This window comes from Thiobacillus denitrificans DSM 12475, assembly GCF_000376425.1.
GTDB classification, from domain to species: domain Bacteria; phylum Pseudomonadota; class Gammaproteobacteria; order Burkholderiales; family Thiobacillaceae; genus Thiobacillus; species Thiobacillus denitrificans.
The window spans coordinates 1-56352 of the sequence record NZ_AQWL01000005.1 but is presented as its reverse complement, the minus strand read 5'-3'; the positions used below and the strand labels follow the sequence as shown (position 1 = coordinate 56352).

The 56352-nt window shown below is 64.5% G+C and carries 55 protein-coding genes (1 of these 55 only partly in view); 25 read left to right on the top strand and 30 right to left on the bottom strand.

Features of this window, described 5'->3' with window-relative positions; all coding sequences use genetic code 11:
* Positions 1-173, top strand: partial view of an anaerobic ribonucleoside-triphosphate reductase gene (nrdD, locus tag B059_RS21650; RefSeq protein ID WP_018077921.1) — the 3' portion only. The gene continues 13 nt to the left of window position 1, outside the view; the window shows 173 of its 186 coding nt (coding positions 14-186); its start codon lies beyond the left edge, outside the window; it ends in the stop codon at positions 171-173.
* Positions 174-198: 25 nt separating this feature from the next.
* Positions 199-891, top strand: coding sequence for an anaerobic ribonucleoside-triphosphate reductase activating protein (locus B059_RS0109020; RefSeq protein WP_018077920.1), 693 nt, complete (start codon positions 199-201; stop codon positions 889-891).
* 99 nt (positions 892-990) lie between these two features.
* On the opposite strand, the gene B059_RS0109015 is transcribed toward B059_RS0109020, so the two are convergent.
* From B059_RS0109015 to glyA, 4 genes are all read right to left on the bottom strand, one after another.
* Positions 991-1758 (bottom strand): class I SAM-dependent methyltransferase, encoded by a 768-nt coding sequence (locus B059_RS0109015; protein ID WP_018077919.1) that lies wholly within the window; start codon positions 1756-1758, stop codon positions 991-993.
* A complete protein-coding gene (ribD, locus tag B059_RS0109010) occupies positions 1755-2846 on the bottom strand; it encodes a bifunctional diaminohydroxyphosphoribosylaminopyrimidine deaminase/5-amino-6-(5-phosphoribosylamino)uracil reductase RibD (protein ID WP_018077918.1) in 1092 nt (363 codons plus the stop codon). The genes B059_RS0109015 and ribD overlap by 4 nt, the downstream gene beginning before the upstream one ends.
* Positions 2847-3296, bottom strand: a complete 450-nt coding sequence (nrdR, locus tag B059_RS0109005; protein ID WP_018077917.1) for a transcriptional regulator NrdR — start codon at positions 3294-3296, stop codon at positions 2847-2849. It abuts the gene before it with no gap.
* 159 nt (positions 3297-3455) lie between these two features.
* The gene (gene glyA / locus B059_RS0109000; protein WP_018077916.1) at positions 3456-4700 is read right to left on the bottom strand and encodes a serine hydroxymethyltransferase; all 1245 of its coding nucleotides are present in this window, start codon (positions 4698-4700) and stop codon (positions 3456-3458) included.
* Positions 4701-4790: 90 nt separating this feature from the next.
* Here glyA and B059_RS0108995 point away from each other — a divergent pair, with 90 nt between their 5' ends.
* From B059_RS0108995 to B059_RS0108955, 10 genes are all read left to right on the top strand, one after another.
* Positions 4791-5879, top strand: a complete 1089-nt coding sequence (locus tag B059_RS0108995; protein ID WP_018077915.1) for a TRAP transporter substrate-binding protein — start codon at positions 4791-4793, stop codon at positions 5877-5879.
* A gap of 2 nt (positions 5880-5881) precedes the next feature.
* Positions 5882-6505 (top strand): 2-polyprenyl-3-methyl-6-methoxy-1,4-benzoquinone monooxygenase, encoded by a 624-nt coding sequence (coq7, locus tag B059_RS0108990; RefSeq protein ID WP_018077914.1) that lies wholly within the window; start codon positions 5882-5884, stop codon positions 6503-6505.
* A gap of 258 nt (positions 6506-6763) precedes the next feature.
* On the top strand, positions 6764-6943 hold the full coding sequence (locus tag B059_RS0108985) for a hypothetical protein (RefSeq protein ID WP_018077913.1): 180 nt from the start codon (positions 6764-6766) through the stop codon (positions 6941-6943).
* Between the two features lie 25 nt (positions 6944-6968).
* Positions 6969-7103 carry a hypothetical protein gene (locus B059_RS21645; protein ID WP_018077912.1) on the top strand — a complete coding sequence of 45 codons (135 nt, stop codon included), beginning with the start codon at positions 6969-6971 and terminating at the stop codon, positions 7101-7103.
* A gap of 265 nt (positions 7104-7368) precedes the next feature.
* Entirely contained in the window at positions 7369-7800 is a 432-nt protein-coding gene (locus B059_RS0108975; RefSeq protein WP_026177407.1) for a YbaN family protein, read from the top strand.
* Positions 7801-8057: 257 nt separating this feature from the next.
* Positions 8058-8186 carry a hypothetical protein gene (locus B059_RS21640; protein WP_272867460.1) on the top strand — a complete coding sequence of 43 codons (129 nt, stop codon included), beginning with the start codon at positions 8058-8060 and terminating at the stop codon, positions 8184-8186.
* A gap of 195 nt (positions 8187-8381) precedes the next feature.
* The gene (locus B059_RS0108970) at positions 8382-9836 is read left to right on the top strand and encodes an EAL and HDOD domain-containing protein (protein WP_157273660.1); all 1455 of its coding nucleotides are present in this window, start codon (positions 8382-8384) and stop codon (positions 9834-9836) included.
* 25 nt (positions 9837-9861) lie between these two features.
* Entirely contained in the window at positions 9862-10620 is a 759-nt protein-coding gene (locus tag B059_RS0108965; RefSeq protein WP_018077909.1) for a Mut7-C RNAse domain-containing protein, read from the top strand.
* Positions 10621-10665: 45 nt separating this feature from the next.
* On the top strand, positions 10666-11136 hold the full coding sequence (locus B059_RS0108960; RefSeq protein ID WP_018077908.1) for a c-type cytochrome: 471 nt from the start codon (positions 10666-10668) through the stop codon (positions 11134-11136).
* A gap of 73 nt (positions 11137-11209) precedes the next feature.
* Entirely contained in the window at positions 11210-11605 is a 396-nt protein-coding gene (locus tag B059_RS0108955; RefSeq protein ID WP_018077907.1) for a DUF302 domain-containing protein, read from the top strand.
* A gap of 68 nt (positions 11606-11673) precedes the next feature.
* Here the strand turns inward: B059_RS0108955 and B059_RS0108950 are convergent, their stop codons facing one another.
* The 7 genes from B059_RS0108950 to pmbA form a co-directional block, all read right to left on the bottom strand.
* The gene (locus B059_RS0108950) at positions 11674-11985 is read right to left on the bottom strand and encodes a DUF2288 domain-containing protein (protein WP_018077906.1); all 312 of its coding nucleotides are present in this window, start codon (positions 11983-11985) and stop codon (positions 11674-11676) included.
* Between the two features lie 38 nt (positions 11986-12023).
* Positions 12024-14342, bottom strand: coding sequence for a YgiQ family radical SAM protein (locus B059_RS0108945; protein WP_018077905.1), 2319 nt, complete (start codon positions 14340-14342; stop codon positions 12024-12026).
* An 84-nt stretch (positions 14343-14426) separates the two neighbouring features.
* Positions 14427-14753, bottom strand: coding sequence for an FKBP-type peptidyl-prolyl cis-trans isomerase (locus tag B059_RS0108940; RefSeq protein WP_018077904.1), 327 nt, complete (start codon positions 14751-14753; stop codon positions 14427-14429).
* 107 nt (positions 14754-14860) lie between these two features.
* Positions 14861-16258, bottom strand: a complete 1398-nt coding sequence (locus B059_RS0108935; protein WP_018077903.1) for a TRAP transporter large permease — start codon at positions 16256-16258, stop codon at positions 14861-14863.
* A complete protein-coding gene (locus B059_RS0108930) occupies positions 16258-16797 on the bottom strand; it encodes a TRAP transporter small permease subunit (protein ID WP_026177406.1) in 540 nt (179 codons plus the stop codon). Before B059_RS0108930 ends, B059_RS0108935 begins: the two co-directional genes overlap by 1 nt.
* Positions 16798-16947: 150 nt before the next feature.
* Positions 16948-17559 (bottom strand): arylesterase, encoded by a 612-nt coding sequence (locus B059_RS0108925; RefSeq protein ID WP_018077901.1) that lies wholly within the window; start codon positions 17557-17559, stop codon positions 16948-16950.
* Position 17560: 1 nt separating this feature from the next.
* Positions 17561-18901, bottom strand: a complete 1341-nt coding sequence (pmbA, locus tag B059_RS0108920; protein ID WP_018077900.1) for a metalloprotease PmbA — start codon at positions 18899-18901, stop codon at positions 17561-17563.
* Positions 18902-18961: 60 nt separating this feature from the next.
* On the opposite strand from pmbA, the gene yjgA reads away from it, so the two are divergent.
* The 3 genes from yjgA to B059_RS0108905 all read left to right on the top strand — a co-directional run bounded on the left by yjgA (position 18962) and on the right by B059_RS0108905 (position 24029).
* Positions 18962-19528, top strand: coding sequence for a ribosome biogenesis factor YjgA (gene yjgA / locus B059_RS0108915; protein WP_018077899.1), 567 nt, complete (start codon positions 18962-18964; stop codon positions 19526-19528).
* Between the two features lie 111 nt (positions 19529-19639).
* On the top strand, positions 19640-23173 hold the full coding sequence (locus B059_RS0108910) for a DUF748 domain-containing protein (protein ID WP_018077898.1): 3534 nt from the start codon (positions 19640-19642) through the stop codon (positions 23171-23173).
* A gap of 55 nt (positions 23174-23228) precedes the next feature.
* The gene (locus B059_RS0108905) at positions 23229-24029 is read left to right on the top strand and encodes a hypothetical protein (RefSeq protein ID WP_018077897.1); all 801 of its coding nucleotides are present in this window, start codon (positions 23229-23231) and stop codon (positions 24027-24029) included.
* Here B059_RS0108905 and B059_RS0108900 read toward each other — a convergent pair.
* Positions 24018-24740 (bottom strand): EI24 domain-containing protein, encoded by a 723-nt coding sequence (locus B059_RS0108900; RefSeq protein ID WP_018077896.1) that lies wholly within the window; start codon positions 24738-24740, stop codon positions 24018-24020. The two genes, B059_RS0108905 and B059_RS0108900, sit on opposite strands and share 12 nt — an antisense overlap.
* Complete coding sequence (mog, locus tag B059_RS0108895) at positions 24737-25291, bottom strand: molybdopterin adenylyltransferase (protein ID WP_018077895.1); 555 nt, start codon at positions 25289-25291, stop codon at positions 24737-24739. The genes B059_RS0108900 and mog overlap by 4 nt, the downstream gene beginning before the upstream one ends.
* 73 nt (positions 25292-25364) lie before the next feature.
* Between mog and B059_RS0108890 the strand changes: the two genes are divergently transcribed.
* Both B059_RS0108890 and B059_RS0108885 read left to right on the top strand, forming a co-directional pair.
* Complete coding sequence (locus tag B059_RS0108890; RefSeq protein ID WP_018077894.1) at positions 25365-25856, top strand: thioredoxin family protein; 492 nt, start codon at positions 25365-25367, stop codon at positions 25854-25856.
* Positions 25853-27034, top strand: coding sequence for a hypothetical protein (locus B059_RS0108885; RefSeq protein ID WP_018077893.1), 1182 nt, complete (start codon positions 25853-25855; stop codon positions 27032-27034). Before B059_RS0108890 ends, B059_RS0108885 begins: the two co-directional genes overlap by 4 nt.
* Positions 27035-27041: 7 nt before the next feature.
* On the opposite strand, the gene B059_RS0108880 is transcribed toward B059_RS0108885, so the two are convergent.
* Entirely contained in the window at positions 27042-27965 is a 924-nt protein-coding gene (locus B059_RS0108880) for a magnesium and cobalt transport protein CorA (protein ID WP_018077892.1), read from the bottom strand.
* A gap of 493 nt (positions 27966-28458) precedes the next feature.
* Between B059_RS0108880 and B059_RS0108870 the strand changes: the two genes are divergently transcribed.
* The 4 genes from B059_RS0108870 to B059_RS0108855 all read left to right on the top strand — a co-directional run bounded on the left by B059_RS0108870 (position 28459) and on the right by B059_RS0108855 (position 32653).
* Positions 28459-29637, top strand: coding sequence for an O-antigen ligase family protein (locus B059_RS0108870; RefSeq protein WP_018077890.1), 1179 nt, complete (start codon positions 28459-28461; stop codon positions 29635-29637).
* A gap of 347 nt (positions 29638-29984) precedes the next feature.
* Positions 29985-30737: a hypothetical protein gene (locus tag B059_RS0108865; RefSeq protein WP_018077889.1), complete on the top strand. Its 753-nt coding sequence runs from the start codon at positions 29985-29987 to the stop codon at positions 30735-30737.
* A complete protein-coding gene (locus B059_RS0108860) occupies positions 30737-31576 on the top strand; it encodes a glycosyltransferase family 25 protein (RefSeq protein ID WP_018077888.1) in 840 nt (279 codons plus the stop codon). Before B059_RS0108865 ends, B059_RS0108860 begins: the two co-directional genes overlap by 1 nt.
* Positions 31577-32653, top strand: a complete 1077-nt coding sequence (locus tag B059_RS0108855) for a glycosyltransferase family 10 domain-containing protein (protein WP_018077887.1) — start codon at positions 31577-31579, stop codon at positions 32651-32653.
* A gap of 15 nt (positions 32654-32668) precedes the next feature.
* Here the strand turns inward: B059_RS0108855 and B059_RS0108850 are convergent, their stop codons facing one another.
* Genes B059_RS0108850 through B059_RS0108835 form a run of 4 tightly spaced genes read right to left on the bottom strand, consistent with a single transcriptional unit; the run spans position 32669 to position 36569 of the window.
* A complete protein-coding gene (locus B059_RS0108850) occupies positions 32669-33622 on the bottom strand; it encodes a glycosyltransferase family 10 domain-containing protein (protein ID WP_157273659.1) in 954 nt (317 codons plus the stop codon).
* 47 nt (positions 33623-33669) lie between these two features.
* On the bottom strand, positions 33670-35043 hold the full coding sequence (locus B059_RS0108845) for a phosphomannomutase/phosphoglucomutase (RefSeq protein ID WP_018077885.1): 1374 nt from the start codon (positions 35041-35043) through the stop codon (positions 33670-33672).
* Between the two features lie 31 nt (positions 35044-35074).
* A complete protein-coding gene (locus B059_RS0108840) occupies positions 35075-36061 on the bottom strand; it encodes a hydrolase (RefSeq protein WP_018077884.1) in 987 nt (328 codons plus the stop codon).
* 13 nt (positions 36062-36074) lie between these two features.
* Positions 36075-36569, bottom strand: coding sequence for a YybH family protein (locus B059_RS0108835; protein ID WP_018077883.1), 495 nt, complete (start codon positions 36567-36569; stop codon positions 36075-36077).
* A gap of 12 nt (positions 36570-36581) precedes the next feature.
* Here B059_RS0108835 and B059_RS18890 point away from each other — a divergent pair, with 12 nt between their 5' ends.
* Positions 36582-38798 carry a glycosyltransferase gene (locus B059_RS18890; RefSeq protein WP_018077882.1) on the top strand — a complete coding sequence of 739 codons (2217 nt, stop codon included), beginning with the start codon at positions 36582-36584 and terminating at the stop codon, positions 38796-38798.
* Positions 38799-38826: 28 nt separating this feature from the next.
* Positions 38827-39519 (top strand): cellulose biosynthesis protein BcsS, encoded by a 693-nt coding sequence (bcsS, locus tag B059_RS18885; protein ID WP_081601601.1) that lies wholly within the window; start codon positions 38827-38829, stop codon positions 39517-39519.
* Positions 39520-39550: 31 nt separating this feature from the next.
* Here bcsS and B059_RS0108820 read toward each other — a convergent pair whose 3' ends face one another.
* The 3 genes from B059_RS0108820 to B059_RS0108810 all read right to left on the bottom strand — a co-directional run bounded on the left by B059_RS0108820 (position 39551) and on the right by B059_RS0108810 (position 41650).
* Entirely contained in the window at positions 39551-40291 is a 741-nt protein-coding gene (locus B059_RS0108820; RefSeq protein WP_157273658.1) for a hypothetical protein, read from the bottom strand.
* Between the two features lie 219 nt (positions 40292-40510).
* On the bottom strand, positions 40511-40714 hold the full coding sequence (locus tag B059_RS0108815) for a zinc-finger domain-containing protein (RefSeq protein ID WP_018077879.1): 204 nt from the start codon (positions 40712-40714) through the stop codon (positions 40511-40513).
* A gap of 12 nt (positions 40715-40726) precedes the next feature.
* The gene (locus tag B059_RS0108810) at positions 40727-41650 is read right to left on the bottom strand and encodes a branched-chain amino acid transaminase (protein WP_018077878.1); all 924 of its coding nucleotides are present in this window, start codon (positions 41648-41650) and stop codon (positions 40727-40729) included.
* 103 nt (positions 41651-41753) lie between these two features.
* On the opposite strand from B059_RS0108810, the gene B059_RS0108805 reads away from it, so the two are divergent.
* Entirely contained in the window at positions 41754-42500 is a 747-nt protein-coding gene (locus tag B059_RS0108805) for a ribonuclease T2 family protein (protein WP_245538765.1), read from the top strand.
* Between the two features lie 26 nt (positions 42501-42526).
* On the opposite strand, the gene B059_RS0108800 is transcribed toward B059_RS0108805, so the two are convergent.
* From B059_RS0108800 to B059_RS0108760, 9 genes are all read right to left on the bottom strand, one after another.
* On the bottom strand, positions 42527-43195 hold the full coding sequence (locus B059_RS0108800) for a hypothetical protein (protein ID WP_018077876.1): 669 nt from the start codon (positions 43193-43195) through the stop codon (positions 42527-42529).
* Positions 43196-43223: 28 nt separating this feature from the next.
* The gene (locus tag B059_RS0108795) at positions 43224-43547 is read right to left on the bottom strand and encodes a TusE/DsrC/DsvC family sulfur relay protein (protein WP_018077875.1); all 324 of its coding nucleotides are present in this window, start codon (positions 43545-43547) and stop codon (positions 43224-43226) included.
* A 56-nt stretch (positions 43548-43603) separates the two neighbouring features.
* Positions 43604-46339: a bifunctional diguanylate cyclase/phosphodiesterase gene (locus B059_RS0108790; protein WP_018077874.1), complete on the bottom strand. Its 2736-nt coding sequence runs from the start codon at positions 46337-46339 to the stop codon at positions 43604-43606.
* 2 nt (positions 46340-46341) lie between these two features.
* The gene (locus tag B059_RS0108785; RefSeq protein ID WP_018077873.1) at positions 46342-47535 is read right to left on the bottom strand and encodes a TonB-dependent receptor; all 1194 of its coding nucleotides are present in this window, start codon (positions 47533-47535) and stop codon (positions 46342-46344) included.
* Complete coding sequence (locus B059_RS0108780) at positions 47504-47890, bottom strand: type 2 periplasmic-binding domain-containing protein (RefSeq protein ID WP_018077872.1); 387 nt, start codon at positions 47888-47890, stop codon at positions 47504-47506. The genes B059_RS0108785 and B059_RS0108780 overlap by 32 nt, the downstream gene beginning before the upstream one ends.
* A gap of 111 nt (positions 47891-48001) precedes the next feature.
* Complete coding sequence (gene mutY, locus B059_RS0108775; protein ID WP_018077871.1) at positions 48002-49033, bottom strand: A/G-specific adenine glycosylase; 1032 nt, start codon at positions 49031-49033, stop codon at positions 48002-48004.
* A 52-nt stretch (positions 49034-49085) separates the two neighbouring features.
* Positions 49086-51290, bottom strand: coding sequence for a DUF1631 domain-containing protein (locus B059_RS0108770; protein ID WP_018077870.1), 2205 nt, complete (start codon positions 51288-51290; stop codon positions 49086-49088).
* Positions 51291-51563: 273 nt separating this feature from the next.
* Entirely contained in the window at positions 51564-53648 is a 2085-nt protein-coding gene (locus B059_RS0108765; protein ID WP_018077869.1) for a DUF1631 family protein, read from the bottom strand.
* A 332-nt stretch (positions 53649-53980) separates the two neighbouring features.
* Positions 53981-54889 (bottom strand): LysR family transcriptional regulator, encoded by a 909-nt coding sequence (locus B059_RS0108760; protein ID WP_018077868.1) that lies wholly within the window; start codon positions 54887-54889, stop codon positions 53981-53983.
* Between the two features lie 523 nt (positions 54890-55412).
* Between B059_RS0108760 and B059_RS0108755 the strand changes: the two genes are divergently transcribed.
* The coding region (locus B059_RS0108755) for an IS481 family transposase (RefSeq protein ID WP_018077867.1) at positions 55413-56352 on the top strand (940 nt) is incomplete at its 3' end.

The following is a 56352-nucleotide window of genomic DNA, read 5'->3' as shown; positions in this document are numbered from 1 at the left end:
GTGTTTTTACCGAGATCCAGACCATTGCCTTGAAAGATGAGGAGCGTACCCGTTGCGAAGTGTGGACACGCGTGATGGGCTACCACCGCCCGACCACCAGCTTCAACAAGGGCAAGCAGAGCGAGCACCGCGAGCGGCAGTTCTTCGTCGAAGGGCGCTGCGCACTCGGCTGACCCCCCTGCTTCGCCGGACATAATCGTGTTGCGTGTGGGCGGTCTGACGCCCCTTTCCACCACCGACTGGCCAGGCATGCTGGCCGCGGTGGTGTTTTGCCAGGGCTGCCCCTGGCGCTGCGGCTATTGCCATAACCCTGGCCTGATCCCCGCTCGCGGCGACAGCGAAATTCCCTGGGAAGACGTGCTGGCTTTTCTGCGTCGCCGCCAGGGCCTGCTCGACGGCGTGGTGTTTTCCGGCGGCGAGCCGACCTCGCAAGTGGGCCTCGCCGACGCGATGCGCGAAGTGCGGGCGCTCGGCTTCAGGATCGGCCTGCATACCGGCGGCATGTATGCCAAGCGTTTGGCCGAGGTGTTGCCCTGGGTCGACTGGGTGGGGATGGATGTAAAGGCACCGTTTGCCGATTACATGCTCACCACAGGTGTCGAGGGCAGCGGTGAGCGTGCGCGCGAAGGCCTGCGGCAGCTGATCGCATCCGGCGTCGATTATGAAATCCGCACCACCGTGCATCCGGATTTGCTGCCCGATCAGGATCTTGTCGATCTTGGCCGCGATCTGGCCGCGCGCGGCGTCAGACGCTACGCAATCCAGGCGTTTCGCAGCCAGGGTTGCGGCAATGAAGATCTGTGCCAGCGCGCCACGCGCGAGCGTCCCCTGCGAGAAGTCGGCGGGGAACTGAGCGGCCTGTTCGAGAAGTTTGCGGTGCGCGCGGCGTAGCCCGGATTCGGAATGCCGTTGCTGCGGTACCGCGGAAGGGATGCGGCGCAGCGATGGCGGCACCTGCTCTCGGGCTGAAGCGGAATCCGGCTTGAGGGATCAGCCGAGCCTTCCGATGCGAAAGAAGAGCGGCCACTGCAGCCGCCGCGGCGCGTCGTGGCCGCCCCACATGGGCGCCAGTTCGGCCATCAGTGCGGGCAGCGGGTCATGCCCGCGCGCCTCCTGGAAACGCCGGACCGCCGACCAGGTGGAGAGGTAGGCGATCAGCCGCGGCAGGTTCCACTCGACTTCGATATGAAAAGCGGGGGCCTGGATTTCAGCGAACGGGAAATCCAGGCTGCGATAGGTGTCGTCGATCAGCGCGCGCTCGGGCGGCCAGTAGGGGCCGACGGTTTCGCCATAAAAACACTGGAACGGCGCATCCATTTCTCCCGGCAGCACCATCCGCCCGTAGCCCCATAGGGCGATCACTCCGCCGGTTTTCAGCACGCGCGCCGCTTCGGCGTAAAAGCCTGGCAGGTCGAACCAGTGCGCCGCCTGCGCGACGGTGACGAGAGCGATGCTGTGGTCGTCCAGCCCGCTGGCTTCGGCAGGCACCACCCGGTAGTCGATTGCGGGATGCGGTTCGGCGTGGCGGATCTGCTCGGCCGAGGCGTCGGTGGCGACGATGCGGCGGAAGTGCGGCGCCAGTCCCAGCGCCGCCTGGCCGTTGCCGGTGGCGCAGTCCCAGGCGAGGTCGTGTTCGGCGCTTGTCCCCGGATGGGAGCACTGGCCGGCAAGCCAGGTGAACAGCGCAGCGGGATAGTCTGGGCGATAGGCAGCGTAGCGGCCGGACGCCGACGAGAAGTGATCCTTGAAGCCGCTCACGTGGGCAGCAGCGTCAGGCGCAGGTCGTCGCCGATCTGCCGCACCTCGACCAGTTTGAATCGTGCGGCGTCGGCCAGCGTGGCAAGCGGCGGACGGGCGAACAGACCGCGTGCGTTGTCGCCCACCGCCAGCGGCGCCAGGTAGGCCACCCATTCGTCGACCAGCCCGGCGGCGAGCAGGGCGCCATTGAGCACGGCGCCGGCTTCGACGTGCAGTTCGTTGACGCCGCGCTGCGCCAGCAACGCCAGCAGCGCGGCGAGGTCGACGCGGTCATCCGTCCCCGGCAACGCGACCACCTCGGCGCCCGCCTGTTCGAGCGCCGCGCGCAGGTCAGGATCGGCGCGGTGGCAGGCGATGAGTGCGGGCAGGATTGCGGCATCCGCCGGCGTGCGCAATCCGGAATCCACCACCACCCTGAGCGGCTGCCGGCCGATGTCGAAATCGCGCACGTTCATGCGCGGGTTGTCGGCCAGCACGGTGCCGCTGCCGGTGAGGATGGCGCAGGCGCGCGCGCGTAGCGCCTGCACGTCGGCGCGTGCGGCCGCGCCGGTGATCCACTGCGACTGGCCGTCGGCGAGCGCGGTCTTGCCGTCCAGGGTGGCGGCGGTCTTGAGGCGCACCCATGGGCGTTGCCGCAGCATGCGCGAAACGAAGCCGGGGTTGAGCGCGCGCGCCCCGGCCTCCATCAGTCCCACGTCGGTGTGGATGCCCGCCAGCGTCAGCATGGCAACGCCGCCGCCCGCGACCAGCGGATTGGGATCGTTCATCGCCGCCACCACGCGCGCCACGCCGGCTTGGATCAGTGCCTCGGCGCAGGGCGGGGTGCGGCCATGGTGCGAGCAGGGCTCGAGCGTGACGTAGACCGTCGCGCCGCGTGCGGCGTCACCGGCGGCTTGCAGCGCGTGGATTTCGGCATGCGGGGTGCCGGCGCGCGCATGCCAGCCTTCGCCGACGACGTGGCCGTCCCTGACGATGACGCAGCCGACGCGCGGATTGGGACTGGCGGTGAAGAGTCCGTGCGCCGCGAGTTGCAGCGCGCGCGCCATGTGGACATGGTCGGCGGCGCTGAAGCGGTCGGCGCTGGGCATTTATTGATCGATGTCGCGGATGACGTCGCGAAAGTCCTCGACGTCCTGGAAGCTGCGGTACACCGAGGCGAAGCGGATGTAGGCAACCTTGTCGAGCTTCTTCAGCTCGTTCATCACCAGCTCGCCGACTTCGCGCGCTGGCACTTCGCGCTCGCCCAGGGTCAGCAGGCGCTGGCGGATGCGGTCGACCGCGGCGTCGACCAGTTCGGTCGGAACCGGGCGCTTGTGCAGTGCGCGGCGAAAGCCTTCGTGCAGCTTGGTTTCGGAAAAGTCCTCACGGGTGCCGTTGGTCTTGACGATCTGCGGCGGCCGCAACTCGGCCGTTTCCCAGGTGGTGAAGCGCTTGTCGCAGGCGGCGCAGCGGCGGCGCCTGCGGATCGCGTCACCCGCCTCGTTGACGCGGGAGTCGATGACCTGGGTATCAAGCGAACCGCAGAAGGGACACTTCATGAAACCCCCCGTAAACCTACTGCGCTTGCCATCTTGAACGCAGGCAGTGCACGGAATCCTCATGTACTTTTATGTACATTCCGGTTCCTGCGCGCTGGCCGCGTCCAACCTGGCTGCACTCGCTACGGTTTCCAGGGGATTTCATCCGGCTCGACCAGCTCAACCGTAAACCGGGAATTTGGCCGTCAGCTTCGCCACCTCGCCCTTCACCCGTTCGATCACCGTCTCGTCGGCCGGTGCGTCGAGCACGTCGGCGATCAGATGGGCGAGCTGCTCGGCTTCCAGTTCCATGAAGCCGCGTGTGGTCATCGCCGGGGTGCCGATGCGGATGCCGCTGGTGACGAAGGGCTTCTGCGGGTCGTTGGGGATGGCGTTCTTGTTGACCGTGATGTGGGCGCGGCCCAGGAGTGCCTCGGCTTCCTTGCCGGTGAGGTTCTTGGCGCGCAGGTCGACCAGGAAGAGGTGGCTTTCGGTGCGGCCGGAGATGATGCGCAGGCCGCGTTCGACCAGTACCTTGCACATCACCAGCGCGTTGGCGATGACCTGCTCCTGGTAGTGCTTGAATTCCTTGGATGACGCTTCCTTGAACGCCACCGCCTTGCCGGCGATGACGTGCATCAGCGGGCCGCCCTGCAGGCCGGGGAAGATCGCCGAGTTGATCGCCTTTTCGTGCTCGGCGCGCATCAGAATGATGCCGCCGCGCGGGCCGCGCAGGGTCTTGTGGGTGGTCGAGGTCACCACGTCGGCATGCGGCACCGGGTTGGGATAGACGCCTGCGGCGATGAGGCCGGCGTAGTGCGCCATGTCGACCATGAAGATCGCGCCGATCTCCTTGGCGATTTTGGCGAAGCGCTCGAAGTCGATGCGCAGCGCATAGGCCGAGGCGCCGGCGATGATCAATTTCGGCTTGTGCTCGCGCGCCAGGCGCTCCATCTGTTCGTAGTCGATTTCCTCTTTTTCGTCGAGGCCGTAGGCGACGGCGTTGAACCACTTGCCGCTCATGTTGAGCGCCATGCCGTGGGTGAGGTGGCCGCCTTCGGCCAGGCTCATGCCCATGATGGTGTCGCCAGGCTTGAGGAACGCCATGAACACCGCCTGGTTGGCCTGCGAGCCGGAGTTGGGCTGCACGTTGGCGGCTTCTGCGCCGAACAGCGCCTTGACGCGGTCGATCGCCAGCTGCTCGGCAATGTCGACGTATTCGCAGCCGCCGTAGTAGCGCTTGCCGGGGTAGCCCTCGGCGTACTTGTTGGTGAGCTGCGAGCCCTGCGCTTCCATCACCGCCGGGCTGGTGTAGTTTTCCGACGCGATCAGCTCGATGTGATCCTGCTGGCGCTGGTCTTCTTTCTGGATCGCCGCCCACAGGTCGGGATCGGTCTTGGCGAGGGTGTCTTGGCGGTTGAACATGGCAGTCGGGCTAGGCAGGAAAGGGGCGCATTTTAACACGCGGCGGTTTTTGCAGCGGCTCGTATAATCGGCCAAAACCGGAGCAAATCCATGCAAAGACGAGATTTCCTGGCGGGCGCGGGCGCGGCCGCCATGCTGCCGCTGGCCGCCGCGCAGGCGGCTCTGGCCGAATCCGGCCCGCGGCCGGCGATCCGCTGGCGGCTGGCGTCGAGCTTCCCCAAGAGCCTGGACATCCTCTACAGCGCGGCCGAAATGCTCAGCAAGCGGGTGGCCGCCCTGACCGGCGGCCAATTCCAGATCCGCGTGTTTGCCGGCGGCGAACTGGTGCCCGGCCTGCAGGTGCTCGACGCAGTCGGCAACGGCACCGCCGAATGCGGACATTCGGCGGGCTACTACTACGTCGGCAAGAACCTTGCCCTGGCCTTCGATTGCGCAGTGCCGTTCGGCCTCACGGCGCGCCAGCAGAACGCCTGGATGTACGCCGGCGGCGGCCTTTCGGCGCTGCGTGCGCTCTACGCCAAGTACAACGTGCTGCAGTTTCCCGGCGGCAACACCGGCACCCAGATGGGCGGCTGGTTCCGCAAGGAGATCAAGTCGCTGGCCGATCTGCGCGGCCTGAAAATGCGTATCCCCGGCCTCGGCGGCCAGATCATGGCGAAGCTCGGCGCGGTGCCGCAAACCCTGCCCGGTGGCGAAATCTACCCCGCGCTGGAACGCGGCGCGCTCGACGCCGCCGAATGGGTGGGGCCGTACGATGACGAGAAGCTCGGCTTCCACAAGATCGCCCGGCACTACTACTATCCCGGCTGGTGGGAGGGCGGGCCGCAGCTCTCTTTCTACGTCAACCAGGACAGCTGGAAAACGCTGCCCGAGCAGTACCGCCAGGCCTTCGAGGCCGCCACCTTCGAAGCCAACCAGTTGATGCTGGCGCAATACGACGCCAGGAACCCGCCCGCGCTGCTGCGCCTGGTCGGGCAGGGCGTCAAGCTGCACCCCTACCCCAAGGACGTGATGCTGGCCGCCCGCCGCGCCACCTTTGCGATGTACGAGCAAGAGGCGAAAATCAATCCCGACTTCGCCGCCATTTACCGCTCGTGGAAGCAGTTCCGCGACACCGAATTCCAGTGGTTCAAGGTCGCCGAAGCCGCGTATTCGAACTTCAATTACTACGTGAAATAGCCATGAACCGACTCGACCAGCTCATCACCATCTTCGATTTGGGTTTGCGTGCCGTCTTCGCCAGTCCGCATGCCGGCCGCCCCTATCCCGGCGCCGGCCCCGAGGCCGGACTCTCCGAAGCGGAGAAAGCCCAGGCCGCCGCCCTGATGCGCGTCAACCATGTCGGCGAAGTCTGCGCCCAGGCGCTCTACGCCGGCCAGGCGCTCACCGCAAAGAACGAAGCGGTACGCGCGGAACTCGACCGCGCCGCGCGCGAAGAGACCGACCACCTCGCCTGGTGCGAGCAGCGCATCAACGAGCTCGGTGGCCGCAAGAGCCTGCTCAATCCGCTGTGGTTCGGTGGCGCTTTTGGAATGGGTGTGGTCGCCGGCCTCCTGGGCGACAAATGGAATCTCGGCTTCCTTGCCGAGACCGAGCGCCAGGTCGAAGCACACCTCGATGGTCACCTGCAGAAGCTGCCCGAGGCCGACGCGAAGAGCCGCGCCGTGGTCGAGCAGATGAAGCTTGACGAAGCCCGGCACGCGCAGACCGCCGTCGACCACGGCGGCGCGCCGTTGCCGTTGCCGGTGAAGATGGCGATGCGGTTCGCGGCGGATATGATGCGGCAGACAGCGAGCCGGGTTTGATTTGACGTGTGGCAACAGCGGGGGGGATTTTATTGCGAGCCTGGCCTCTTATCGATTCCGGTATCGTTCTTGATCTACGCGACGGGAATGCGGAGCGCCGTTGCCGAAGATGGATGCGCACCTCTCGCCGCCAGTACGAGTGACCGGTGGGCGGGCGGTACCGATACCCCGGGCCCGACAACTTGCATGAATTAAAAATGTATATACAATGTAGATATCTTTCTGCTTTGGGTTTCACTTTCCACGCGGGTATCAGCCATGTCCGATAGGCCAAAGAAGGTGAAGCTCAACAAGAAAGATAGCCAATTGCTGATTCGTATCAGCAGCATCGAGCGCGAGCAGTTCATGCAGGTATGCGAACAACTGGATACCTCCAGCGCTCGCGAAATCAGGCAGTTCATTCGTGGGTTCATCAAGAAGCACAAGCCCACCGAATAGCCCGGAAAAGCAAAGGAGACATTTCATGTCAAAGAAAGCAGCAACTACCAAGCAATCCGCCAAATCCTGCAAACAGGAAATCAAGGCTCGTGAAGCCAAGATCGAGAAGCATGAGAAGAAGGTCAAGTCGCTGAAGAAAGCGCTGAAAAAAGTAGCTTGAATTAAAGCCTGGGCCGCCCTGGGGCGGTCCAGGCCAGTTCAGGGTGGACATCACGCGCAACCCTTCTCACACCCCGCTTCTCCCTGCCGCAGCCGGAATGACCGGCCTTGACGGACATTATTCAAGCGCATCCAAAAACGCAACGCGTCTTCCTCGCCAGCTACGCCAAAGAGCCAGCACCTGATCGCCTCGTAATGTGCCCCTTCTGCCGGAAAGTGAGTAAGGGGTGTCATATTTCACCCTCATCCATGCGCGGGAGGTGACGATGCGCGGATCGCCTTCCAGGCCCGACACCCACCTGCACCGCCACGTCTTACCAGTGCGGCTGGTGTTCGCTGCCCTGGGCACGCTGTTCCTCGGACTTGGCGTGGCCGGCCTCTTCCTGCCGGTGCTGCCGACGACGCCTTTTCTGCTGCTCGCCGCCGCCTGCTACGCCCGCTCGTCGCGCCGCATCTTCGACTGGCTGCTGAGCCATGCGCATTTTGGGCCGCTTATCCGCGAATGGCGCGAGCACCGCGCGATACCGTATCGCGCCAAGCGCATCGCGCTCATACTGATCGCACTGAGCTTCGCAATTTCCGTCGGCTTTTTCATCCCCGGCTGGCTGGCTAAGCTTGGAATGGCCATGGGCGGCCTGGCGCTGATGGCATGGATTGCGCGCATCCCATCGCGGGATGCGCCCAATGACCGGGAATGAGACGGACGTGTGGATAGGGCATCTGAGCTGACCCGGGTTGGGTCACGAGTACCGGTGTGTCGTCAGCAGTGTCTCCCTCCTCTCGGCAAAACGGGTGGTGCGGCGGACGGCCTGCCAGGCGCGATTGATTGTTCGCGACGGGTTTAAACATAAACCCACCTATTCCCGCGCATCGGTCTATGATCAACCCGTGTTGTGCTCGCGGGATTTATCAAACCCAGTCCGACACTTCGAAAGCCACTGCAAGGAGAATCACCATGGCAAAAGGCCAGTTACGTGGAAACAAGGAAGCCAAAAAACCCAAGAAGCCGAAACAGGTAGCCGTTCCGGCGGGATCGTTCATCACGCCGCCCAAGGCGGCCAACCCAACAAAAACCCGGAACTGATCTGCGGGGCCCCGAGCAAACGCCACCTTCGAGGTGGCGTTTTTGCATCCGGCATTCCGGCGACACCGGATTGATCTCCCGGCTTTTCCGGGCGGACTTGGGCGACAATAGCCGGCGTGGGGTTGCCGATACTTTTCGCTGTTGCCGAGCAGCAAGACCATGAAGCCTGGGCTTTGAAAAGAACCGAACGAATGAATGCCTGATGGGGTCTGGATGCTGGATCGTTTTGTCAGAATGTTGATGGGTAGGAAGGCCAGGCTGCGCAGCGAGGTGGAGCATGGAAGCCGCCTGTTCCCGTCGCGGCGCGAACAGGCGGCCTTTCGCAAGCTGAACGCGGTGGCACCGCTGGCGGGCGAGGTGAACAAGACACCGGTCAGGGTGGTGACCCATTCGAGCAGCCCGCTGGCGCCGCCGCCGGCCAAGGCGATCGTGTACCGCGAGACGGTGCTGGGAAAGGACAGGCGCGTGGCGGGGTATGGCCTGAGCCTGGGGTACAAGATCAACCCGCAGGTGCGGGCCGCCAGCATCAGCATCCAGCGCCTGTATGACAAGGTACTGGTACGCAATCTGCACGACATGGGAATTCAGCGCCTGCTGGTGCACCGGCAGGCGTTTGTCGATGTGTCGGTCAGTTCGCTGGACATGCCTTTCCTGGCCGAGCCGCAGCCGCAGGGCATCGTGTATGTGGTGGGCACCAACACGCAGCTTGTCGCCAACCAGGAATCCAGCCTGGCCGGGCTGGCTTGTCTGAAGACGCTGGGATATCGCATCGGCCTGCGCGCCGCCGCCGACGACAGCCCGGGCATGACGGCCTTCCTGGAACTGGCGGACTTCCTGTTCATCGACATCGGCAATAGCGATATCCCGGTCATCAGCGACCAGATCGAGGCCGCGCTCAGGGTCGCCCCGGCAATCCGCTTCGTGGCGACCAACATCCGGACCATGGAGGAGTACCGCGTCTGCGCCAACCTGCCGTTCGCCTGTTATCAGGGGCCCTTCATCACCAGCCGGGAGAAGCTGGATGCGCCGAAAATGGACGCGGGTCGCATCAGGATCCTGGAGCTGTTGAACAAGCTGCGCAGCGATGCAGAAACGTCCGAGCTGGTCGCCCTGCTCAGGCAGAGCCTGGCGCTGTCCTACAAGTTGCTGCGCTACATCAACTCCCCGGCAATGGGGCAGGCGCACAAGATCGCCACGTTGGAGCAGGCGCTGATACTGCTCGGCAGGCAGAAGCTCTATCGCTGGCTGACCCTGTTGCTGTTCACCAGCGGAGATGCAGCGGGGCTGGACTGGGCGGTGATGGAGAACGCCCTGATCCGGGCGCGGCTGGCCGAGCTTTGTGCGCAGCATGCCTTGTCCGCTGAGGAGCGGGACGAACTGTTCGTGGCGGGCATGTTCTCCCTGCTGGATGTCGTACTGTCGATGCCCATGGAGGCCGTGCTGAAGCAGGTCAGCCTGCCGCCGCCGGTCGACGAGGTGCTGCTTCGTCAACAGGGGAAATACGCGCCCTACCTGGACCTGGCCATCGCCTGTGAGCAATCCGATAACGAGAATGTCGCCCAGCTCGCGCAAGCCGTTGGGCTGGATATCTGGCGGGTCAGCGTCTTCCATCTCGACGCCATGCTGTGGGCGCAGCAGGTCGGGGAATAGCCGCCTTAAGAAGGCGCGTCCGCGCATGGTCTCCGCCACCTTCCGCTTCTACGAAGAGCTGAACGACTTCCTCGCGCCCAGGCGGCGCAAGCAGGCGTTCACGGTGCCGTGCGCGCAGGCGGCGACGACCAAGCATATGATCGAGGCGCTGGGGGTGCCGCACACCGAGGTGGAGCTGATCCTGGTCAACGGCGAATCGGTGGACTTCGGCCGCATCCTGGCGGACGGCGACCGGGTGGCGGTGTATCCGCGCTTCGAGGCGATGGACGTGACGCCCTTGCTGCGGGCATGCGAGCATCCCTTGCGCGAAACGCGCTTCGTCGCCGACGCGCATCTAGGCGGGCTGGCGCACATGCTGCGCATGCTGGGCTTCGACACGCTGTACGACAACCATTTCCGCGACGACGAGATCGTCGCGATCTGCGAGCACGACGGCCGCATCGTGCTGACGCGCGACCGCGAACTGCTGAAGCGGCGTGCGGTGACGCGCGGCTGTTACGTGCACGCGCTGAAATCGGAGGCGCAACTGCGCGAGCTCGTCGAGCGGCTCGACCTGGCGCGCAGCGCGCGGCCGTTCACGCTGTGCCTGCACTGCAACGCACCGCTGCGTGCGGTCGACAAGGCGAGCGTGCTCGACCGCCTGCCGCCCAGGGTGCGCGAGCATTACGAACGCTTCTCCACCTGCGACCAATGCGGACGCGTGTACTGGGAGGGCTCGCATTTCCGCAACATGCGGCGTCTGCTGGATGGCGTGCTGCTGAACAACAGGCCAAGCGGAACTTAAGGCGCGGCGCGCCCTCTCTCCTGTCTTCCCCTACGAGAAAAACCCATGAAAAGCCTGAAATGGAAAATCTTCGCCACCCTGGTCGTCGGTCTCGGGCTGGCCGGCTGCGACGGCACGCCCCTGGCAGGGCAGGCCGAGACCGGCGAGGTCGTGGTCGAGCGCAAGCTCGACCCGATGCAGGTGACGCGGGGCAAGGTGATCTACGAGAAACACTGTCTCGAATGCCACGGCGTGGGCGGCCGTGGACAGCCCGGCGACTGGCGCATCCGCGACGCCGATGGCCACTTCCCGCCGCCGCCGCTCGACGACAGCGCCCATGCCTGGCACCACCCCACTGCGGTGCTGCTGGAGGTCATCCGCGAAGGTAGCCCGCAAGGCCAGGGGAAAATGGCGGCGTGGAAGGACACGCTTTCCGAAGCGGAAATGCAGGACGTGGTGACCTACATCAAGTCGCTGTGGTCCGACGAGGTGTACCAGCTGTGGTGGAAAATGGAGCAGCAATCGCTGGAACCCTGACACACTGCCGGCGCTGCCATCCCGGAGCAGGTAAAATGTCGCTATTGAAATCACCCAACCCAGGAGCAACAACATGAGCGAATATGGATTCGACACCCGGATCAGCGGCCCCTTCGACGCAGCCATCGACAAGGTTACCGCCGCCCTCAAGGCCGAAGGCTTCGGCGTGTTGACCGACATCGACGTGAAGAGCACGCTGAAGGCCAAGCTCGACGTCGACATGCGCCCCTACCGCATCCTCGGCGCCTGCAATCCGCCGCTGGCGAACCAGGCCATCAGTGCCGAACCCGACGTCGGCATGCTGCTGCCGTGCAACGTCGTGGTGCGCGAGGAAGCCGACGGCAAGGTGACGGTGTCCTTCCTCGATCCCGGCATCATGGTCAAGCTGGTCGCCAACACCGCAGTCCATGGCGTGGCGGCCGAAGCGCGCGCCCGTCTGCTGCGGGTGAAGGACAGTCTGGCCGCCTGAGCGGTTTGACGTGCGAAAAAAAGCCCGCAACCGCGGGCTTTTTTGTGTGTGCATTCCAGGGTGCACGCTCAGTTTTCGATTTGCTTGACCACTTCCTGCACCAGCACCCAGGGCGCCACCACCACCGCCCAGAACAGCGGCTGGCGCGCATGCCAGTCCTCGGCGTCGCCGAGTTCGGCGCGGGCGATGCGGCCCTCGGCCAGCCATTCCTGCACGGTGTCGGCGTTGTTCTCGGCGACATGCAGGGCAGCATCGACCAGGTCCACGCCAATGGCGACCTTGATGACATCGCCACGCGCGAAGTGGCGTTCGAGTTCGGGCCAGCCGAGCTGGGCGGTTTCGAGGTTGAGCTTGGCGCGGAGGATGTCGCTGGGGGTCACGGCAGATTCAAGAGGCAAGATTCAAGTTACAGGAAAATTCAGCGCGACTTGCCGCCACCGCGACGCTGGCTCAGGGGGTGCTTGGGCACTTGAGGGGGCCGGCCGCGGCCGGCGGGGGCGGGTTTGCCCGATGCGGGTTTGCTTGAGCCGGATTTGTCCGGGGTGGCTTTGACCGACACGGGTTTGCCCGCACCTGACTTGGCTGCATTGGGTCGGGTTGCGCTGGGTTTGGCCCGGCTGTCGCCTTCGGCGCGCGGCGCGCGCGCGCCTTCCGGCGGCCTGCCGGTGCCGGCGGGCTGGTAGAGCGGAATCAGGTGCTTCTTGCTGTTGCCGATGAGGTCTTCGCGGCCCATTTCCTTCAACGCTTCGCGCAGCAGCGGCCAGTTGTCGGGGTCGTGGTAGCGCAGGAAGGCCTTGTGCAGACGGCGCGTGCGGGCCTGGCGCACCACCGGCACGGCTTCGGCCTTGCCGCCAAGCACCTTCTTCAGCGGGTTCTTCCCGGTGTGGTACATCGCCGTCGCCAGCGCCATCGGCGTCGGCAGGAAGGTCTGCACCTGGTCGAGGCGGAAATCGTGCTGCTTCAGCCACAGGGCCAGATTGAGCATGTCCTCGTCGGTGGTGCCGGGGTGGGCGGCGATGAAATAGGGAATCAGGTACTGCTTCTTGCCGACCGCCCTGGAGGCGGCTTCGAACATCTCCTTGAAGCGGTCATAGGCGCCCATGCCGGGCTTCATCATCTTCGACAGCGGGCCGGCTTCGGTATGCTCGGGCGCTATCTTCAGGTAGCCGCCGACGTGATGCTGCACCAGCTCCTTGACGTATTCCGGCGAGCGCACCGCGAGGTCGTATCTGAGACCCGAGCTGATCTGGATTTTCTTGATCCCGGGAATCTGGCGCGCGCGGCGGTACAGGTGGATCAGCGGCGTGTGGTCGGTGTTGAGGTTGTCGCAGATGTCGGGGAACACGCAGGACAGCCGCCGGCACGATTGCTCGATCTGCTTCGACTTGCACGCCAGGCGGTACATGTTGGCGGTCGGTCCGCCGAGGTCGGAAATGACGCCGGTGAAGCCGGGGGTCTTGTCGCGGATCGCTTCGATCTCGCGGATCACCGAATCCTCGGAGCGGCTCTGGATGATGCGGCCCTCATGCTCGGTGATCGAGCAGAAGGTGCAGCCGCCGAAACAGCCGCGCATGATGTTGATCGAGAAGCGGATCATCTCCCACGCCGGAATTTTCGCGTCGCCATAGCTCGGGTGCGGCGCGCGCGCGTAGGGCAGGTCGTACACCGCGTCCATCTCCTGCGTCGAAAGAGGGATCGGCGGCGGGTTCAGCCAGACGTCGCGCTCGCCGTGCGCCTGGCGCAGCGCACGGGCGTTGCCGGGGTTGGATTCGAGGTGGAAGACCCTGGAAGCATGCGCGTACAGCGCCGGGTTGTTCTTCACCTGGTCGTAGTCGGGCAGGCGGATCACGGTGCGCGCGCGCACTTCCTGGCGTGCGGCGAGGCGCTCGGCCTTGGGGACGATGCGCACCGGCGCGCTGCCTTCAGGCGTCTGCGCGGTGGGAGCGCTGGGCGTCATCGCATAGGGATCGACGTGGGCGTCGATGGCGCCGGGGGTGTCGAGTTCGGTCGACAGCACCTCGATCCAGTTTGAGCCGCCTTCGATTCCCGCCTCCGGCGTGGGCGGCTTCCAGTCGTGCGGCACCATGAAGCCGGTGCCGCGCAGGTCGCGGATGTCGCCGATCTTCTCGCCCCTGGCGAGGCGATGGGTGACATCCAGCAGCGCACGCTCGGCGTTGCCGAAGATCAGGAGATCCGCTTTCGAATCCGGCAGCACCGAGCGGCGCACGGTGTCGGACCAGTAGTCGTAATGCGCGATGCGGCGCAGGCTGGCCTCGATCGAGCCGATGATCACCGGGGTGCCGGGATAGGCCTCGCGGCAGCGCTGGGCGTACACCGTGACAGCGCGATCAGGGCGCTTGTTGGGTTCGGCGTTGGCGGTGTAGGCGTCGTCGGAGCGGATCTTGCGGTCGGACGTATAGCGGTTGACCATCGAATCCATGTTGCCGGCGGTGACGCCAAAGTACAGCGTCGGCTGGCCGAGCGCGCGGAACGGCTCGGCCGAATGCCAGTCGGGCTGGCTGATGATGCCGACGCGGTAGCCCTGCGCTTCCAGCAGCCGCCCGATCAGTGCCATGCCGAAGCTGGGATGGTCGATGTAGGCGTCGCCGGTGATCAGGATGACGTCGCACGCGTCCCAGCCGAGCGCGGCCATCTCGGCACGCGACATCGGCAGGAAAGGGGCGGTGCCGAAGCGCGCCGCCCAGTGCTTGCGGTGGGAAAACAGGGCGTGGGTCATGAAAATCTATCCGCGAAGGACGCGAAGGTACGCGAAGAAATGCTTCAAGGTTTTCCTTCGCGTCCTTAGCGGACAAAAAAGGTTTTAGTTGACGCCCAGCAGTTCCACTTCGAACACCAGCGTGGCGTTCGGTGGAATCACGCCGCCGGCGCCACGTGCGCCATAACCCAGCTGCGGCGGGATGGTGAGCTTGCGCTTGCCGCCGATCTGCATGCCGGCCACGCCCTGGTCCCAGCCGGCAATGACCTGGCCGGCGCCGAGCTTGAACTCGAACGGGTCGTTGCGGTCGACGCTGGAGTCGAATTTCTGGCCGTCGGTGAGCCAGCCGGTGTAGTGCACCGATACGAATTGGCCGGCGCTGGCGGTGTCGCCGCTGCCGACGACGATATCTTCGATGATGAGTTCGCTCATGGATTCAGTCCCTGGAGTGTTGAAGTTCGCGATTGACGCGCATGTGACAGGCAATGCGCGAAGCGGTTCATTTTCTCACGTTTCCCGCCATCGGCGGCAGGCCGGTTTCAACGCCACTCGGCCGGCAGGTAATAGGCGTCGGGATCGACGTCGACGGGAATCTCGGTCACGCTGCTGGCGTCTGCGGGCGCGTCGCGCAGCACGACCTGCGGGAAAGCCAGCACCACCGCGACCATGACGAGCTGGATGGCGAGAAAGGGGATCGCGCCCCAGTAGATGTCGGCGGTGCGGATCGGCTTCGGCGCGACGCTCTTCAGGTAGAACAGGGCGAAGCCGAACGGCGGGTGCATGAAGGCGGTCTGCATGTTGACAGCGAGCATCACGCCGAACCAGATCGGGTCGATGCCCAATTTATAGGCAATCGGCCCCAGCAGTGGCACGGCGATGAAGGCGATCTCGAAGAAATCGAGGAAGAACGCCAGCACGAACACCAGCAGGTTGACCGCGACGAGGAAGCCGAGCACGCCGCCGGGCAGCTGGTTGAACAGGTGCTCGACCCACACGTCCCCATCCAGTCCGCGGAACGCCAGGGTGAAGATCGTCGAACCGATAAGGATGAAAATGACAAAAGTGGTGAGCTTGGTGGTGCTGTCCATCGCCTGTGTCAGCTGCAAACGGGAGAGCCGCCCGCGCGCCAGCGCCAGCAGCAGCGCGCCGGCCGCGCCCATCGCGCCGCCCTCGGTCGGGGTGGCGACGCCGAGGAAGATGGTGCCGAGCACCAGAAAGATCAGCACCAGCGGCGGCAGCAGCGTGGTGAAGACGCGCAGTAGCAGGGCTGAACCACGCAGGGTGCGCGCGCTGGCCGGCAGCGCGGGCGCGGCGTGCGGCCTTGTCAGCGTCACGAAAAACACATAGGCCAGATACAGGGCGACCAGCGCCAGGCCCGGGATGAGCGCGCCCTTGTACATGGCGCTGACCGAGGCGCCGAGCTGATCGGCCAGCACGATCAGCACCAGCGACGGCGGCACGATCTGCGCCAGCGTACCGGAGGCGGCGATGACGCCGGAAGCCAGCCGCTTGTCGTAGCCGTAGCGCAGCATCACCGGCAGCGAGATCAGGCCCATCGCGATGACGCTGGCGGCGACCACGCCGGTGGTGGCGGCCAAGAGGCCGCCGACCAGGATCACCGCGTAGGCGAGGCCGCCGCGCAATGAGCCGAACAGCTGGCCGATGGTGTCGAGCAGGTCCTCGGCCATGCCGGAGCGTTCGAGGATCAGCCCCATGAAGGCGAAGAAAGGAATCGCCAGCAGGGTGGGATTGGCGACGATGCCGTAGACGCGCTCGGGCAGGGCGTGCAGCAGCGAGACGTCGAACAGTCCGGCCATGATGCCGATGCCGGCGAACAGCAGGCCGTTGGCGGCGAGCGCGAACGCCACCGGATAGCCCAGCAGCAGGAAGACCACCAGGCCTGCGAACATCAGCGGCGCCAGGATTCCGGCTTCCATCAGACTTCCTCTTCGGGCGCTTCGCGGATGAGGGCGAGATGGCCGGACAGCACGCCGATGCGCTTGATGACTTCGGCCACCCCCTGCAGGGCGAGCAGGGCAAAACCCAGCGGCAGCAGCAGCTTCACCGGCCAGCGCAAGAGGCCGCCGGCGTCGGGCGAGTGTTCCTGCGTCTGCCAGGCTTCGTAAAACATCGGCCAGGCCAGCCAGGCCAGCAGCAACGCCATCGGCAGCAGAAACAGTAGGCCGCCGGCGAGGTCGATCCAGGCCTGCCCGCGCGGGCCGAAGCGGTTGTAGACGATGTCGATGCGCACGTGGCCGTTGTGCTTCAGCGTGTAGCCCGCCGCCAGCAGGAACATCGCGCCGAACAGGTACCACTGGATTTCCAGCCAGGCATTCGAGCTTTCGCCGAGTGCATACCGTATCAGCGCGTTGCCCGCCGAAATCAGGGTGGCGACGAGTACCAGCCAGATGACGAGGCGGCCGATGCGCTCGGTCAGTGCGTCGATCCGGCGGGCCAAGGCGAGCATGGGCTTCATGCTGAAAACCTTTTTCTATCCGCGAATACCCTGAAGGGCATAAAGGACGCGAAGAAACGCGAAGAAAACCCAGGAAGAGTCATGATTCGGGGTGTTTTTCTTCGCGTCCTTTATGCCCTTCAGGGCATTCGCAGATGAAAGGTTTTTGATTCACAACGCCCCGGCCTCGCGCAGCAATTCGGCCAGCCGCTCGGCGACTACGCGATAGCCGGCGGCGTTGGCATGGATCGGGTCGGACTTGAGCCGGTTGTCCTTCAGCACTTCGTCGAAGGCCTCGTCTTCCAGCGGCAGCTTCATGTCCCTGGCGACACGGGTGTAGAAATCCGGCGCGCCGCCGAACAGTTTCGGTTCGGGCACGCCGATCAGCACCACCTCCGCCCCACTGGAGCGAATCGTCTTCACCAGCAATCGCAGGTTGTTCTCGGTGGCGGCCGCGGGCTGCTTCCTCAGCATGTCGTTGCCGCCGAGACACAGCAGCACCAGGCGCGGCTTGTATTCATCCAGTACGGAGGGCAGGCGCTGCAAGCCCGTGTCCGTAGTGTCGCCGGGCACGCCGGCGTTGATCACGGTGCGGCCGGTGAGCGATGCCAGCACAGCAGGGTAGGCGGTGTCGTCGCTGGCGCCGGTGCCGTGGGTGAGGCTGTCGCCGAAGGCGACGATGACGTCGTGCGGGCTGAGCTTGGGCAGCGTCGGCGCGCGGTCGCACGCGGCGAGAAAGAGGGCGGCAACGAGCGCAATGAAATAGCGCTGTGCGCGTCGCATGTCAGTTGCCGGCTACCGTCATGTGGTCGATCAGGATGGAGCCGACCTGCTTGGAGCCGCGCTTCTCGATATCTTTACCGATGGCGACGATGCCCTTGAACATTTCGGCGAGGTTGCCGGCAATGGTGATCTCCTCGACCGGATACTGGATCTCGCCGTTCTCCACCCAGAAGCCGGCGGCGCCACGCGAGTAGTCGCCGGTGACCATGTTGGCGCCGTGGCCAAGCAGTTCGGTGACCAGGAGCCCGGTGCCCATCTGCTTCAGCAGGCCGTCGAGGTCGTGCTCGCCAGGGGCGACGATCAGGTTGTGGCTGCCGCCGGCGTTGCCGGTCGTTGCCATGCCGAGTTTCTTCGCCGAGTAGGTCGACAGGAAGTAGCCCTGCAGCACGCCATCCCTGACGACGTCGCGATCGAGGCAGGCGACGCCTTCGCTGTCGAAGGGCGCGCTGCCGAGACCGCCGGGAATCAAGGGCTGCTCACGGATGGTGACCAGCGGGGCGAACACCGGCTTGCCGAGGCTGTCGAGCAGGAACGACGACTTGCGGTAGAGGCTGCCGCCCGAGACCGCGGCGACGAAGTTGCCGATCAGACCGGTGGCGATCGGCGCCTCGAACAGCACCGGGCAGGTGCGGGTGTCGAGCTTGCGGCCGTTCAACCGGCGCACGGTGCGGGTGCCGGCGATGCGGCCGACGGTCTCGGCGGATTCCAGATCGTTTGCATTGCGGGCGCTGGTGTACCAGTAGTCGCGCTGCATGCCGCCGGTGTCCTCGCCGATCACCGCAACCGACATGCCGTGGCGCGAACCGGCATAGCCGTTGCAGAAACCGAGGCTGTTGGCATAGATGAACTGCGAAGTGTGCAGGCTGACGCCGGCGCCTTCCGAGTTGGTCAGCCGCTTGTCCACCACCAGCGCCGCCGCCTCGCAGGCCCGGGCGCGCTCGGCGGCCTCTTCCACGCTGAGCGCCCACGGATGGTAGAGATCGAGATCGGGCACGGTCTGCGCCAGCTGGTCGGCATCGGGCAGGCCGGCGGCTTCGTCCTCGGCGGTGTAGCGGGCGATGGTCAGCGCCTTCTCCACCGCGCTTTTCAGCGCTGCTTCCGACAGGTCCGAGGTCGAGGCATGGCCGCGCCGCTGGCCGAGGTAGACGGTGACGCCGGCACCCTTGTCCTTGTTGTATTCGATGGTCTCGATCTCGCCCTGGCGCACGCTGACGTTCTGGCCGACGCCTTCTGAAATCTCGGTGTCGGCGGCGGTGGCACCCTGTTTGGCTGCATGCTCGATGACGATCCGGGACAGGGTCATGAGCTGGTCGCGGGTATAGCTGAATTGGGAGCGGGGCATGTCGGAATTTACAAAAGGAAATGGAGGGCGCGAATACGTTTTGTATGGGCTGAAACTACAATGACGATAATAACAGCAACCGAAAGCCCCACCGTGCGCCTGATCGACCCCGATGCCGAGCTGGAATTCGACCCCGACGAGGTCTACGACGGCCCCAGCAAGAGCCACAGGAAACGCGAAGTCGAAGCCCTGCAGGCGCTGGGTGAAATCCTGGTCAAGCTGCCCGATGCGCAATTCAAGCGCATCGAACTGCCGGATGAATTGCGCGAGGCAGTGGCCGCCTGCCGCAAGATCACCCAGAACGGCGCGCTGCGGCGGCAAAAGCAATACATCGGCAAGCTGATGCGGGCAGTCGACCCGGCGCCGATCCAGGCGCAGATCGACGCCTTCAACGGTGTGTCCGCGGCGGAAAACGCCAGGCTGCACCAGGCCGAGAAATGGCGCGAGAAGCTCATCGCCGACAACGAGGCGCTGACGCTGTTTCTCGATAACTATCCTGACACCGACGCCACGCACCTGCGGCAACTGATCCGCAACGCGCGCGACGAGGCGGCGCGCAGCAAGCCGCCGAAAGCCTTTCGTGAGATATTCAAGGTGATCCGTGAGGCCATGCAGAAGGCGGATTGATCCGCGAATACCCTGAATGGCATAAAGGACGCGAAGAAACCTTTTTGCAATTCTCCTTCGCGAATCTTTGCGATCTTCGTGGATAAAGGGTTTTGAAGAGGGAGAGACCGTATGTGGGGACGCGTCGTCAAAATTGCATTGAGCCTGCCGTTTCTGATCGTCACCGGACTGTTCGGGCTGTATCTGGCGTTCGGCTTCTTCCTGGTCAATCCGCTGGCGCAGAAGCTGCTGCCCTGGGTTGGTGAAAACAAGCTTGCAAGCCGGCTGAGCGCGCAGCAGGTCAAGTTCAATCCGCTCACCCTCGAAGCCACGGTGGACGGCCTCAAGCTGGCCGAGATGAATGGCGCGCCGCTGGCTGGTTTCGACCGGCTCTACGTCAACCTCGACAGCGTCGGACTGTTCCGCTGGGCCTGGCGTATCCGCGACGTTCAGCTCGAACAGCCGCGCGCCATTCTTGCGGTGCAGCCCGGCGGCAAGCTGAACTGGGCGGCGCTGCTCGCCAAGCTCAATGAAAACAAGGAACCGCCGTCCGATACCCTCGCGCGGGTGTTGATCGATCGCATCAAGATCGACAACGGCGACATCGAATACACCGATGCCAATCGCACCGGCGCCCCCTTCAAGGCGGCGCTGCAGCCGCTCGGTATCGAGCTCGAAGGCCTGTCCACGCTGCCCGAGGACAGGGGCGATTACCTGATCGCGGCCAAGCTGCCGGAACAGGGCGGCACGCTCAAATGGAAGGGTGACGTCGGCTTGAATCCCATCGCATCGAGCGGCGAGCTCGGGCTGCAGGGGGTGCGGCTGGCCAATCTGCTGCGGGTGGTCAAGAGCCCGCGCAATTTCGAACTGCCATCCGGCACGCTCGCCGCAGGCTTGCGCTACCGCTTTGTCATGGTACGCGACAAAACCGGCACGGACGTGCCCTGGGTACAGATCAGCGGCGCCAACCTGATTGTGCAGAGCCTGGCGCTGGCGCCACGCGGCGACGGCACCCCGAAGGACGGCGGCCCGCTGCGCGCTGGAGCGTATGCGCCGGTGCTGGAGCTTGCCGAGGCGCGCATCAGCAATGCCAACCTCGACCTGGCCAAGCGCCGGATCGAGGTGGCGAGCGTCAGCCTGTCCGGCGGCAAGCTGGCGGCGACGCGCGACCTCAAGGGCACGCTGGACTGGCAAACCCTGTTCGCGGCGGACGAAGACGCTGCCGCGCCCCGGTCCGCGGCAGCCAAACCGGCGACGGCCGAAACCGCTGCGCCTGTGGCCACGTGGAAAATCGACGTGCGCGAAATCAAACTGGCCGACTGGGCGGCGCGTTTCACCGACCGGAGCTTTGCCGCGCCGCTTGGCGTGAGCGCCGAGGGTTTCGGCCTGACCGCCGCGCTGACGGGCGAGCTGGGAGCCGCGGCTGCGATCGACGTCGGCCCGGTCAACGCAACGCTGGGCCCGGTGCGGGTGCAGTCCGGGACGCAGCAGGTGGCGGAATTGCAGCATGCGGCGCTGGTCAATGCGCAGCTGAAGCTGGCGGAAAACCGGCTCGCCATCGAGGCAGTGGAACTGAACGGCGCAAAAACCAGCGTGGCGCTGGACAGGCGCAAGACCCTCAACTGGACCGAAATCATGAAGCCGGCCCCCGGCGCGCCTGCTGCAGCGCCGGCCAAGGCGGAAACGGCGGCGGCTTCGCCCATGGACGTGCAGCTCGCGCGCCTCAGTCTCGATGGCATCGAAGTCGGTATCGTCGACCAGTCACCCGGCGCGCCGGTCAGGCTCGATGTCGCCAGGGGCTTCATCACCCTGAATGACCTCAGCCTCGACATGAGCAAGGCAGTGTCCCTGCAAGCCGGCTTCGCACTCAGGCAGGGCGGCCGCTTCGAGGCCGGCGGCACGGTCGTTCCGGGCAAGACGTCGGGCCGGCTCGACCTCAAGCTGGCCGGGCTGTCGCTGCAACCCTTTGCGCCCTACGTCAACCAGCTGGCCAGGCTCAACCTGCATTCGGGCGTGGCGTCGACCCGTGGCAGGCTGACATTCGCGCAGGCGAAATCGGGCATGAAGCTGGATTTCGACGGCGGCTTCGCGGTCGACGATCTCGCCATCACCGAGGAGGAAACCGAAGAGGCCTTCCTCGGCTGGAAGAAACTGTCGTCCGACAGCCTCGAATTCAGGCTCAACCCCGACCGCCTGCACATGAACGAACTGGTGGCGCTGAATCCCTTCGGCAAGGTCATCATTTTCGAGGACAAGTCGATCAACCTGCAGCGCATCCTGCGCACCCCGGCGCAGGCGCCGCTTGTCACGCCGCCGGCAAAGCCCCAACCAGCGCCCCCCACCCAGCCGGCCGCGTTTCCGCTGGCCGTCGAACGTCTGCGCATCGTCGGCGCGAATGCGGAATTCGCCGACCTTTCGCTGACGCCGCAGTTCGGCACCCGCATGCACGATCTCGGCGGCGTGGTGACCGGGCTGTCCACCGATCCGGCGACGATGGCGCTGGTGGAGCTTGACGGCAAGGTCGACGATTTCGGCTCGGCGCGCGTGCGCGGCTCGATCCAGCCATTCAGGGCGACCGATTTCACCGATCTGAGGCTGACGTTCCGCAATCTGGAAATGACCAACATGACGCCGTATTCGGGCAAATTCGCCGGACGCAGGATCGATTCCGGCAAGCTCTCGGTCGACCTCGAATACAAGATCAAGCAGCGCCAGCTGACAGGCGACAACAAGTTCGTGATCAACAAGCTCAAGCTCGGCGAGCGCGTCGACAGCCCCGACGCGATGAAGCTGCCGCTCGATCTGGCGATTGCCCTGCTGGAAGACAGCGAAGGCATCATCGACCTCGATCTGCCCGTCACCGGCAGTCTCGACGATCCGCAATTCAGCTACGGCAAGATCATCTGGAAAGCCATCGTCAACGTGCTGACCAAGCTGGTGACCGCGCCTTTCCGCGCGCTCGGCAGCCTGCTGGGGATCAGTTCCGACAAGCTCGAAGCCGTCGAATTCGATTTCGGCACGGCCACCCTGCTGCCGCCGGAACAGGAGAAGCTCAAGGCAGTCGGCCAGGCGCTGGCCAAACGGCCGCAACTCACACTGTCGATCGCTCCGGCGTATGAGGTGAAAGGCGATACGCGCGCGATCCAGGAATTGTGGATTCGCCGCGACGTCGCTCTGCGCATGGGGCTGAAAATCGAGCCCGACAGCGAACCCGGCCCCGTCGACACCACCAACCCGCGCGCGCAGAAAGCGCTGGAAGCGCTGTACGGTGAGCGTTTCGGCAAACAGGGCGGGGTGAAGGCGATCAAGGCCGAATACGCGAAGGCCAAAGAGGCCGGTCCGTCGCTGCACGCGGCCATGCTGGAGCGCCTGACCCTGCAAATTCCGGTGACCGAGCCCGAACTGCAGCGGCTGGCGCAGGCGCGCGGCGAGGCGGTGAAGCAGGCGCTGATCACGCTGGGGCAGGTGGATGGCGCCAAGATCAGTGTGGGCGAAGCGGTGAAAAACGCGGATGGCGGCAAGCTGGCCGCCAGCAAGATGAGCCTGGGAGCGGGCAAAAAACCGTCGCCCGTGCCCGCGTCGCCCGCCGAACCCGCCACGCCCGTGCCGTCCACCGAACCTGCCACGCCCGTGGCGCCGGTGGCGCCCGCCGCGGCGGCATCCTGATGCTGCCGCCGACGCGTCTTCGCGGTACCGGGAATGGCTGGATGCCCGCCCTGCCATGACTTTTCGCCGGCTGCGCATTCTGCTGCTGCTGGGCGTGCTGGCCGCGGCGCTCGGCTTCACCTGGCTGGAACAATTCATGGTGCGTGCCTGGCAGGTGCCGCTGGATGTGGTCGTGGTCCCGATCAACGGCGACGGCTCGGCACAGGCGGCACAGACGATCCGTACGCTGCAGGCGAGCGATTTTCACGAGATCAATGCGTTTCTCGAACGCGAAACGGCGCGCTACGGCGTGAAGCAGTCGCCGGCGATGCAGATCAGCCTGCTGCCGGAGTTGAAGGAGAAACCGCCTGCTCCGCCACGCGACCGCAGCGTGCTGGAAACCGTGTTCTGGAGCCTGAAGCTGCGCGGGTGGGTGTATCGGCAGTCGGGGCAGTGGCTGCCGCAGCTCGGCAAGATCAAGCTGTTCGTGCTGTATTACGCGCCGCAAGACGGCATCGCGCTGGATCATTCGCTGGGTTTGCGGAAAGGCCTGATCGGCGTGGTGCACGCCTTTGCGGATCCCCGCCAGACGCGCCAGAACAATATCGTGATCGCACACGAACTGTTGCACACCCTGGGCGCGACCGACAAATACGACGCCGGGGGCAGGCCGGTTTATCCGCAAGGTTATGCCGAATCCGGGCTGCCGCAGTCGCTGCCGCGCCAGCAGGCCGAAATCATGGCCGGCCGGCTGGTCAATGGCGCCGGGCAGCTGGTGATGCCGCTCAGCCTGGAACAGTGCGTGATCGGCGCCATGACCGCGCGCGAAATCAATTTCGATGCAGGCTTCAGACGGCGCTTTGCCTCAGCCGGTTGAGGCCGCTCGCTGCCTTTCGAGCCGCGCCAGGCCGTAGTGGATGAACGCCAGCGCGGCGAGCACCGGGGCAAACAGGTTGAGCAGGGGGACAAACTGCACCAGTCCGGTCAGCAGCCCCAATCCCCACCAGCCCGCGCGGTCGCTCTTGAACAGCGCCGCCATTTCGTTGGCGCTGGCATGTTCGGCGATGGCGTCGTAACGGAACAGGCGCTGGTTCAGATACGCCGCGGCGACGAAGGGCACGATCACGCCGATGCCGATCAGCCACAGCGGCAGGGTGACCAGCCACAAGGCGGCAAACAGCACGACGGCGACCACCGCATTCCACAGGCTGCCGAGCAGGCCGCCGCCGTTTTCGCGTTTGAGTCCGGGGTAGTCGCGCCCGGCCACCAGGCGAATCAGCGCAGGCATGGCAAACAGCGCGGTGATGACGAGCGCGGTCAGCAGTACCAGCGGCACGAACAGCAGCAGATGCAGCAGTGCCTGAATGCCATGGGCGATCCATACCGGTTCGAGCTCGGCCAGCCAGGTCTGGATGCCGATGGCGTCGAGTCCCTGTGCAAGCCAGCCGGAGAAGGTGTGCCAGAACGTCACGCCCAGTACCAGCCACAGCAGTGCCGCCACCAGCATCGGCCACACCACCACCCACAGCACGCGCAGGCTGAACAGGTCGCGCAGTGCCCGCGCCAGCGCATCGAGAATGCCGCTCATGCGCTCTTTCTCAGTGCGGATTTGGGGCGGAATGCCGCCACGGTGCCGGGCCGCGTTTCGAGATAGGGGCCGCCGATCAGGTCGATGCAGTAGGGCACCGCGGCGAACACGCCGTCGAGCGTTTCCTTGATCGCCTTCGGCTGCCCCGGCAGGTTGACAATCAGGCTGGCGCCGCGGGTGACACCCAGCTGGCGCGACAGGATGGCGGTCGGCACATATTTCAGCGACACCGCGCGCATCGCCTCGCCGAAGCCGGGCAACACCTTGTGCGCCACCGCCAATGTCGCTTCCGGGGTGACGTCGCGCGGCGCCGGGCCGGTGCCGCCGGTGGTCAGGATCAGCGAACACCGTTCGCCGTCGGCCAGCTCGACCAGTGCTGCTTCGATCTGCGCCTGTTCGTCGGGGATCAGCCGGGTGACGAATTCGACGGGATTGGCCAGCACTTCGCCGAACCAGGCCTTGAGTGCGGGAAGTCCCTGGTCTTCGTACACGCCACTGCTGGCGCGGTCGCTGATGGAAACCAGGCCGATGCGAACGGAATCGTGGGTCATATGGTCAGAAAAGAGGGTTGCACGAGTGGCTGAATTTATCAGAATGGTGGCACTGTGGCTGAAGGAGGGCAGGATGAACCTGATCAAGAGCGTGGTGGCGGCAATCTGCTTGTGGGCGTCTGCGGCCTTGGCCGACCCGCCGCCGGGCTATCCGTTTGTCGGTTTCGACGCCGGCCTGGCAGCCGCGCGCACAAGCGGCAAGCCGATTTTCCTGTACTTCGGGCGCTACGGCTGCGCCTGGTGCGACCATACCAACAAGAAGACGTTTTCCGACGCCGCGCTAAAGAAACTGTACACCGCCAATTACGAGCTGGTGTATGTCGATGCCGAATCGGGAAAACGGCTGACGCTGCCTTCTGGCGAACGCATCACCGAAGCCGAACTGGGCGTGCGGCTGAAGGCATTTGCGACGCCGTTGTTTGTCTACCTGACCCCGCAGGGCGACAAGATCGTGCAGATCCCCGGCTTCAAGACGGTGCAGGATTTCCGCGATTACGACCGCTACGTGCGCGGCGGCCATTACAAGCAGAAAACCCTGCTCGAATTCCTGGGCAGCAAGTCGTGAGGGCGGCGGCGCTGTTGCTGGTCATGCTGGCCGCGCCGACGCAAGCCGCGTGGGAGTGGGGCGAAGCGCTGACGGTCAACCCGGTTCAGGGAGCGGCGGTCTTTCCCCATCTGGAGTCGGCCAACCGTCAGGGCGTGGCGGTGTCGGGCGACAGCGTGGGCGTGGTGTGGGAAGACAACCGCGATGGCACGCCGCAGTGCTATCTGGCGATCAAGCCGGGCGCCGCAGCGGAATTCCAGCCGGAGATCCGCTTGAGCCAGTCGGCCTGCTACGAGCCGGTGGTGCTTGCGCTCGGTGCGGGCCGCTTTGCCGCGGCATGGGAAGAGGCGGGCAGCGTGCACGCGCGGGTATTGCCCGGCGGCGGCGCATCGAAGCTGGCTGCCGCCGAGGCGGCCCAGGTTACGCTGGCGGCCGGCGCGGGCGGGATTTACGCGGCCTGGGCCGAGCAGGCCGGGCGATTCCGCCGTATCGTCGTTGCCCGGCTGGCGTTGGCGGCGGACACGCTCGGTGTCGAGGCGGCACGGCCGGTCGAAGCGAAAGTGCCGTCCAACGAGCAGGGCTGGCCCGCGCTGGCGGTGGCAGGAGACGGCAGCGTGACGGTGGCGTGGGAGGATCGACGCGAGCGCCACACGGTGCCGCTGGTGAGCCACAGCCGCGATGGGCGCCGTTTTTCCCCGCCGGCCCGTCTGACCGATCACAAGAGCGGCAGCGTCGACGGGCTGGGGGCGGGGAGCGGCGCGATGCGGCCGACGCTTGCGACTTGGGGGCCGCGTGGCGTGGTGGCGGTATGGCTCGACAAGCGCGATTTTCTTTCCGGCTATGACGTCTACGCGGCATTCGATCCAGGCAAGCGCCGCTTCGGCAAGAATCTGCGCGTGCAGGACAGCTTCGGCGACAACATGGCGCAGTGGCATGCACAGGTCGTCGGCGACGCCAGCGGCCGGCTGGTGGCGGTGTGGGACGATGAGCGCGACGGGACGCCGGATGTGTGGCTGGCCAACTGGAATGGCAAATCGTTTGACGACAACGTGGCGGTACCGGCAGCGGCCGGTGCCGGCGCGCAGTCCGACCCGGTGGCGGCGCTGGATGCGTCCGGGCGCCTGCATGTGGTGTGGCTGGAGCGGACGGATGCGCAGGCGGCCACGCGCATCCGTTACGCCCGCGCCGAGTGGCGCTGAACGCGGCTCAGATCCAGCCGCGCCGCTTCAGGCGCCGGTACAGCACCAGCACGCTTATGCCGGTTGCCAGCAGCAGCGCCGGGTAGGCCCACGGCCATTTCAGTTCCGGCATATGGTCGAAATTCATGCCGTAGAGGCTGAACACCACCGTCGGCAGCGCCAGCAGCGCGCCCCAGCCGGCCAGCTTCTGCACCGATTCGTTCTGCTTCACCGACAGCGACGCGAGATGGAACTGCATCGCGTCCGAGGTCGAGACGCGCAGATGGTCGATGGCAGCCGACACGCGCACCGCATGGTCGTGGATGTCACGGTAATACGCCTTGAGCTCCTTGGTGGACAATTCCGGGTGCAGGCGGATCAGGTTCTGCGTGATCTCCTGCATCGGCTCGGCGGCGTCGCGCAACACGGCCAGCTCGCGCTTCATGGCGTATAGCTGTTCCAGCATGTCGCGCCCACGCCTGGTGCCGCTCGTCAGCTGGCTTTCCAGTGACTGGAAGCGCTCCTGCATGCCTTCGATCACCGGTCTGAACTGGTCGACGATGAGATCGAGCACCAGATACAGCGCGTAGGGCGTGGCGGCCTCGATGCCGCTGGGGCGGCGCTGCAGGCGCTCGCTTACCCGGTGGTAGCCGCTGCCGCTGCCGTGACGGATGGCGACGACGAAGTTGCCGCCGACAAACAGGTGGGTCTCGCCGAGTTCAAGGCGCGATTCCCACAGCTGCGCAGTGCGCGTGGCAATGAATACGTGCCCGTCGTATTCTTCGAGCTTGGAGCGCTGGTGGGTGGAAATGGCGTCCTCCAGCGCCAGCGCGTGCAATCCGAGTTCATCGCCAAGGCGCGTGATGGTCCGGCTGTCGGGAGATTTCAGTTCGATCCAGATGAAACGATCCGGCCGGCCGACATGATCGCTGATGTCGTCGAAGTCGATCACGCGGGCTGTGGCGTCTTGGAAGAGCAGGCAGTCGATGATGGGCTCCGGCGGGGGCGTGGGAATGGAACGATTCTAGTCCATGCCAACCCTGCGGATTCAATATTGGGCGCGTAGCCGGGAGCGCTGGTCGGTTATGCGGTGCGGCGGGGATTCTCCAGCAGGCCATCGCCGGGCAGCCGGAAATCGATCCGGAACGGATCGGCCTCACAGGCACGGGCGTGGATGTCGTGCAGGGTTGCTGGCTGCATCAACCGGCGCCCCGCTGCCCGCCCGACCCTGTGGCGTGGTGTAGAATTCACGCGGCCTCTGGATCGCGTGATCATCGCGGCCGCCAACACGATTCCTGAATTTGGCAGGACCCGGCAGCCAATACTGGCGCGGTTCAATCCTGCAACATAAACGCAAGGTCACTGAACCCGGTGCAGGCTGACTGGGCAAGGCAATGACGATCAATGCCGGGTTTCCCGCATGCGTATGGTAGAGAGAAGTTAAAGTGCAGACACTCCGGTTACACGCCTCCCCGCTGGAATGGGCGGGCACGACCAAAGCGTCCCTGGCGGCGTTTTTCCTGCTGTTCGTTTTCGCCCTGAGTCTGCCTGCGAAATGGGCAAGCTTGCATATCGCGGGGCTTGTCCTGGCCCTCGCGGCGGGTTTTGCGCGCCGTGAGGATTGGCGCAGCCCCGCGATGCGGACCTATCTGCTGTGTACCGCGCTCTGGTTGACCCCGGTTCTGCTGACCGCCAGCCTGCAACATGCGCTGGGGGTCGCCACCGCGCCGGGCTGGCACGAGTTGCCGGTGCTCGTGCTGCGCATGCTCGGCATCGGCCTTGGCCTCGTCGTGCTTCTCCAGCGCGGATGGCTGAGCCTGCATTCCGCTATCTTCGCGCTGCTCTGCGCGTTGGCGATCCATGCCGGCGCCGGTTTGATCGACCTGCTCACCACGCCGGATGCAAGCCTGACGCATTGGCGCGAGTTGCGCATCAACGGGCTTGTGTTCAACCCCAATCCATTCGGCATGTTCATGGCCCTGACCGCCATTCTTTCCGCCGGACTGCTGCGCAACCCGCCGCGCCGCCCGTTGCTCTGGGCGCTGTTGATCGCTGCGCTGCTCGGCGTGTGGGCATCGGGCTCCCGCGGCGCGATCCTCACCGTCGCCGCAGGATTCGCAGTGCTGTTCCCGCCCGTGAGCCGGGCGCGACTGCTTGTTTATCTGGGCGGGGCGACCCTGGCCGCCATGGTCTACCTATACGTTAGCGCAGGCGTGCAGCACGCTACGATGCAGAGTGACAACACGCGCATGCAGATCATTTCGTTTACGCTGGAACAGATTCGCCAGGCGCCGTGGCTCGGCTGGGGAATTGGCGCCTACGAGCACCTTCCCGGCCATGTCGTGAACGCACCGCACAACATGTGGCTCGACCTGGCTATCAGCAGCGGCCTGGTCGCGCTGACGGGCGTGCTGGCGTCAATTGCGCTACTGGCGTATCGGCTGTATCGCCGTGGCCATCCCGCAGCGCGGCTGGCGCTCGCCGTGCTCGCCGCCAGTGTGCTGGCGGGCACGCTCGAATACTCCATCCTGGATTCCACGCATTTCAGGGGGGTCTGGGTTCTCGTCACGGGGATCGGCTGCTACACGCTGAACGAACGTCTCACGCACACGAGTGCAAGTTAGGCTTCCCGCAGAAGGGCGCATCCTGCAAGCACCGCTTCCATTCCAGAAAAAAGCCCAGCTTCCAATTTATACCCGAACAAGTCAGTTAGCTTTTCTGACGGGGGAAATTAATCACTCCTCTTGCGCGAAGAGCCTGGAAAACGTACTGCAATGTCTTGGTAAAATACGTGTGGTCCAGCACGCTGATGTCAGACGTCGAATTGTCAAGGCAACTTGGAAAATATTGAATCCGGTGCCGATTATCCGGGTGTCGCACCCACCCGGCAGGGACGGCGAGTGCTGTTTGATGGCTTTGCCGGGGCCTACCGCACCTGCGTATCAACGCTTCCGGAAAGACTAAGGCTTCAATGCAACACGTAAACGTCCTTTGCCTCAAATGGGGCACCCGCTATGGCCCACATTACGTCAACATGCTTTATCGCGCCGTTGGCCGCAACCTGAGCCGGCCGTTCCGGTTCTTCTGCTGCACGGACGACCCCAGCGGGCTGGACGCGGGCGTGGAAATCATCCCGTTTCCCGCCAACCCCGGCGTCAAGCGCGGCTGGCCCGACATTCTGGTCAAGCTGGCGATCCTGCAGGATGGTTTCGGCGACCTGCAGGGGCCGACACTGTTCCTCGATCTGGATGTGGCGATCACCGGGCCGATCGACGGCTTCTTCGACTACAAGCCGGGCGAATTCTGCATCATCCACAACTGGGTGCACTGGCGTAAGGCCATGCTGGGGCGGCGCCCGGCGGTAGGCAACTCATCGGTCTTCCGCTTCGAAGCCGGCAAGTCCGGCCATGCCTACGAAACCTTCCTGCGCGAAATGCACCGCGCCGAGGATCGCGCGGCCTTCAATACCGAGCAGGCCTTTCTGACCTACGCCATGGGCAATCCGCAGTGGTGGCCGGAGGAATGGGTCAAGAGCTACAAGTGGAACTGCCGTCCGGCTTTTCCGCTCAACCTGTTCCGCGCGCCGCAGCTGCCCGAGGGCTGCCGGATTCTGGTGTTCCATGGCCGCCCCGATCCGGACGAGGCCATCCGCGGGTATCGAGGGCGCAAGCTGCACCACCGTACACTGCCCGCGCCGTGGATCGCCGATTACTGGAAGCTGTGATGCCGCAGCCCCAGCTCGGCGCCTTCTGGGACATGATCGACGGCGTCCTGGTGGTCAACCTCGACAGCCGCCCCGACCGCTGGCAGGACGTGCAGATGAGGACGGCCGGATTCATTCCCGCGCACAAGCTGCACCGGCTGCCTGCCACGCTGGGTGCGGCCCTGCCCGGCTTCGGGGTGCCTCCCTGGTTTCGTGGTCGCAAGCGCGACAAGACCTGGGCCGGGCGCGCCGGCTGTGCACTTTCTCACCGTGCGGCGATCGCCTACGCGCGTCAACAGGGTTGGCGCACGGTGCTGATCCTGGAAGACGACATCGAACTCGAACCGGCGCTGGCCGCAGTGGCGGCAGAACTGCCCCAGGCCCTGAAAGACAGCGACTGGGACGTCTGCTATCTGGGATTTACCGATCCTGTTTCGCCCTACCGCACTCTGGCTGCTTTGCCGGCCGGACACAGGCTGTGTGCCGTTGCAGGGTGCAATACCGCACATGCCTATGTGCTTAAAGAGAGCACTTTCGATTGGCTGTTGCAGCGCCTCCCAAGAGAAGGGGACGTTTGGTCGTGGATCAGCCGTCATCGTGCCATCGACCGCTGGTATTACCGCAATCTGGCGCGCCGTTTCAAAGTGTGCGCCGTGTCGCCTTCCATCATCAACCAGCAGGTCGGCTTTTCAGACATCACCCAACGCCGAACCAGTCGGGTGCACGCCACCCATGTGCCCGACCCACGCTACGGCGCGCTGGCTTACTGGTTGCTCGGAAAACTGCGCTGGGCGGGATACCGGCTGGCCGAGCCGCGCGACGGGCTGCGCGGACTGATCAAGCAACTGCGCGGATTCTGAATGTCCATCAGCGACCTGCCGACCCCACCGCCGCGGCTGCGAATCAAGTTCCTCGGCAAGTTCAAACCCGGCCACGACGGCGAGGGCTGGCTGAAATGCTTTCCCGGCAGGCAGCCGCGCTGGGGAAACTGCGACTTCATTTTCGACCGCGACTGCCGCGACTACGACTGGCTGGTGGTCTACGACGATCTGCCTTCGCTGGCCGGCGAGCGCCATCCGCTGTGGGTGGAAGAGCTGGCCTGCCCGCCTGAAAACACCCTGCTGATCACCGTCGAGCCGTCTTCGATCAAGACCTACGGCAGAACCTACCTGCGCCAGTTCAACTGGCTGCTGACCACGCAGGAGCCATGGGCGACGGGCAGGCACAGGGGCCTGATTTTTCAGCAGCCCGCGCTGATCTGGTTTTACGCCACCACTTCGCCGCGCGGCGACTACGATACCCTGGTCTCGCATGTTCCACTGGAAAAGACTGCCGACCTGTCGACGGTCTGCTCCAGCAAGCGGCAGGGACATACCCTGCACCGCATGCGCTACGACTTCACCCAGGCGCTCAAGGCCCGGCTGCCGTTCATGGAAATCTACGGCCACGGCGTGCGCCCGCTGGTCGACAAGGCCGACGCCCTCGACCCCTACCGCTACCACCTGGCGATCGAAAACCACCTGGGGCCGCACCACTGGACGGAAAAGCTCGCCGACCCCTTCCTCGGTGCGTGCATGCCGGTCTATTACGGCTGCCCTAACGCCGAGGATTACTTTCCGCCGGAGAGCTTCATCCGCATCGACATCGCCGATGTCGATGGCGCCGCCGAGACCATCCAGCACGCGATCCGCGACAGGCTGTGGGAAAAGAACCTACCCGCGATTCTGGAGAGCCGCCGCCGCGTGCTGGAAGAATATGGTCCGATTGCCACCGTGGTGCGACTGGTCAACGAAAGACACGCCGCCGGCCGCGCCCTGCCTGCCTCACCCTCCCTTATCCAGAGCCGCCGTCGCCTGCACCGGCAACTGCTGCCGGGGCTGCGCTACGGACTGGAAAAAGGCTACGTGCGCGCCCGCCGCCGTCTGGCGGGAGACTGAACGCTCGGCCCGCGCTCAGGCCAGCGCCTTGCGCACCCGGAACAGATGGCCGCGCGGGAAACTGCGGAAAGCCTTGTGCGAGCGCAGCGTCAGCGTCTTTTCAGCACAATCCGGGCGATACAATTGCTCGGCCCAGTGCGCCGCCCAGGCGAAGGGGTTGTAGACGTTCAGCACGCGGCGCCTGGCCTCGGCGAGCGCGGCCTGGCGCTGCGGATCGAGCGGCTGGTCCAGCAGTTCGGTAATCCGCGCAGCCGCTGTGTCCACATCCAGATCATTGATCGACAGCAGCGCTTCAGCGGGCAGGTAATCCCCCACGTTCGGGCAGCCGAGATAAACCGGGTAGGCCCAGCCCAGGCAGGCGTCGGCGAGCTTTTCGGTCCAGTAGTTGGGCAGCACGCTGTTTTCAAGCACCAGATGAAAGCGGTAAGGCAGGATGCCGTCCATCTTGTCGTCGATGGGCTCGAAACCGCGCCCGAAATGCACCAGCCGGTCGCCCAGGCGCTGTTTCAGTCCTTCGAGCAGAGTCAGTCGCTGGCGCTGGCCTTCGGTCCTGCTGGCATTGGAGCACACCACGGCGATGCGGTTCTGCTTCTCCGGGCAGGCCAGCGTGGATAAATGGTCGTAGCCGTAGCGATAGCTGTTGGAACGCCGATCGAGCCCGACGTGCCAGTTGAGCCCGAGCGCACTCACGTGCAGATGGGGATGGCGTGACTCGGCGTGGCTGTCGACGACATGGCCGAACTGCCGGTAGAACGCCTGCGGGTACAGCTTCTTCGACAGCGGTTCCCCAGCGATGAACAGGGTGTTCTGCGGTGCAGCGATGAAGCGGTCGTACGGGCGCATATTGCCCAGCACGACGCTGAAATCCGTGCGGCCCCCGGGCTTCGGGTTGAAGTCGAAATGACAGCGCCCCCAGGCCAAGCTGCCGCCCGGCGTCAGCAATGCCATGCCGCCGGGTGCGCAGTCCATGTTGATCCGGACGTGAATCGCGCCGCCTTTCTGCACCGGCACCGCGCTCAGAACGGCAGCGCAAGGCCGGGCGCTGCCTCGTGAATCACGCGGCGGAAGTCGGCCTGGATTCTTTCCAGTGCCGCGGCGTTATCGGCCTCGAAGCGCAGCACGATCACCGGCGTGGTGTTGGACGGACGCGCCAGGCCGAAGCCGTCGACATATTCGACTCTCAGGCCATCGAGGGTGATGACTTCCTGCGCATCCGGAAAACGTGCGGTTTTCTGCAGCCGCTCCATCAGTGCGTAATGTTCGCCCTCGGCCATCTTGATGTTGAGTTCGGGCGTGTTCAGCGTATCGGGCAGGCCATGCAGGGTGGCGTCGATGTCGGCCTGCTTGCTGAGGTATTCGAGCAGCCGTGCACCGGCGTACAGGCCATCGTCGAAGCCGTACCAGCGTTCCTTGAAGAACACGTGGCCGGACATCTCGCCGGCCAGGAGCGCGCCGGTCTCCTTCATCTTCGCCTTGATGAAGCTGTGGCCGGTCTTCCACAAGAGCGGACGGCCGCCGCGTTCGCGAATCCAGCCGAACAGCTTGCGCGTCGACTTGACGTCGAAAATGATTTCGGCGCCGGGGTTGCGCGAGAGCACGTCGTCGGCGAACAGCATCAACTGGCGGTCGGGGAAGATGATGCTGCCATCCTTGGTGACGACGCCGAGGCGGTCACCGTCGCCGTCGAACGCCAGCCCGATCTCTGCCTCGCTGGTTTTCAGCGCGGCGATCAGGTCCTGCAGATTTTTCGGCTGCGAGGGATCGGGATGGTGGTTGGGAAAATTGCCGTCGACCTCGCAGAACAGTTCTTCCACCTGGCAGCCCATGTCGCGGTAGAGCTTGGGGGCGAAGGCGCCGGGCACGCCGTTGCCGCAGTCGACGATGATTTTCATCGGCCGTGCAAGCTTGACGTCGGAGACGATGCGGGCGAGGTATTCGCCAGCGATGTCGTGCTGGCGGTAGCCGCCGTCGCCGTGGGCGAGATCGTTGTCGACGAGGCGCTGGCGCAGCTTCTGGATGGCGTCGCCCGCCAGGGTCTCGCCGCCGAGCACCATTTTCAGCCCGTTGTAGTCGGGCGGGTTGTGGCTGCCGGTGACCATCACCGCGCTGTTCGTGTTCAGCTGATACGCGGCGAAATAGGTCATCGGCGTGGCGACCATGCCCAGGTCCACCACGCCGATGCCGGCCTTGCGGATGCCGCGCGCCAGGGCGGCGGCGAGATCGGGTCCGGACAGGCGGCCGTCGCGACCGATGCAGATTTCCTGCTGGCCGCGCGCCACTGCCTCGGAGCCGATGGCATGACCGATGGCTTCGACGATCTCCGGGGTGAAGCTCTGGCCGACGATGCCGCGAATGTCGTAGGCCTTGAAGATTTCCTTGGGGTATTCCACAACACGCTCCCTGAATGGCGATGCGCCGATTCTACCTGCGCAGGGTGTCGAAATACTGCATCAGGCGGCGCGGAAGCCAGCCGGGTCTTCCTGGGAAGGGGCCGGAAGGAAAGGCGACATGGCCGCCGGTGGCAGGCTGTTCGAGCGTGACCGCAGGCGAGACTTCGACTGGCGACGGCAGCGCCCAGGCGGGCAGGAACGGGTCGTTTCGTGCGTTGACGACAAGCGTGGGTACGGCGATGGCCTGCAGCAGGGGCTTGGAGGACACCTTCTGCCAGTAGTCTTCGGCATCGTGAAAGCCATGCAGCCGCGCGGTGACCAGGGTGTCGAATTCGCGGAAGGTGGTGGCAGCGGCAATCGCCTGCGAATCGAGCAGGTCGGGAAAGCGCGCGGCCTTGAGCAGGGCCTTGGCTTTCAGGGTGACGAGGAAGCGTGCGGTGTAGACGCGGCGGTTGAAGCCACGGTCGAGGGTGTGGCCGGCCGCGGTGAGATCGAGCGGCGCGGAGACGGCGGCGGCGCGCTCGACCAGCAGATGCGCCGCATCGCCTTGTTCACCTAGCCATTTCAGCAGGGCATTGCCGCCGAGCGAGACGCCGGCCGCGTAAACCGGCGCATCGGCGTGCTGCGATTTGACGTGATGCAGGATACATCCGATGTCTGCGCTGTCACCGGCGAAATAGGCGCGCGGCAGCCGGTTGTCCTCACCCGAGCAGCCGCGGAAATGCGCCACCACGCCATGCCAGCCACGCGCCCGCATGTGGGCCATGAGGTCGCGCGCGTAGTGGCTGTCGGCACTGCCTTCCAGACCATGGAACAGCACCACCACCGGCGCGCCAGCCGGGCCGTCGACCCAGTCGAAATCCAGGAAGTCGCCATCCGCCAATTCCAGCCGTTCGCGCCGGTAGGTGACCGGCGGGACGCGGATGAACAGGCTGCTGTAGATGGTTTGCAGATGCCCGCCGGGCAGCCAGGTCGGGGCGCGATAGGGCAGGTTTCCCGGCGAAGGCGTGGTGGCCAAGGCGCCGCCGCCTTTAATGCAGGACCACGGGCGGCGTGCGTGACGGCGGTGTGCCGCCTACCTGGAGCGGCGAGGCATGGTGCAGCACCATGCGCCAGCCGTCGGCGTCCTTGCGGTAGACATTGGTTGCGAGGATGGGAGGGCGCGGCTCGGTCTCCTGGCCGATGACGAGATATTCGCGGACGATGCGAACGACCTGCGTGGCTTCGCGTATCTGGTGGGCGGCCTCGACCTGCACGCGGAACTGGCCGGCGGCCTCGAACATGCTGCGCCACCCGGCCGCCACGGCGGCACGTCCGTTCAATGGGGCGGCCAGGGGGTGGATGCAGACGATGCTGTCGTCGCTGGCCCAGACGTCCATCATGGCGCCCAGCGAGCGTGCCTCGAAGGCGGCGTAGAACGCGGTTTCGGCGGCTTCAGGGGTAGGGTAGGGCATGGCGTGAGTGGCGATCGGCGGTACGTAGAAAGTGTGGTACGGGTTTTGCTGTGCATATGTCCATCGCAACATGAGGCACAGGATATGAAACCGCAATATCGCTCACTCCAACCCGCCAGGCAAGCCGTGGTTCTGCTGTTTCTTGCTATTGGCGCCTGGTATTTGAACTGGCGCTTGGAGACGTTCAATGCGGCGCATCCGGTCTTTTCCTGGCTGCTGTATGGCGCCGAGGTGTTCGGGTTTTTCACTGCCGTTCTGAACATCTTCATGACCTGGCGTCTGTCCGAGCGCACCGCGCCGTCGCCCGTCCTGGGGCTCAAGGTGGATGTGTTCATCCCGACCTACAACGAGGATGTCGAGATGGTGCGGCGCACCGCGCTGGCGGCGCGGGCAATGAAGTATCCGCACGAAACCTGGATTCTGGACGACGGCAACCGCGAGGCGATGCGCGAGATGGCGCAATCGCTCGGCGTGCGTTACCTGGCACGAACCGATAATGCGCATGCCAAGGCAGGCAATCTCAACCATGCATTGCCGCACAGCACGGCGGACCTGATCGCGACCTTCGACGCCGATCATGCGCCGCGTCAGGATTTTCTGCTGAAGACGCTGGGTTATTTTTCCGACCCCAGTGTGGCGTTTGTGCAAACACCGCAGGACTTCTACAACCTGGACTCGTTTCAGAACCGCACCGACCCTGGCAGCCGGGTCGCCTGGTCCGAACAGTCGCTGTTTTTCCGGGTGATCCAGCGCGGCAAGGATTACTGGAATGCGGCGTTTTATTGCGGCAGCTGCGCGGTGATCCGGCGTCAGTCGCTTGACTCCATTGGCGGATTTGCGACAGGCACGGTGACCGAGGACCTTCACACCAGTCTGCTGCTGCACAAGAAAGGCTACCGTTCCGTCTATCACGACGAGTCGCTGGCCTATGGCGTGGCGCCCGCCAAAATCGAACCTTTTCTCAAGCAGCGCGTGCGCTGGGGGGTGGGCGCGATGAACGTCTGGCGCAAGGAGGGCATCCTGTTTTCCCGTGGGCTGACGCTGCCGCAGCGGCTGAATTACCTGGCTACCGTACTGGCCTATTTTGACGGCTGGCAAAAGATGTTTTTCTACTTTGCGCCGGTTTATGTGCTGATGGCGGGCGCCATGCCGATCGCCGTCGATGGCTGGGTGTTCCTGCTGCATTTCGTGCCGTACTACCTGGTCAATTTCCTGGCGTTCGAGGAGATATCGCGCGGTTACGGGCGCAGCCTGATGATCGAGCAGTACAACATGGCGCGCTTTGCCAGCTTCGCCTGGTCGACGCTGGGCGTGTTCAAGATGCGCAAGCGTTTCGGGGTGACGGCCAAGAAGCAGGGAGAGCATGCGCTCAGCTTGGGCTTTCTGCTGCCTCAGCTGGCCGTGATGGGGCTCAATACGCTTGCCATCCCGGTGGGCATCGCGCTGTTCTATTTCTATGGCCATTTGCCAAAGGACGGCATGTGGGCAAATGTGGTGTGGGCCACGGTCAACACCTGGCTGGCCGTGCTGGTGGTGCGCTTCACTGCCGCGCGCGGGGTTAACCGGCGCAACGAATATCGTTTTGCCCTGCCGCTGGCGGCGCGTCTGGATGGCGTGTTGGGAACGGTGGACGACCTGTCGCCCAGCGGGATGAGCTTTTATGGCGTGCTGAGGCAGGCGAAGGTCGGCGACAGGGTGGCTGTCACCCTGTATCTGCCCGATGGCGAGTTGGATGCGGAGCTGGAAATCCGCACCTTGATGCATGCGGGAAAGGGAGAACAAGCGTATGTGCGCGCCATCGGCGGCACATTCCATGCGATGCCCCTGTCCGTGACCCAGCGCATCGAACAGTTCTTGTATGGTTCGGATGCGCAATGGCGGATCAATCGATACCGTGACGACAGCCCAACCCCGCTGCAACGTATGGGGCTGGTCGACGCGCCGCAAGCACCGTCCGAACCCATCGGTTATTGGGTCAGCTGTGAGGTCTCCGCCAATGTTGCTCGCGCAGATCGCTGTCTGGTCGGGCTGGTCAGCGCACACGCTGGCGAAAAGGGGGAGCCCCGGCTGTTGGTGAACCGGCCGCTCGATCCGGGTTGCCGCCATGTCATTCAGGCGCATGGCAGGACAGGTCTGCGTACCCTGCATGCAAAGACTGCAGCGCATGAAACCATTCTGACCGGCCTGGGAATGCTCCATCTGTACCGGCTGGAATTGTCGGCGGGCGCTGTCGCTTCCGTTCTGCACAGTGGCGTTGAGCCGATGGTGCCGGCTGCCATTGCCGCCGGATCGCGGGCATAATGCGCCGCAAATTTTCTGACTGGATCGAATGATGTCGAGATTGCTGTTGGCGAGTCTGCTGCTCGCCATGAACGCCCCGGTGTGGGCACAAGATGGCATTGCGCTGGCGGGCGTCGAGGCAAGCCGCGATAACCGGTATGCCTATTTGGGGACGGTATTGCCCTTGCCGGGGTCCAGGCTGGGGCAGGGATACGTGCAGCGCTACTGGCTCGATTATGTCGCCTATCGCTATGAGAAAACGCCGCAGCTGGAAATCGATACCCGAATGACCGGGGCCGAGGCGGCGCTGGGATACCAGCAAAGCAGTACGAGCGGCTGGTGGGGGGCGTACTTGGGTGCGCGCTACGCCAGCACCCGTTTGCGTCCCGACGACCCCGACAACGACGATCAGGGCAGGCGATTGCGTGCCAAGCTGCAATTCGAAGGCGAAACCGAAATGGGAGCCGGCTGGCGTATCAATGGCATTGCCAGTCATCTGGTTGGCGACGCCAACTACTGGGCGCGCCTGCGGCTGCAGACGCAGCTTCGCAATCAGTGGCGCGTCGGCCCCGAGGTGGTGGTGCAGGGCGACTCGAACTACAGTGCCTACAAGGTGGGCGCCTTCGTGGGCAACATCGGGCTGGGCGCAGCCACTGCGCTCACGCTCAAGGCCGGCGTGAACAAGCCCGAAGACGATCCGGCGTCCATGTACCTCGGGGCTGAATTCTACATTCCGTTCTAAGGGATCGGGGCGCGCTGTCGCGCCCTGTTTCTTACGATGGGGAGCGGTTGCGGCGTGCCCACAGCATGCCGATCAATCCCGCCCCGAGCAGCGGCAGCACGGATGGATTCGGTATGGCCGCGGACTGGCCACCGAGTAATGAAACCCGGACATTATCCAGTCCCCAGCTTTCGTCTTCCAGCCCCTGCAGGCCGATACCGCTGAAATCGAAGGCCAGCAGACTGTCGCCGTGGGTAAAGTTGAAACTGAAGCGATAGACCGAGTCCATGACCTGGGAAATTCCCAGGATGCCGTCATCGAATACGTAGCCCAGCGAATAGGACTCGGCGGCACCGGTATAGGCCGGATTGTTGGCGGCGGGGCCGAAGGTCTGGCCTGCGGGGTTGCCGTTGCTGAAGGTGGCTTCCAGCAAGGTGAGGCCGCCCGATGTGGCCACCTTGAATATGTCGTTGCCATAGTCGTAAAGCGCGGCTCCTCCCGAACTGCCGTCCCACGAGCGGATCAGGTAGAGGTCGAAGTCGAGCTGTATGCCGCTGTGCCAGCCCAAATCCGCTAGCGAAAGCGTGATCGTTTCATTGCCGAATTCGCCCAGAAAGGTGCGCGGGCCGAAGTCGTATGGTGTCGGCGCATTCTGGGTGATCGTGTGCGACCATTCGCTGCCGACGCCCGACTGGAAGTCGGTTTGGTAAATGACAGCTGCGCTGGCGGGCAGACCCATCGTCAAGCCCGTAGCGCAGGCGGCCAGACCCCGGCCGATTTTTGCAATACCCATATCCCCCCCGACAGAAATTTAGTGCCCGGCAAGCAGCAAATTCTGTTCCAGCAAGCCAGGCGTGAAGCTCGGCAAGGAATTTGCCCGGCGACAGAGGGCGAGGGGGTAGCCTGGAGCATCCCGCTCATTCATCCCCGGACGGGATCGAGGCCGGTACGGTGTTGCGATATCGACAGGCGTGCGGAGTTTTATATGCGCCAGGCCGGCGGGTCTTCGTTTTCAGTGATGGCCGCTGCTGGGTTTGCCTTTCAGGCGATAGAGCGTGCCGCAGTAGGGGCAGAGCGCATCGCCGCGCGATTCGATCGAAAGATAGACGCGCGGGTGGGCATTCCAGTCGGTCTGCTGCGGCATCGGGCAATGCAGGGGCAGGTCGGCTTCGGTGACCTCGATGACGCGCTGCGTGTTGTCGTGCCGTTCGCTCATGCCGGGCTCCGTTTACTTGACCGGGGCGAGCCAGCCGGTGTGCGCCGGCGCGCGGCCATGGACGCAGTCGAAATACATCGCCTGCAGTTTTGCGGTGATGGGGCCGCGCGTGCCTTCGCCGATGGCGCGGTTGTCGAGTTCGCGGATCGGCGTGACCTCGGCCGCGGTGCCGGTGAAGAAGGCTTCGTCGGCGCAGTAGACTTCGTCGCGGGTGATGCGCTTCTCGATCACCTGCAGGCCGATTTCGCTGGCCAGCTGAACGATGGTGTCGCGGGTGATGCCTTCCAGCGCGGCGGTGAGGTCCGGCGTGTAGAGCTTGCCGTTGCGCACCATGAAGAAATTCTCGCCGGAGCCTTCGGCGACGAAGCCGTCGACGTCCAGCAGCAGCGCCTCGTCGTAGCCGTCCGTCTCGGCTTCCTTGTGCGCGAGGATGGAGTTCATGTAGTTGCCGTTGGCCTTGGCCTTGCACATGGTGATGTTGACATGGTGGCGCGAGAACGAGCTGGTCTTCACGCGGATGCCGTTCTCCAGCGCCTCGGCGCCGAGGTAGGCGCCCCACGGCCAGGCGGCGACGATGACGTGCACCGACAGGTTCTTCGCCGAGATGCCCATCGCTTCGGAGCCGAAGAAGGCCATCGGGCGCAGGTAGCCGGATTCGAGCTTGTTCTCGCGCACCACGGTGCGCTGCGCTTCGGAAATCGCGGCCTTGTCGAACGGCAGCTTCATGCCGAGGATGTGGGCGGAGCGGAACAGCCGGTCGGTATGCTCCTGCAGGCGGAAAATCGCCGTGCCCTGCTCGGCCTTGTAGGCGCGCACCCCCTCGAAGACGCCCATGCCGTAGTGCAGGGTATGGGTGAGGACGTGGGTGGTGGCGTCGCGCCAGGGGACGAGCTTGCCGTCGTACCAGATGACGCCGTCGCGGTCGGCCATGGACATGGTGTGGCTTTCTTGAGCAAATGGAAAGTCTGGATTTTACCGGATTCCGGGCGATGCGCAGCCCCGCTCTTATGGCACGATGCGGCCATCCGGGGAGACTGACATGCAATGGAAATGGATGGCCAGCGTGCTGGCGTTGCTGCCGCTGGCAAGCGGTGCCGAGCCCGCGCGTTTCGATTATTACCTGCTGGCCTTGAGCGTGGCCCCCGCGTTTTGCGAGGACGAGCCGCAGCGCAAGAAACGGTTTGCGCAATGCCGGAACCTGTCGGAGGCAGGCTTCAAGGCGCTACCGCTGACGCTGCACGGGTTGTGGCCGAACCGCGCCGACCGGCCGCATCCGGTGTATTGCGGCGGCGAAGTGGCGGGCCCGTTTTGCCGGCTGCCCGTGGTGCGGCTGCCGGCGGAGACGCGTGCGCAGCTGGGGCGGGCGATGCCGGCAACGGTGGACTGCCTGGACCGCTACCAGTGGGCCAAGCACGGCAGCTGCTCGGGGCTGCGCGAGGCGGACTATTTCGCCGCCTCGGCTACGCTGACCGAGCGCGTCAATCGGGCGATCGGCGGCGAAATCGCGCGCCACATGGGCCGTGAAGTCAGCCTGGCGGCCTTGCGTGCGTCGCTGGCCAGGGCCGATCCGGCGCTGAAGGATGCCGTCACTTTCGATTGCAGCACCCCGCGTACGCCAATCCCTGCCAAGCGTCGCCCGATGCTGCGCGAGGTGCGCGTCTATTTCGAGCGCCATCCGGCCAGCGGCGAGCCCGGGCGCCCGCTGGCCTTTGCCCGGGCAGGGCACAGGCATTACAACTCCGGCTGTCCGGAGGGCAGGGCCTATATCGATACGCCGCTGGATTAGCGCGGCTGCCTGCGGGTGCGCCGGGATCAGGGCGTGTTGATGCGCACGAACTCGGGGAAGTAATCCGCCCGCACGATGTAGGTGCCATCGCAATTGTAGGACGCGCGCACGATGCCTTCGGACAACGAAATCGCGGCATTGCGCAGGTAGTAGCCCTCGATGCCGCGCAGCACGTTGAAACTGTGCACGATTTCGCCGATGCGCTCGGCAGCCAGCGGCTGCCAACCGGCGCTTCCCGCGTCCATCAGCTTCAGCCAGTGGGCTGGCAAGTAATGGCGCAGAGGACCCGATTGGATCATCGCGCGGACCCAGGCAATGGTGCGGACTTTTTCGTCGTACGGCACGGTCACGAAATGCCGCGCGGTGTAGCCGGGTTTCACCAGGTCCTCGGCGTCGTGCACCTCATAGGCAAACGGGTTGAAGATCGATTCGGTGCGCACTTCCGAGCTGTTGAAACCGATGTAAATCGCATAGACCCCGGTGTCGCGCAGCAGGGCGGCGCAGGTTTGCAGCACTTCGCCGGCAATCTGGTCCAGACGCGAGTGCTGGCGCGGGCGCAGCGGTACGGTTTCACGCAGGGAAGGATCGCCCTTGATGCTGACGAACGGGGTGTCGGCCGGCAGTCCGAAGGCGCCGACGATGGGTTCGCACAGCAGGCAGACGTCGGGATGGAGGGAAGGAGGGGTAGAACTCATCTCGTCATTGTCGCACCGCCGTGTTGCTTTAAAGATAGGTTTTGGCTTCCTCGCCCGGATTGGGGAGCCCTGCCAGCCGCCAGGCCTCGCGCGGGTTGGAGAACAGGTGTTGCATGCAGTCCGGGTCTTGTCCGCTGAGATGGCAGATATGGCTGAGCGCGGTCACGCTGCCATGTTTGGAAAACTCGTGCCGCAAGGTGTACAGCAGGCTCAGTTGCAATTCACTGAGATTGCTCAGGCCGTCGGTCTGGGCAATGCGGTCGGCCAGGCTCTCGCTCCACATGGCCGGGTCGATCAGAAAACCGTCGGGGTCGAAAATGGCGGGACCGGACGCATCGTCTTGCGTTTTCATGCCAACCTCCTGTTACGGGAACGTTCCTGCTGTTAGGTATAGCACCGCATCCGCAATCAGCCAGCGAGCACCGTGTCGGCCTCCTGCGGCCTGCCGAAGTGGTAGCCCTGGGCATAATCCACGCCAAGTTCCTTCACCCACTGAAGAATGGCCTGGTTCTCGACGTATTCCGCCACCGCCAGCTTGCCGTAACCGTGTATCGCGTCGACCAGGGCTTTCACGAACAGCCGGTCGTCCTCGCTGTGATCCAGCGTGCGGATGAAGGAACCGTCGATCTTGACGAAATCCACCGGCAGGTGCTTCAGGTACTGGAAGGTGGAAAAGCCGACGCCGAAATCGTCCAGCGCCAGCTTGCAGCCTAGCGCGCGGATGCCGGTGAGCAGGATTTCGGCGTGCGTCAGCTGGTTGAGGGCCGCTGTTTCGGTGATTTCCAGGATCAGCTGTTGCGGCTTGACGCCCTGTTGCTGCAGCATTTCCTGCAGCAACGCGGGCAATTCCGGGTTGTCCAGGCTGCGCGCGGACAGGTTGACCGCCAGACGCAGGCCCGGCCGGCCGGCAATCAGTGCGACGGCATGCTGCAGTACCCACTGGTCGATGTCGCGGATGAGGCCGGAGGCTTCCGCTGCGGCGATCAGCGGGGCGGGCGGCAGAATCCGGCCGTCGGGCATGCGCACCCGCAGCAGCGCCTCGTAGTGCGTGGCCTGCGCGGCCTGGATCGCCATCACGGGCTGCAGGAAAAGCGCCAGCCGATTGTCGTGCAGGGCATCGGTGATGAGGGCGAGTTGCTCGGTGCGGTCGAGCAGGCTTTCGCGGGTGCCGTCGGCCGGGTTGTACAGGTGCCAGTTGGAGCGGCCTTTGGCGCGCGCCTGCGAGAGCGCCAGGTCGGCGTGGCCAAGCAGGCTTTCCGTGCTGCAGCTGGGCTGGGTCATCGCGATGCCGACGCAGGCGGTGGCGATGTGGCGCTCGCGGTCGCCCTTGCACAGCAGGCGCGCAGTCTGCAGCAGTTGCGCGTCCGGCAGCGGTTCGAAGAACAGGGCGAACTCGTCGCCACCCAGCCGGGCAGCCAGTTTGGGTGCTGGCCGGAGTTCGCGCAGGCGCTCGGCCATATGCTGGATCACCATATCGCCGGCGCTGTGGCCGGCCAGATCGTTGATCGCCTTGAAATCGTCGAGGTCGATCAGCAGCAGCGAGCCGCTTTCCGCCTCGGTCAGCGCATGGGCCAGCCGGCGTTGAAAGCCCTGGCGGTTGTACAGGCCGGTCAGCGTGTCGTAGTCGGACAGATAACTGGCGCGTGCCTGCGCGCTCTTGAGTTCGGTCATGTCCAGCCCCACCGACAGCATCAGCGGCTCGTTGCCGTTTTCCTGGCCGATCAGCGAATGCACCCAGGCAATGTTGCGCAGCCCGCCGGGGGTGGCGAGGAGCGCTTCAAACCGCAGCGGCGCGAGATCGCTGCCAAAGTGCGCCAGCAGACGTGCGCGCCAGTCGCGGCGCTCCTGCTGGGCGATCATCTGCGTGAAATAATCCTGCCCGATCAGCTGGTTTGCGGTGAGGCCGGTGAGCGTTTCGACGTAGCGGTTGGCCATGCGGATCGCCCCATGTCGATCCTGTGTCAGGATCAGTGCCTGTGCCGTGTCCAGCAGGCCCGAACTGAAGTCCCGCTCATGCGACAGGGTGTCGACCAGTTCGGCCAGATCGTTTTGCTGCTTGCGTGAGGCCGTGTCGAGCGATTCGAGCTGGCTGGCGAGGGCGAGCGCGGCATGCTCCAGCGTGGTGAGCTCGTCGCGCGGCAACTGGTCCTGAAATTGCAGGTGCTGACGGGCGTCGTGCCAGCGGCCTTCGCCGAGCAGCGGCAGGCTGGTGCTGACGCGGTTCATCCGCTGCATGAACCAGGCAAGCGAAACCAGCAGCACGCCTTCGGCGAGCAGGAAGACCGTCAGGCCGGTGACCAGATTGGTCAAAAACGCCTGTTCAATCGCGCGCTCCGCATCGGTTACGTTCTTGCGCGCGATGAAATAGGGGGCGCCGGGCACGGAGGCAAGTGGTTGCAGTTTCTGCCATTCGTATACGTTGCTGCCGATGTGGCTCAAGGCGGATTCGAGTTGCGGGCGCTGCGGATACGGCGTGAAATCCGCCTGCTTTACCATGGCCTTGATATCCGGGGTGGTGGTGGCGAGCAGTTGGGGCGCGCGTTGACGGTCGATGGCAACGGCCAGATCGCGTCCGCTGCTCTGGACAAATGCGCTCAGCAGGCTCGACAGGTCCATTGCCACCACCACCACGCCCGTGGTGATGCCGCCGCGCAGCACCGGCGCCATGCCGTAGAACAGGCAACGCCCGGCACAATGCAGGCCGCTGGCGGGGCGTTCGGTGGCCAGTACGGACGCCAGTTGGGAATCCATCAAGGCGTCGGTAGTGGGCATGTCGCCGAAGCCGGTCAACAAATGTTGCCTGACGTCATACAGGCGCAGGCTTTCAAAGCCGTGGTTGAGGCTCAGCTGTTCCCAATAAGCCCGCAGCACAAAACCGGATTCCCTGTCGATCGGACTATTGCGGCTGGCCACCAGAAAATCGGCCATCGCCGCGCCCGCATCCACCAGCTGGCGCTCGTTCTGCCGGATCAGGAAGCGCAGCAGCGCCTCGTTGCGCGTCGCACTGTCGAGCCGCGTCTGCTGCACTTCGCGGCGCAGGTTGGTGTCGTTGGTCCAGGTGAGCGCCATCGTGCCGATCGCCATGGCCAGGGTGAGTGGCAGCAGCAGCTTCCACTTCAGGCTGAGAAAAGCGGGGAGGCGCATGGCTAGAAACGGTAGGCCGCCTGCAACAGCCACATATTCCAGCGCTGTTCGCGGCTGAGGAAATCGGGATTGTCCGGGCCCGGCAGCCAGCCGGTGCCGTTCACGCGGTGATATTCCGCGCGCAGCATCAGGCTGGGCGTGGCATCCCAGCGCAACCCCAGCGTCCAGTCGCGGGCGAACATGCCGTGTGCCGGCAGGCCGGTGGCGGCCTCAAACCGGCGGCCGCTTTTGTCGTGCTTGTCACGATGGAAGAGGTCATGGCGCAGCATCAATTCCCACGCCGGGTGGAAACGCCACTCACCCTGGAGGTAGGCTGCCTGGATAACCCGATGGGTATCGGGCAGCGCGCCGAAGCCGCGCAGATCGAGCCGCGGTTCGCCATACTCGGCGGTCAGTGTCACGGTGTCGAACCGCTGTTGCACGGTTGCCAGCAGATTACGGAACTGCATGGTGCCCGCCGCCAGGGCATCGATGCTGCCCGGGGTGTAATCGGCCTTGGCGTCGGCGTAGGTCAGCATCAGGGTGGTATCGGTCGGGGTGTCCCAGCGCAGCCGGGCACCGAGGGTGCCTTTGCCTTTCAGCCTGCCGGGCCGCACGTTGCCGAGGAAGCTGTAATCCACGGATTCGCTGTCGAAATCGGGACGTACCCAGCCCAGCATAAAGTCGGTCGCGCCGTATTTCTGCGCGCTGGCGCCGTGCAGAAACACGCCGGGTGCGGCGAGCAGCAGATCGCGGCTGTTGTCGACGTAGACCGACTGCGGCAGCAGAATGCCGGGGCGGGTAAAAGGCACGTCGCGCGTCTCGTTATACAGGCCGTAAGGGAGCTTGACCTTGCCGAGCTTGAGGCCGAGCCGGGTGACTTCGGTTTGATAAAACTGCCAGTCGGCCTGGACGTAATCCAGGCGCACGCCATCCTGGTCACTTTCGCCCGCCCGGCGATACAGTATCTGACCCGATAGGCGCAGGGCATCGAGCGGCTGCCAGGAACCGTGGAGGCCGGCTTCGGTGAAATCGGCGCTGACCGTATCCCGGCTATCGCCAAAGAATTGGTTGTTGGTGCTGCCGATCAGGCCTTGCGCTGCAAATCCCTGGATGTGGTAGCGGGAATCGGCCAAGTGATCCGCCCAAGCGGACGATGCCACCAGCAGCCCGCTCAGCAGCAGCTTATTCCAGCCGGAGAATCTTGATGCCGTCATGGCCTGTGTCCTTGCTTGTGTATCCGATTGCGCCGGGCGTGGCACGCACGCGTGCCTGCATTTCGTTTTCGTCTTTTACTTCGATGGGGGCGCTGGCCATGCCGCTGAAGCTCAGGCGGTCCCAGGTCTGGCGCAGTCGATAGGGATAGAGGCCGAGCTTTTCCTTGGCAAAGGCCTCGTGCACCGGATGGTCATCCGGCAGGACGAAAATCACGATGGGCTGGTGGTTGGGCCATAGCGTCTGGCGCAGGGTGTAGATGTTGCGCAGGCTGACGATGCTGATGCTGCGGCCTTCGACGCTGGGATGGACGATGATTCCAGCCGCTGCGGCAAGCGGGCTGAGCAGAATGGTCAATGCCAAAAACCGCCAGAAGAGAAAATGCGCGTGTATCACTGAGCATAAAGGCTCGTATCAAGTTGCCGGTTTATAGCATGTCGAATGCAAAGCGCACAGCAGGCGCACGATTCAATTGCCATCGAGTTGCGTCACCAGTTTGCGGACCGGTGCGGGCAGGGCGGCATCGAGTACGTCGGCCAGCGGCAACCATGCCTGGCCGGGCGAGTCGGTGTGTCGCGGCATCAGCTGGAGCCGCACCGGCCGGATATGCAGTTTGAAGTGGGTGAAGCTGTGGCTGAGTTGCGGCAGCACCTGCTGGGTGAGCGCGGTGAAACCGAAGCGGTTGCGGCAATGTATGGCCGGATCGGCATCGAAGGCGAGTTCGGGCAGGCTCCATAATCCGCCCCATATGCCGTGCGACGGGCGCTTTTCCAGCATCAGCTCGCCGCGATCGAACAGTAGCAGCATCTGCACCTGCTTTTCAGGCAGCGTCTTTTTGGGGCGCGGCGCCGGCAGTTCGGCGGTGCGGTGCTGCGTGTGCGCGATGCAGTCGGTGTTGACCGGGCAGGTTGCGCAGGCCGGCTGGCTGCGGGTGCAGACGAGTGCTCCGAGGTCCATCATGCCCTGGGTGTAGGCTTCGATGGCGGTGTGCGGCAGGTACGATTCGGCCAGTTGCCACAACGCTGCTTCGGTTTGTTTGTGGCCTGGCCAGCCGGCAATGCCAGCGTGGCGTGCCAGCACGCGTTTGACGTTGCCGTCGAGGATGGCGCAAGGCTGGCCGAAAGCCAATGCCGCGATCGCCGCCGCGGTCGAGCGTCCAACGCCCGGCAGCTGCGCGATGGCGCCGGGACTGGCCGGAAAATCGCCACCCTGGGCAACGATGGTGCGCGCAGCCGCGTGCAGGTTGCGTGCACGGCTGTAGTAGCCGAGTCCACTCCATAGCGCGAGCACCTCGTCCTCGTGCGCCGCAGCCAGGGAGGGCAGATCGGGGAAGCGCGCCACAAAGCGCACGAAATACGGAATGACCGTGGCGACCTGGGTCTGCTGCAACATGATTTCAGACAGCCAGATAGGGTAGGGATTGCGGCTGGTCTGCCAGGGCAGGGTATGGCGGCCGTGGTGCCGCTGCCAGCGGATGATGCGGGACGCAAACGATTTCACCCCGGCAGGGTAGCCGGGGTGAAAGGGCGAATCAATGGGTGAAACGGTGCACTCAGGCGTGGTTGAGTTTCTGGCGGAATAGATTCATCAACTTGCCGAATGCCGATTCGGTGATGGATTTGCGTTCGACCAGCACTGCTTCGCCGCGCCGCAGTTTGTCGGCCAGACGGTGCAGGCCGATGGAGAAGCTGTTCATGCCGTCCTGATCCGAGAACAGATAGGTGTTGCGGATACCACTGACCCAGCCCAGACGTGCCCAGCGGAAAGTGCCATCGTCGTAATGGAACTCCACCCAGTCGCCTTTGTTCAAGGCGCGGGCGCGCAAGCTGAACTCGTCTTCCACTTCGGGGACCGCGGGTTCGGCTTCGGAAACGCGTGCTGCGACGGTATCGGCCACAGGGGCAGGCGTCAGCGCTTCGATTTCTTCTGGCGTGATTTCGGGCAGTGGCACTGGCTGGGCGTTGGGACGCACTGCATTGGCGTGCAGAATGACCAGGGTGGCGAAAAAGCGGTCGGACAGCTTTTGCGGCAGGGCGATTTCTGCGGTGCCTTCGCGCAGGCGTTTCAGCAAGCCGGGCAGAATGCGTACCAGCATCAGGCGCGCATCCATGTCAGCCTTGGGCTGCACGCTCCACACCAGTTCGCGCATGGTTTCGACGTGGCTGTTGAAATGCGCGCCCTGCTCGCCTGCGTCGACATAATCCATGGTCAGCAACTGCGCCCAGTCGCGCCGCAGGAATTCACGCACGGCATCCGCCACCGGTTGATCCCTGAGCGCGCGGTTGATGAAATCGTGGACGATGACGGGGGCAAGCTCGGTACGCTCGGATTGCCTGATCCGGGCAATATCCTCCTGCAGGCTGGCGTCCACCGTTTTTTCCAGCGTGTCGTCCAGAGTGGCGCTTATTGCTTCCAGCTCCGTGGCAGCGGAATCGAATATGGCGATGTCCTGCTCGAAGCTGTCGAGTACCCGGCTGACCACCTGTGAGATGGTTTCCAGCCTGGCATTGCCTGCCTCGTTGTCGGACAGGTGCACGGCAAGCGTGGCGATCGCATCCAGCATGCGGCGCACCGGATGATTCTGCTGCGAGAAGAAGTTGGAGTCCAGCATGGCCGCCTTCAGCACCGGAATCTGTAGCCGCGCGATTTGCGCCTTGAGGCGGTCGGGGATGGAGGCGTCGTCGAATACCACATCGAACAGCATGGCGACCGCATCCACCAGAACCGCATCGAGTGGGCTTGCAGCCTGCATCACCGGGCTTTGCTGCAGGCTGCGCAGCACGTTGTGCACGGTGGCGGCTTCCAGCAGCGGCAGCTCGAAACGACCGCCGCCGGGCAGCATCATGGTGCCGGATTGCAGTTGGCCGAGCGAATCGAGCAGGTTGAATCCGGCGAAAGCCGCGGGTGCGCCAGCGTAGCCTCCGGCCCCTGCCGATGCGTGTCCGCTGCCTCCGGCCAGTTGCTCGAACAGCCTGAACATGTCGCCGCCGGTCTGGCCCTGCGTGGCAGGGGGGGCGCTGGCCGAGGTGGTGCCAGTTGCGGTGGCGGCAGTATTCTGCGTGCGGTTTTTCGTCCCGATCTTGAGATCCGGCAGGATGCCATGGTCGATCAGAAAACGGTTGATGGACTGGTAGAGGTGGGCAAGTTCCGTGGTCAGCACCAGATCGAACTGGTTCAACAGCACGATCCGTGTACCCTGTTGCGGCTGCATGCTGGCGATGCCGTCCAGCAGCGCTTCGCATAGCGCACGCGGACCGAGCGGGTTGTCGTTCTCGGACAGATCCGTGCGGCCCAGCAGGTGGGCGATGCGGGCATCCAGGGCGACCAGCTCTTCGGCGCAGTTGTAACGCAGACGCGAGGTGGCTTTGTCGACCGCCAGAGTGATCTCAAAATCATGGTCGTCCACCAGCGACAATTCCATCAATTCGCTGCCGGCAGCTTTCTCGCGGTTGTGGGAGAAATTGCTGAAAGCCTGGCAATACGCTTCCTTGCATGCGCTCAGCAATTCATTGGTCTGTTTGTTGAGGATGCTCTGGGCAGCATAGTAAGTATTGCGTGTATCCAGCAGCGGCGTACGATCGGCCATCGCCAGCAGGGTGTTTTCCATCGCTTCGGCTTGCCGTGTCAGCACGCGGGCCACGCCCTCGATCAACAGGTCGCGGCTGCCATGCAGAATCGACAGGATCTCGCTCGAGACCTGCGCGCGGCGTGTACGTTCGAATTGATTGAGGTTAACTACGACTGAATTATCCGGCATCTCGCGCTCCATGGGTCACCTCGCGGTATCGGCGGCTGGCCGGCCAGGAACGGGGAAATGGGCATGACCGGATGGTTGCCGGTGGTCCCGCTGTCTCGACTGCCAGTGGGGAAATCCCTGAAAGGCATGGATATCGAGACCGGAAACTTTCGTCCCCGTCTCGCGCGGGCTTGCCCTGTTCGTGGTCGGCGACTGTGCCTGTACTTAGACGCACAACCGCATAACTGGTTTATCGGCCGGCCGGGGAGAAACTTGAGTGTCCAGATTGTAAATTCAGCCGGAATCGTCCGATAGCTGCATTTTGAGGCGCAGCATGGCCTTGCGCGTGAGCGACTGCTCCGGAATCTGCGCGTGTCCGGCACGGATTTCCGCTGCGAGCCGGGCGCAATCGAGTGAAAAACGCTGTTCGCCCTCGCGGTCGCAAAACAGCAGATAGCCGTGCACGCCGACCCAGGCCACGCGCGCGATCGCCAGCCCCTCGAATGGCGGATCGAAATCCACCCAGTCACCTTCCAGCAGTTGCTGGGCCTGCTTCAGGATGGGGTCATTCGGGGGCGTGGCCGGCAACTGGCGGGTAAGCGATTCGATTCCTGCCCGTGAAACATGCGCGGGTACAAACGGGCTGGCCACGGCGTTCTGCTGACCGCCGGCGGGACGGATCCAGGATTCCTGGGTCATGGTGATGGCGCTGAAAAAGTCTTTCAGTTGGGCGGGGGCGGCACCTTGCGCCAGCAAGCCGCGGCGCAATTCGGCGTTGATGCGGGGAATCGATTGCAGGCGGAGTTCGCGCGCGGCATCGTCGTCGGGCGCCTGCAGGCTGAGAAAAAGCTGCAGCAACGTCGCGCAGGCGGCCCGCCAGTCAGGGCCTTCGCCTGCTTCGGCTACATACAGCGACGCCATGTGGGGTACCCAGGCGTTTTCCAGCCGCCGCAATACCGATTCCGGGGCAGGATGGCGCTCGGTCAGGTCATGCAGGTTTTCCAGCGCCAGCAGGGTGCCCAGTTCCTGGCGTTCGATCTGCTCCAGATGCATGACATCCGGAACCAGCCCGGATTTGAGATGTGTGTCGGCGTCGGCCAGCCAGGTGGCCAGCCTACCGTGCGCATGCGCAAATGTCTCGGTAGCGTGATCAGGGTCGCTGTGGATAGCGGCGCAGGCGGCCTGGATTTGTTCGAGTGCGAGCAGGTGCGAGGGATCGTGTTCGGGAAAACGGCGCGAGAACAATCCCAGCAGATCAATCAACTGGCGTGCCGGATGGCCGTCGTCACTGAAAAAATCGGGCGAGACGAGCGCGACCCTGAGCGCCGGGATTTGCAGGTGGGCAATTTCGGCCTTGTAACGCGGCGATATGCCGGGGTCGTCAAGGATGTATTCGAACAGCCCCGCCAGGGCATCCAGGACTGCAAGGTCAAATGCGCCCGTTCCGCTATGGCGTACCTTCTGCTGCAATTGCCGCAGCAGCGGCGCGGCCGCTTCACCCGTCTGCGGGGCGCCCGGGAGCGGTGACAGAGCGGCCGGCCAGTCCGCCAGGCGGTCAACCAGCCGGTGCGGCATGTCGGGGAATGGCGGGGCACCTGCGGAAGAGGGCGCGCCGGAAGAGGCGGTTTCACTTGCACGCGCGGCAATCGACCGAATGTGTGTCAGAACCTTCTCTCCGGCATCGGTCGTGGTTCTCTGCGGTGAGGCGGGGGCAGGATCCGTGAAGGGAGCAGGGGGCGTGGAGGGGACGAACAGTCCCTGAATGCCCTGCGTCTCCAGAAACTGATTCAGTGCCGCGTATGTATGCTTCAGCGTGTCAAGCAGAGGAGCGGTCACACACTGGAGCAGGAAAGTGCCGCACGGGGAGTCGATCCCCTGTGCATCGAGTGCGCGCGACAAGGCACGCATGACCTGAAGCGGGCCGTAGCCGTCAGCATGGCCCGGATCTTCCGATGCCGCTCGCTGCAATGCCTGTATGCGACCGAACAGCAGCAGCATCTCGGCGCGCAGGGGGTCGGTCAGCAGGGCCGCGGTCTTTGCCTCCGCCAGCTGCCGCTTGAGCATGTCGTCGTCCAGCAGTTGCAGTTCGGCCGGGCGGCTGTCATGGCGCCGGGTAAATGTCTCGGGCCGGGCGAGATGGTGGCGGAACTGCTCGGCAAACGCCGTGGACAGCACGTCAGGGTGCGCGTTGAGCCAATCCAGGCAGGTTTGCCCGATCGCCATGGTCGACGGTGTCGGCTGTGCCGCTACGGCGCGCAAAATGGCGTCCTGGATTGGAATACGGCTGCGCTGAAAAAAGTTGTCCAGCGCCTGCGCCATGCGCGCATCGGCTTCGCGTAGCAGGGCGACAGGAGCGGAAACTGTGGACTGGGTATTCATGGCCTTGCTGCAATAACGGCCAAAGGGAGGAAATTGTTGAGCCGAAGCCGGTCCGGCATTAAGGCTGCGGATGACGTGTTTCTGGAGCGGGCGAAGGGAACAGCACCCGGTCGCTAACTCGTTTATTACGAACGTTTTTTCCGATCCAGGCGTCACGGAATGGACTCGATTGTGGACTCAAGTCTTCGGCCTGGTCAACGCAGGCCGTTGCGGGTGATCCAAAGCGAGCCAAGCACATCTATCAACAGCCAGAGCATCGGATTTCATTCCGAAGTCTATCTGTCCACCGGCACATAACGCCACAGGCCGCAACGGACAGGCGAGCTGCGTCCTCAAAGGACCGGCTCATCATCGACCGGCGCGGCCCCGTCTTTCACCCGCTCGATGAATCGCCTCATGGGCTCCGAGGGTTCGCCCCGGCGGCGCAGCAGGTAGGTGGAGAGCATCGGTGGGATGCCGGCCAGGGGACGAATGGAGATGTCCGGGCGCTGTAGCGTCTGCACCTGCGAGGCGATGGCGAAGCCGATGCCGTAGCCGGCGCCGACCAGGGTCAGCATCACGCCCAGGCTGGTCACTTCGTCCACCAGCTTGAGCGGCATGTTCGTGTCCTGCAGCACCGCCTGAATCTGGTGGCGGCAACCGGAGCCCGCCTCGGGGTGGCACAGAACCAGCGGAAACTTCAAGGCTTCGGGCAGCGGCACCTGCACGTGTGCCAGCAAGGGATGGCGTGCGGGCACGATCACCGACAGCGGGTCGGTCCACACCGGCTCGGCGACGAGGCCATCATGCACCGCGTTTGACAACGCAAAGCCGATGTCCAGCAGATCGTCGTGCAGCATCTTGAGCTGCTGCGCGAACGGCAGCTCGAAGACGCGAATCTCCAGCTCGGGCTCCTCCTCACGGCTGCGTGCCAGCAGGGTGGCGATGCGGGGCTGCGCCAGGCTGTCGCAGATGGCGATGCGCAGATGGCCCTGGTAGCCCTGTGCCGCCGCCTTGGCGCTCTTGACTGCCTGCTCCACGGTGGCCATCACGCGCCGGCATTCGCCGAGGAACACCTGGCCGGCCCAGGTCAGCCGCGTCAGGCGTGTGCTGCGGTCGAACAACTGCACGCCAAGCTGGCTTTCCAGGTCGCGCATCGCACGCGACACAGGCGACTGCTCGATGCCCAGACGCTCGGCTGCACGGGCCAGATGCAGTTCTTCCGCAACTGCGACGAAGTAACGCAGCAATCTGAAATCCAAGGCCACCTCCTGTTTGTCTTCTTCTGGTTCGGCATCTCGGGCGCCAGCATCTACATCCGCATCCCGTCAGTACCTCCTTCGATTGCATCGCGTCGAAGCACTCATGCCTGTCGGGACCAGGCCCGTCGCCGACACGCGCGGAGCTGGCCGGCGCACACAGCCGGACACTGAATGCTGATGGCCAGTGTTTGCTGCTGCCATGCCAGGGCGGGCGGCCAAGCAATATGACGCAGGCGTTCCTGCGAACCAGGGCCGCGAAGACGATGCTGCGTCCGCAAGGCTGGTAAATCAGCCGGTGTGTCGAGCACCGCGCGCAGGCGCTCACGCGTGTCGGAGTTCGCGATCGGTGCAGCCGACGACGACACGCCGGCGTCAGGGCGGGCGTGCCGATGCAGTTTCATGGGGGTGTCTTTCGGCTCACCCCGGTCGTGGCCTAGTTGTGATGTTTCAGTAGGTTGTTCATCCGTATCTGATCTGGGAAGCTGGTGTTGTCGAGACAGCAACCCCCATCTCAGGAGTACGGATGAACAGCCATAAGCATGCGAGATTGACGGCCAAAGGTCGAGCCCTGTTGGTGAAACGGGTGACCGAAGAGGGCTGGACAGTGCGGGAAGCCAGCGAGGCTGCCGGCGTCAGTCAACGCACCGGGTTCAAATGGCTGGCGCGTTTCCGGGAGGAAGGTGAAGCCGGCCTGGCAGACCGCAGTTCACGTCCTCGGCGTTGCCCGCACGCCATTCCTCCGGAACGGAAAGAGTACTGGGAGTCGCTACGACGCCAGCGTTGGCCGCAATGGCGGATTGCTGCCGAGACGGGAAACAGCCTGGCATCGGTCAGTCGCCATCTGCGCCGGATCGGGCTGGCACGCCTGAAATCACTCGACCCCGTCGAGCCGGTCGTGCGCTACGAACGGGCGACGCCTGGCGAATTGCTGCACATCGACACCAAGCGCCTGGGGCGGATCGATGGCATCGGACATCGCATCACCGGCCAGCGCCAGCACCGCAGCCGCGGTATCGGCTGGGACAGCGTGCACCTGGCCATCGACGACCACTCGCGGGTGTCCTTCGCCCGCATCAAAGCCGACGAGACCGCCACGAGCTGTGTGCAGTTTCTGCGTGAGGCCGTGGCCTACTATGCGAGCCTGGGTGTGCGCATCGACCGTGTAATGACCGATAACGGCAGTGGGTACAAGAATGCCTTCCGGGCCGCGTGCGTGGAGCTGGGCATTCGCCATCTGCGCACCAAGCCGTACACACCCAAGACGAACGGCAAGGTCGAGCGCTTCGTACAGACCAGCCTGCGGGAATGGGCGTATGCACGCCCTTACGAGAGTTCAGCCCAGCGGGAAGCCGCCTTGCAGCCCTTCATCCACCGCTACAACTGGCATCGACCACACTCGGCCATCAACCACCAGCCACCCATGACCCGCATACCGGCCATGAACAACCTGCTGAAACTCAACA

Excerpts from the sequence above, each read along its gene's own strand:
- ribD (WP_018077918.1), bottom strand. The coding sequence starts at position 2,846 with ATGCCCAGCGCCGACCGCTTCAGCGCCGCCGACCATGTCCACATGGCG.
- nrdR (WP_018077917.1), bottom strand. The coding sequence starts at position 3,296 with ATGAAGTGTCCCTTCTGCGGTTCGCTTGATACCCAGGTCATCGACTCC.
- glyA (WP_018077916.1), bottom strand. The coding sequence starts at position 4,700 with ATGTTCAACCGCCAAGACACCCTCGCCAAGACCGATCCCGACCTGTGG.
- B059_RS0108995 (WP_018077915.1), top strand. The coding sequence starts at position 4,791 with ATGCAAAGACGAGATTTCCTGGCGGGCGCGGGCGCGGCCGCCATGCTG.
- coq7 (WP_018077914.1), top strand. The coding sequence starts at position 5,882 with ATGAACCGACTCGACCAGCTCATCACCATCTTCGATTTGGGTTTGCGT.
- B059_RS0108985 (WP_018077913.1), top strand. The coding sequence starts at position 6,764 with ATGTCCGATAGGCCAAAGAAGGTGAAGCTCAACAAGAAAGATAGCCAA.
- B059_RS21645 (WP_018077912.1), top strand. The coding sequence starts at position 6,969 with ATGTCAAAGAAAGCAGCAACTACCAAGCAATCCGCCAAATCCTGCAAA.
- B059_RS0108975 (WP_026177407.1), top strand. The coding sequence starts at position 7,369 with ATGCGCGGATCGCCTTCCAGGCCCGACACCCACCTGCACCGCCACGTC.
- B059_RS21640 (WP_272867460.1), top strand. The coding sequence starts at position 8,058 with ATGGCAAAAGGCCAGTTACGTGGAAACAAGGAAGCCAAAAAACCCAAG.
- B059_RS0108970 (WP_157273660.1), top strand. The coding sequence starts at position 8,382 with ATGCCTGATGGGGTCTGGATGCTGGATCGTTTTGTCAGAATGTTGATG.
- B059_RS0108965 (WP_018077909.1), top strand. The coding sequence starts at position 9,862 with ATGGTCTCCGCCACCTTCCGCTTCTACGAAGAGCTGAACGACTTCCTC.
- B059_RS0108960 (WP_018077908.1), top strand. The coding sequence starts at position 10,666 with ATGAAAAGCCTGAAATGGAAAATCTTCGCCACCCTGGTCGTCGGTCTC.
- B059_RS0108955 (WP_018077907.1), top strand. The coding sequence starts at position 11,210 with ATGAGCGAATATGGATTCGACACCCGGATCAGCGGCCCCTTCGACGCA.
- B059_RS0108945 (WP_018077905.1), bottom strand. The coding sequence starts at position 14,342 with ATGACCCACGCCCTGTTTTCCCACCGCAAGCACTGGGCGGCGCGCTTC.
- B059_RS0108940 (WP_018077904.1), bottom strand. The coding sequence starts at position 14,753 with ATGAGCGAACTCATCATCGAAGATATCGTCGTCGGCAGCGGCGACACC.
- B059_RS0108935 (WP_018077903.1), bottom strand. The coding sequence starts at position 16,258 with ATGGAAGCCGGAATCCTGGCGCCGCTGATGTTCGCAGGCCTGGTGGTC.
- B059_RS0108930 (WP_026177406.1), bottom strand. The coding sequence starts at position 16,797 with ATGAAGCCCATGCTCGCCTTGGCCCGCCGGATCGACGCACTGACCGAG.
- B059_RS0108925 (WP_018077901.1), bottom strand. The coding sequence starts at position 17,559 with ATGCGACGCGCACAGCGCTATTTCATTGCGCTCGTTGCCGCCCTCTTT.
- pmbA (WP_018077900.1), bottom strand. The coding sequence starts at position 18,901 with ATGCCCCGCTCCCAATTCAGCTATACCCGCGACCAGCTCATGACCCTG.
- yjgA (WP_018077899.1), top strand. The coding sequence starts at position 18,962 with ATGACGATAATAACAGCAACCGAAAGCCCCACCGTGCGCCTGATCGAC.
- B059_RS0108910 (WP_018077898.1), top strand. The coding sequence starts at position 19,640 with ATGTGGGGACGCGTCGTCAAAATTGCATTGAGCCTGCCGTTTCTGATC.
- B059_RS0108905 (WP_018077897.1), top strand. The coding sequence starts at position 23,229 with ATGACTTTTCGCCGGCTGCGCATTCTGCTGCTGCTGGGCGTGCTGGCC.
- B059_RS0108900 (WP_018077896.1), bottom strand. The coding sequence starts at position 24,740 with ATGAGCGGCATTCTCGATGCGCTGGCGCGGGCACTGCGCGACCTGTTC.
- mog (WP_018077895.1), bottom strand. The coding sequence starts at position 25,291 with ATGACCCACGATTCCGTTCGCATCGGCCTGGTTTCCATCAGCGACCGC.
- B059_RS0108890 (WP_018077894.1), top strand. The coding sequence starts at position 25,365 with ATGAACCTGATCAAGAGCGTGGTGGCGGCAATCTGCTTGTGGGCGTCT.
- B059_RS0108865 (WP_018077889.1), top strand. The coding sequence starts at position 29,985 with ATGCAACACGTAAACGTCCTTTGCCTCAAATGGGGCACCCGCTATGGC.
- B059_RS0108860 (WP_018077888.1), top strand. The coding sequence starts at position 30,737 with ATGCCGCAGCCCCAGCTCGGCGCCTTCTGGGACATGATCGACGGCGTC.
- B059_RS0108855 (WP_018077887.1), top strand. The coding sequence starts at position 31,577 with ATGTCCATCAGCGACCTGCCGACCCCACCGCCGCGGCTGCGAATCAAG.
- B059_RS0108850 (WP_157273659.1), bottom strand. The coding sequence starts at position 33,622 with ATGGACTGCGCACCCGGCGGCATGGCATTGCTGACGCCGGGCGGCAGC.
- B059_RS0108835 (WP_018077883.1), bottom strand. The coding sequence starts at position 36,569 with ATGTTGCGATGGACATATGCACAGCAAAACCCGTACCACACTTTCTAC.
- B059_RS18890 (WP_018077882.1), top strand. The coding sequence starts at position 36,582 with ATGAAACCGCAATATCGCTCACTCCAACCCGCCAGGCAAGCCGTGGTT.
- bcsS (WP_081601601.1), top strand. The coding sequence starts at position 38,827 with ATGATGTCGAGATTGCTGTTGGCGAGTCTGCTGCTCGCCATGAACGCC.
- B059_RS0108820 (WP_157273658.1), bottom strand. The coding sequence starts at position 40,291 with ATGGGTATTGCAAAAATCGGCCGGGGTCTGGCCGCCTGCGCTACGGGC.
- B059_RS0108815 (WP_018077879.1), bottom strand. The coding sequence starts at position 40,714 with ATGAGCGAACGGCACGACAACACGCAGCGCGTCATCGAGGTCACCGAA.
- B059_RS0108810 (WP_018077878.1), bottom strand. The coding sequence starts at position 41,650 with ATGTCCATGGCCGACCGCGACGGCGTCATCTGGTACGACGGCAAGCTC.
- B059_RS0108805 (WP_245538765.1), top strand. The coding sequence starts at position 41,754 with ATGCAATGGAAATGGATGGCCAGCGTGCTGGCGTTGCTGCCGCTGGCA.
- B059_RS0108800 (WP_018077876.1), bottom strand. The coding sequence starts at position 43,195 with ATGAGTTCTACCCCTCCTTCCCTCCATCCCGACGTCTGCCTGCTGTGC.
- B059_RS0108795 (WP_018077875.1), bottom strand. The coding sequence starts at position 43,547 with ATGAAAACGCAAGACGATGCGTCCGGTCCCGCCATTTTCGACCCCGAC.
- B059_RS0108790 (WP_018077874.1), bottom strand. The coding sequence starts at position 46,339 with ATGCGCCTCCCCGCTTTTCTCAGCCTGAAGTGGAAGCTGCTGCTGCCA.
- B059_RS0108785 (WP_018077873.1), bottom strand. The coding sequence starts at position 47,535 with ATGACGGCATCAAGATTCTCCGGCTGGAATAAGCTGCTGCTGAGCGGG.
- B059_RS0108770 (WP_018077870.1), bottom strand. The coding sequence starts at position 51,290 with ATGCCGGATAATTCAGTCGTAGTTAACCTCAATCAATTCGAACGTACA.
- B059_RS0108765 (WP_018077869.1), bottom strand. The coding sequence starts at position 53,648 with ATGAATACCCAGTCCACAGTTTCCGCTCCTGTCGCCCTGCTACGCGAA.